The organism is Streptomyces sp. NPDC003247 (assembly GCF_042888135.1).
In the GTDB taxonomy this organism is placed as follows: domain Bacteria; phylum Actinomycetota; class Actinomycetes; order Streptomycetales; family Streptomycetaceae; genus Streptomyces.
In genome coordinates, this window is record NZ_JBIAPF010000016.1 from 55,910 (window position 1) to 111,620 (window position 55,711).

Here is a 55,711-nt window from a genome sequence, read left to right on the forward strand (position 1 = left end):
CCTGACCGGCGCGCCCGGCGTGACCGGGCCCGAGGGCACGTTCGGCGTCCAGGCGAGCACCGCCGTCGCCCATGACGTGCGGAGCACCGCGTACTCCGCGAACGGGGGCACCCTGACGCTGGAGAAGCTGGAGATCGAGTTCAGCCGTACCGGCAAGCAGTGCTTCTGACGGCGACGACGGACGGACTCGGTCATGTTCAGCTTCGTCTTCGGCTTCCTGTCGGAACTGGCCCGTGAGACCGGCGACTGGTTCGACCGGATCCTGCCCGCGCCCCGGCTGCGCCGCTCCCTGCGCGGCTGGCGCCGGAGGCGGCCGTTCTGGGCGGCGGTGTGGGTCGTCGCGGGCGGCGTCGAGATGGTCGCCATCCCGCTGGCCCCGCTCCCGCTGATGATCAGGATCGGGGTGGGCGCCATGTCGGCCGCCGGCATCAGTCTGGTCCTGATCGCGGGCGGCCTGTTCTTCCTCTTCAAGCCGGACCAGCGGATGTTCGTCTCCGTCGTCACCGCGATCGCCTCGCTGACGTCGATGGCGACCACGAACCTCGGCGGCTTCGGCATCGGCATGCTGGCCGGCCTGATCGGCTCCTCGATGGCGTTCGGCTGGATGCCGGACCCCGAGCGGGCGGGGGACGGCGGGCGGGCGGCGGACGGTGAGCGGACGGCGGACGGTGAGCGGACGGCGGACGGTGAGCGGACGGCGGACGGTGAGCGGACTTCGGCCACGGCGGACACTGCCACGGCGGTAACAGCCACGGCGGCAACGGTGGCGGTACCGGCCGCGGCGGACACGGCCGACGCCGTGACCGGCGGGGCGGAGGCCCGGGGGGAGGGCACCGCCCCAAAAGCCCGTGAGGACCGCGCCCGCTCCGGCGGTCGCCGGAGGCCCGTGCGGGGCGCGGTCCTCTTCGTGGTGAGCGCGGTGGTGGCGGCGGCCGGGCTCCCTGCCGCCGGTACCGCCGCCGCGGCGCCGGGCACGGACGTGTTCCCCCTCCCCTGGCCCACCCTCACCTGGCCGTGGGAGTCCGCCGGATCGCCCTCCCCCACCCCCGCCCCGACCGGGCCGGCGAGCGGCGACCAGGCGTCCGGCACGACGGGTTCGGCCGCGCCCACCCCCACCACCTCCGGCTCCCCCTCGCCCCCGGCCGCCCCGGACGAGGACGACGGCACGGCGACCGAGGCGGAAGAGGAGGAAGCGGAGGAGAAGGCCGGTGCCGCCCAGGTGACGCTCCCGTGCCTCACCGGCGTCGACACCGGCGGACTCCCCGACCCCGACCAGGAGTTGGAGGAGGCCACACCCGGCGAGACCGCCGACGACCCGGACGACCTGACCGCGCTGCGCCCGCCGATCGTCATCGGCGACCAGCCGGGCCGCCCGCGGGCCACCTATCCGATCAGCCCGCTCCACCCCGAGGTCGGCGCCGACACCCTGACCGCCTACGGCGCCGTCATCCACGGCGCCACCTACCTGCCCACCGCCGACGGCGGGCGGATGAAGGTGCTGTGGGTGCACGCCGACCGGCTGGTCGCGGACGACTACGCCTTCCGGCTGGAGAGCGCGGGCCAGGTCCAGACGATCGACGTGGACCTGGACATCCCGCAGGTCGACATCTACGTCACCCGGCTCACCGGCTCGATCACCATCCCCGTCCTCGGGGTCGGCACCCCGCGCATCTGCATCGGGGCCGACATCGTCCCGGCGAACCTCCCCATCGCCGTACAGCTGCCGAAGCTGACCGTGACCGCGGTGGAGGCCGGCCAGGTCCTGGTCGACGCCGAGACGGTCGGCTTCGCCGACCTGTCCATCCGCAGCAGGCACCGTTAGGAGAGACCGCCCATGGGCCGCTACAGCCGGCTCCACCGCATCCAGCAGATGGACCCGCGGCAGGACTACGAGGAGATCTTCCGCTGGGTCACCCGGTACGAGTTCCCCTGGGACTACCTCCAGGGCGTCTCGATCGCCTTCCTGCGGGACTTCGGCGTGCCGCGCATCTCCCGGCTCCTGGACCGCACCCAGGAGTTCGAGCGCGCCGGGCAGAAACGGTACGACGACACCGTGCTGATCGCCCACGAGATGGTCGTGGACGGCATGGACTCCGAACGCGCCCGGGCCGCCGCCCGCCACCTCAACCGCATCCACGGCCGCTACCGCATACCCGACGAGGACTACCTGTACGTCCTGGCCACGACCGTGGTCGGTCCCAAGCGGTGGATCGACCGGTACGGCTGGCGGCCGCTGTGCGAGGAGGAGACCGAGAGCCTCGCGCTCGTGGGGCGGCGCATGGGCGGCATGATGGGCATCGGCGACCTGCCCGCCGACTACGCGGGGTTCGCGGACCTGCACGACGGCTACGAGCGGAAGATGTTCGCGTACGACCCGGCCAACCGGCGGGTCGCCGCGGCCACGCTGCGGGTCGTCACCCAGTGGTACCCCAGGCTGCTGCGACCGCTGGCGGCACGCGCCTCGCTCGCCGTCCTCGACGAGCCGCTGCTCACCGCGCTGGGCCTGCCCGCGCAGCCGCGGCCGGTCCGCGGCGCCACCCACCGCGCCCTGCGCGCCCGGGCGGCCGTGGTGCGCCGCCTGCCGCCCCGGCCGAACTGGTGGCCGTACCGCCAGCAGCCCCGCAGCTACCCCTTCGGATGGACCCTGGACGACCTGGGCCCGCACTGGGCCCACACCAGGCCGCTGAAGCCACTGCGGGACGAACGCCCGGGGGCGGAAACGGCCCCGGCGCCCCGGCCGCCGGCGAACCAGCCGCCGGTGGCCCAGCGGCCGGTGGACCAGCGGCCGGTGGCCCAGCCGCCGGTGGCCCAGCGGCCGGTGGCCCAGCCGACGGCACACCGCACGCCGACCGACCGGCAGCCGACGGACGAGCGGCCGGTACACCGCACACCGACCGACCGGCAACCGACAGAGCGACGATCCGCCTCCCAGCGGCCGACCGACCAGCAGCCGGTCCCCCCACAGCCGACCGACCAACCCTCGGCCTCCCGGCAGCCCACCGACCCCCCGTCGGCCTCCCCCCAGCCGACCGGGTCGGCCTCCCCTCGGCCGACAGACCAACCGTCGGCATCCCCCCGCCCGGCCGACCAGCAGCCCACCCCGCACCAGCCCACCCCCCAACAGCCCACCCCGCACCAGCCCACCCCCCGGCAGTCGCCGGACGAGCAGTCGCCGGACGAGCCGTCGGCGGCGGACGAGCCCTCGTCCGGCCGTCCGGCGGACCGGAACACACCTCAGGAGCAGCGATGACCGACACGGCCCGGGACACCACGCCCCGCCCCACGACCTTCACCGTCCACAGCCCGGCGACGGGCAAGCCGCTCGCCGACCACCCCGTCGCCGGGCCGGAGGAGGTCGCGCGTGCCGTGCGGCGGGCCCGGACGGCCGCGGACCGCTGGGCGGCCGAGTCCGCGCCCCGGCGCCGCGACCACCTGCTCCGCTTCAAGCGGCGGCTCGCGTCCGCGCTGGACGACGTCGCGGACACCATCGCGGCCGAGACCGGCAAGCCGCGCGGTGACGCGGAGCTGGAGGTTGTCCTGACCCTCGAACACCTGGCGTGGGCGGCGCGCAACGCCGGACGCGTGCTGCGGCGGCGCGGTGTGCCCTCCGGGCTGGTGGCCGCGCACCAGCGCGCCACACTGGTCCACCGGCCGCTCGGGGTGGTCGGCGTGATCGGACCGTGGAACTACCCCCTGTACACCCCGATGGGGTCGATCGGCTACGCCTTGGCGGCCGGCAACGCCGTGGTGTTCAAACCGTCCGAGCACACCCCCGGCACGGGCGTCCTGCTGGCCGAGCTCTTCGACGCGGCGGTGCCCGGGTACGCCGGCCTGCTCACGACCGTCACCGGGGCGGCCGCGACGGGCGAGGCGCTGGCCCGGTCCGGTGTCGACAAGCTGGCGTTCACCGGCTCGCCGGGGACCGCGCGCAAGGTGATGGCGGTGTGCGCCGAGTCGCTGACGCCGTTCCTCGCCGAGTGCGGCGGCAAGGACGCGGTCGTCGTCACCGCCGACGCCGACCTCGACGCCGCCGCGGACGCCGTCGTGTGGGGCGCGATGAGCAACGCCGGGCAGACCTGCGCGGGCGTCGAACGCGTCTACGCCGTGCGGGAGGTGCACGCCGCGCTCTGCCGCAAGGTGGTGGAGCGGGCGGGTGCGCTGCCGGTGGGCCCGGACGCGGACGCGGCGTACGGTCCGATGACGATGCCGGGGCAGGCGGCCGTGGTGCGGCGGCACGTGGACGAGGCGCTGGCGGCCGGTGCGCGTGCCCTGCTGGGCGGGTCCGCGTCGGTGTCCGGGAGGTACGTGTCCCCGGTCGTCCTGGCCGATGTGCCGGAGGACTCGGCCGCGATGACCGAGGAGACGTTCGGGCCGACCGTGGCGATCAACGCGGTGGCCGACGTGGACGAGGCGGTGGAGCGCGCGAACGCCTCGGCCTACGCGCTGGCCGCCTCGGTGTTCTGCGGCGACCGGCGGGCGGGGGCCGCGATCGCCGCCCGGCTGCGGGCCGGCGCCGTCTCCGTCAACTCGGTGCTCGGTTTCGCCGCCGTCCCCGCGCTGCCGTTCGGCGGTTCCGGGGACTCCGGTTTCGGGCGCGTCCACGGAGAGGAAGGGCTGAAGGCGTTCACCGCGCCGCAGTCGGTCACGGTCCGGCGCTTCGCCCCGCCGGTGAACCTGACCTCCTTCACCGCACCCGCGGCCGCCCGGGCCCGCGCGGTCGCCGTCGCACGGTGGCTGCACCGGCGGCGCTGACGTGCCGTGCGGGCGCGGGCCGTCAGGCGTCCAGCAGGGGGGCGAGGTAACGGCGGGCGAAGGCCCGGGCCTGGTCCTCGTCCTCCATCTCGATGCAACTCGCCGGGTTCAGCAGGAAGGAGACGGCCACCCGGACCATCAGCTCGGCGACCGGCCTCGGGTCGGAGTCCGGGCGGCCCTCGGCCCGCTGGGCGCGGCGCAGATGGGCCGTCAGGTAGTCGCAGGTGGCCGCGAGCGAAGGACCGCCCTGGACGGTGAAGTAGGGCAGCACCAACTCGGGTTCGAGCCGCAGCAGGCCACCGAACAGCGGGTGCGCCCGGGTGTGGCGGAGGGCCACCACGAAGCCCTCCACGACGCGCTCCTCCATGGTGGGCAACGCCGCCACGGCCGCGTCCAGTTGCTGGAAGAACCTGCTGCCCTCGCGCAGCAGGCAGGCCTCGACCAGCTTGTCCTTGCTCTGGAAGCGGCGGTAGACCGTGACGCGGGAGACACCGGCCCGTTTGGCGACGTCGTCCATCGAGGACCGGCGCAGGCCGAAGGCCGTGAACTCCTCCAGCGCGGCGTCGAGGATGCGCCGCGCCACCTTTTCCTCCGTCTCGGGCTGGGCGATGGCCCGCGCGAGCAGGGAGTCGTTCGCAGAAGTCTTCATGGTGTTCCTCACGATACCGGCACCCATCGACCCGAGAAACCGTGCAACATATTCTATATCTTTGTAACTCACCGGACCTGGAGGGTTCTCATGGGCAGTCGTCTCACCCCGGAGCAGACGGATTTCGTCGCCGCCGTCCGCGACTTCGCCAAGCGGGAGTGCGGCACGCGGGAGCAGCGGGACGCGCTGACCGCGCGGGGCACCGAGCCCCACAACGCCGAGCTGTACGGCAGGCTCGCCGACCTCGGCTGGCTGGGGGTGTGCCTGCCCGAGGAGTTCGGCGGCGCCGGCGGCGGACTGGCCGACGCCTGCCTGTTCCTGGAGGAGACCTCCTACGGCCTGGTCCCGGCGGGCGGCTTCGTCACCACCGTCATCGCCGCCAAGGCCTACGAACGGTTCGGCACCGAAGCGCAGAAGCGGGACGTCCTCACCCGTGCCGTGGGCGGCGGGGTGCTCGCCATCGCCATGTCGGAACCGTCGGCCGGCTCCGACGTCGGCGCGCTGCGCTGCCGGGCGCGGCGGAGTGCCGACGGCGACTGGCTGATCGACGGTCAGAAGACCTGGATCTCCAACGCCCACTGCGCCGACGCCATCCTGCTCGTGGCGCGCACCGGTCCCGACAAGCACGCCGGGCTCACCATGTTCCACCTGCCGGCCGGCACCGCCGGGGTGGAGATCCGGGGCATCGAGACCATGGGCGGCCGGGAGGTCAACGACGTGTTCCTCACCGGGGTCCGGCTGCCGGCCGACGCCGTCGTCGGGGAGGTCGGCGACGGCTGGCGGCAGCTGATGGCGGGACTGAACTACGAGCGGCTGTTCCTGGCGGCGAACATGCTGGGCCTGGCCCGCCGCGCCTTCGACGACGCGGTCGCCTACGTCCGCGAGCGCGAGCAGTTCGGGCGCCCCGTCGGCTCGTTCCAGGCGCTGCGGCACCGGATCGCCGACCTCGCAACGGAGATCGAGTGCACCCGGCTGCTGGTGCGCGAGGTGGCCCGGGACTGCGACGCGGAGCCGGACCGCCTGTTCCCTCGGGAGGCGTCCATGGCCAAGCTCAAGGCCACCGAGACCGCCAAGCGGGTCGCCCTGGAGGGCATGCAGATGATGGGCGGCTACGGGTACGCGACCGAGTACGACATGGAGCGCCATCTGCGGGCCGCGGTCGTCTCCACGGTGTACGGCGGCACGAGCGAGATCCAGCGGGACGTGATCGGCAAGACCTACGGCCTCTGAGCGCCCGCGCCACGACGGCGGCGGCCGGCCACCCGTTCCCGGATGGCCGGCCGCCGTCGTCGGTCCGGGCCGCGTTCAGCCCGCGCCGCGGGTCCCGGCCGCGTTCAGCCCGCGCCGCAGGTCCCGGCCGCGTTCAGCCCGCGCCGCAGGTCCCGGCCGCGTTCAGCCCGCGCCGCAGGTCCCGGCCGCGGTCAGCCCGCGCCGCAGGTCCCGGCCGCGGTCAGCCCTCGTACAGCCCGTCCAGCGCGGCGCCGTACTTCTCCCTGATGACCCGGCGCCGCATCTTGAGCGACGGTGTCAGCTCCCCGGTCGCCGGGCCCCACTCCTCGGCCAGCAGTGTGTACCGCTTGACCTGCTCGGTCCGGTTCAGCCGGGAGTTGGCGGCGGCCACCGCCCGTTCGACCTCCGCCCGCACGGCCGGGTGCGCCGCGAGGTCCGCGAGGCCGGTGCCGGCCTCGATCCCGTGGGCGGTGGCCCAGGCCGGCGCGGCCTCCGCGTCGAGCACCAGCAGGGCGACGAGGTAGGAGCGGTTGTCGCCGTGCACGAGCGCCTGCCCGATCAGCGGGTGTTCCTTCAGCGCGTTCTCCACCAGCGCCGGCGAGACGTTCTTGCCGGTCGAGGTGACGATCATCTCCTTCTTGCGGTCGGTGAGCCAGAGGTAGCCGTCCTCGTCCACGCGGCCGATGTCCCCCGTGCGCAGCCAGCCCTCCGCGTCCACCGCGGACTGCACCGAACCGTCCTCGCGCAGATAGCCGGAGAAGACGGTCGTCCCGCGCACCTCGATCTCGCCGTCCTCGGCGGTGCGGATCTCCACCGACGACACGGGACGGCCGACCGACCCCAGCCGGAAGCCGGTGCGGGGACTGTTGGTGGTCGCCACGCCGGTGGTCTCGGTCAGCCCCCACGCATCCATGATCACGATGCCGAAGCCGGACCAGAACCGCACCACGTCGAGCGGCATCGGCGCCGAGGCGCTGGCCGCCCAGGCCACCCGCTCCAGGCCGCCCGCGGCGAGCAGCGGCAGCAGGACGTCCTCGCGGGCCCGGCCGTAGGCCTCCTCCAGCTCGGCGGGCGGCCGCTCGCCGCGTTCCCGGAAGCCGACGTGCTCCCGTGCCACCCGCGCGGCGTCCTCGATGACCGTCCGCTGCTCGGGCGGCAGCAGGGAGAGCACGGCGCGGACGGCGGCGGCGAGCTTCTCCCACACCCGCGGCACCCCGAAGAACTGTGCCGGCCGCACCTTGCGCACCGTCTCGGCGACCTTCGCCGGGTCGGCGCACAGATAGACGTGGGAGGCGCGGTGGCAGGGCAGGTAGAGGCCCAGCATCCGCTCGGCGATGTGGGCGAACGGCAGATAGCAGATGTGCTCGACGTGCGGCGGCAGCTCCACCACCGCGTCCAGCGCCAGGGCGTCGGCCAGCACGTGCCGGTGGTTGAGCACCACGCCCTTGGGCTCGCCGGTGGTGCCGGAGGTGTAGACGACGGTCAGCGGGTCCTCGGGGCGGGCGGCGTCCAGGGCCTTGTCGAACCGCTCCGGCACCGGCTCCGCCCGCAGGGCGGCGTACGGGAGGTGGACGCCCTCGGTGCCGGGCTCGACCACCACCAGCCGCTCCAGCGGTGTGCCGGCGTCGTCCAGCAGCGGCGCCCACAGCTCCACCTGCGCCGCGCCCTCCACGACGGCGACGCGGGCCCGGCAGTTGCGCGCGATGTGGGTGACCTGCTCGCGGGCGGAGGTGCCGTAGACGCTGACGGGGACGGCGCCGAGGCGGACCAGCGCCAGGTCGGACAGCCAGTGCTCGGGCCGGTTGGCCGTCATCAGCAGCACGTGGTCGCCGCGGCCGACGCCGAGTGCCGCGTAGCCGGCCGCGAGCCGGGTGGTGTGCTCGCGGACCTCGGCCCAGGTGAGAGTGGTCCAGCCGTCCGGGCCGCCCTCCTGCTCCTGCTGCCAGGACAGGGCCGGCAGCTCGGGGTACAGCCGGGCGTTGCGTTCCAGCAGCAGGGGCAGGGTCGTCTCGGCCGGCGGTCCGGGGGGCTCCCCGGTCGTGCGGGGGGCTGATGACATCAGGGCCTCCTTGCGGGTGGGTCGGTGCGTCGGGAGGGGGCGGCACGGCGCGGCGGTGCGCCGCGCCGTGCCGCGGGAGGGACGGGCAGGGTGAGGGACGGGCAGGGTGAGGGACGGGCAGGGTGAGGGACGGGCGGGGTGAGCAGTGGCCTCGCAGCCGGCTCGGGTCCCGGCTCAGGAGTCGGTGAAGACCTCGCCCCGCTCGGCCTTGCGCAGCAGCAGGGCGGGCGGGTCGAAACGCTCCCCGTGCCGCGCGGCGAGCTCGCGCGCCCGGGCGGTGAATCCGGGCAGGCCGCCGTCGTAGCCGTTGACGTACTGGAGGACCCCGCCGGTCCAGGCCGGGAAGCCGATGCCGAGCAGGGAGCCGACGTTGGCGTCCGCCACGGACACCAGCACGCCCTCCTCCAGGCAGCGCACCGCGTCCAGGGCCTCGACGAAGAGCATCCGCTCCTTCAGCTCGGTGAGGTCGGCGGGCCGTGCGGCGGGGTCGGTGAAGTGCTCGCGCAGCCCGGGCCACAGTCCCGTCCGCCGGCCGTCCTGGTACGTGTAGAAGCCGGCGCCGGCGGACCGGCCGGGGCGGTCGAACGCGTCGATCATGCGGTCGACGACGGCGTCCGCCGGATGCGGCCGCCAGGTGCCGCCCGCCTCCTCGGTGGCGCGGCGGGTCTCCTCGCGGATGCGGCGGGGCAGGGTGAGGGTGAGTTCGTCCATGAGGGCGAGCACCTTGGCCGGGTATCCCGCCTGGGCGGCGGCCTGTTCCACGGTCGCCGGGTCGATGCCCTCGCCGACCATGGCGACGCCCTCGTCGATGAAGCGGCCGATGACCCGGGAGGTGAAGAAGCCGCGGGAGTCGTTCACCACGATCGGTGTCCTGCCGATCTGCCGGACCAGGTCGAAGGCGCGGGCGAGCGCCTCATCGCCGGTCTCCCGCCCCCGGATGATCTCGACCAGCCGCATCCGGTCGACGGGGGAGAAGAAGTGCAGCCCGATGAAGTCCTTGGGCCGGTCGACGCCCTCGGCGAGCAGGGAGATGGGCAGGGTGGAGGTGTTGGAGCACAGCAGCGCGTCCGGGGCGACGGCCTCCTGCGCCTCCCGGAACACCCGGTGCTTGAGCGCGGGGTCCTCGAAGACCGCCTCGATCACGGCGTCGCAGCCGGCCAGGTCGCGGGCGTCGGCGGTCGGCACGATCCGGTCGAGGAGCGCGTCGCCGCGGGCGCGCGTCGTGCGGCCCTTGGCGACGGCCCGCTCCAGCAGGCCCGCGGAGTACGCCTTCCCGCGCGCGGCCGCCTCGGCGGAGACGTCCTTGAGCACGACCTCGATGCCCGCCTTCGCGCAGGCGTAGGCGATCCCGGCCCCCATCATCCCGGCCCCCAGCACGCCGACCTTCGTGACGGTGCGGGCGGGCAGGTCCTGGGGGCGGTTGGCGCCGGAGTCGACGGCCTGGAGGTCGAAGAAGAAGCCCTGGATCATGTTCTTGGCGGTCTGCCCGGTGACGAGTTCGGTCAGGTGGCGGGCCTCGACGACGAACGCGGTGTCGATGTCGACCTGGGTGCTCTCCACGGCCGCCGCCAGGATGTTGCGCGGCGCCGGGTAGGGGGCGCCGCCCAGCTTCTTGCGGAGGGTGGCGGGGAGGGCGGGCAGGTTCGCCGCGAAGCCGGGGTGCGCGGGTGTGCCGCCGGGGATGCGGTGGCCCGGTTCGTCCCAGGGCTGGCGGGACTCGGGGTGGGCGTCGACGAACGCCCGCGCGCGGGCGAGGAGGTCCTGCGGGTCGGCGGCGATCTCGTCGACCAGGCCCGCTTCGAGGGCCTGGGCCGGGCCGTACTGCCGGCCCTCCATCAGCACCTTCCGCAAGGCGTCGACGACGCCGAACATACGGACCGTGCGGACCACCCCGCCGCCGCCCGGCAGCAGCCCGAGGGTGACCTCCGGCAGTCCGACGCGGGCGGCCGGGTGGTCCAGCACGATCCGGTGGTGGCAGGCCAGCGCGATCTCGTAACCGCCGCCCAGGGCGGCTCCGTTGACGGCGGCGACGACGGGCCTGCCCAGTGTCTCCAGTCGGCGCAGGGCGCGCTTGATCCGCATGCCGGCCTCGAAGGACCGCCCGGCGGTCGCGGGGGTGACGGCGATCAGGTCGCGCAGGTCCCCGCCGGCGAAGAAGCTCTTCTTGGCGGAGGTGAGGATGACGCCCTTGAGGTCGTCGCGGCGGGACTCCAGGCGGTCCACGGTGGCGTCCAGGGAGTCGATGAACGCGGCGTTCATGGTGTTGGCGGACTGGCCGGGGTCGTCCAGGACGAGGGTGACGACGTGGTCGTCGCTCTCCTCCCAGCGGATGGTGCTGCGGTCGGCGGCTGTGGTGGCCATGGAAGAGGGTCTCCAGGGGTGCGGGCGGTCACGGGGGGAAGTGCGGTGCGGCACGGGACGGGAGGCTCGGTCCGGGGCACGGGGTGCGTCAGAAACGCCCTGGGCCTCGGGCCGGGCGCTGTCAGAGGCGTTCGACGACGGTGGCGATGCCCATGCCGCCGCCCACGCAGAGGGTGGCCAGCCCGTACCGCAGGTCGCGGCGCTCCAGTTCGTCCACGAGCGTGCCGAGGATCATGGCGCCGGTCGCGCCCAGCGGGTGTCCCATCGCGATGGCGCCGCCGTTGACGTTGACCCGGTCGGGATCGAGGCCGAGGTCGCGGACGAAGCGCAGGACGACGGCGGCGAAGGCCTCGTTGATCTCCACCAGGTCCAGGTCCGCGACGGTCAGCCCGGCCTTGGCGAGGGCCTTGCGGGAGGCCGGGGCGGGACCGGTCAGCATGATGGTCGGGTCGGCGCCGGAGACGGCGGCCGAGACGATCCTGGCCCGGGGCCGCAGTCCGTGCCGCTCCCCCGCCGCGGCGGAGCCGATGACGGTCAGCGCCGCGCCGTCCACGATCCCGGAGGAGTTGCCCGCGTGGTGGACGTGGTCGATGCGCTCCACCCAGTGGTACTTCTGGAGGGCCACCGCGTCGAAGCCGCCCGCCTCGCCGGCCACGGCGAAGGAGGGCCGGAGCGCGGCGAGGCTCTCCACGGTGGTGCCGGGCCTGAGGTGCTCGTCGCGGTCCAGGACGAGCAGTCCGTTGCGGTCGCGGACGGGCACGACGGACCGGTCGAAGCGGCCGTCCTTCCACGCCTCGGCGGCCCGTGCCTGGGACAGGGCGGCGTACGCGTCGACGTCCTGGCGGGTGAAGCCCTCCAGGGTGGCGATGAGGTCGGCGCCGATGCCCTGCGGTACGAAGCCGGTGTCGTGGTTGGTGCGCGGGTCCAGCGCCCAGGCCCCGCCGTCGCTGCCCATCGGGGTGCGGGACATGGACTCGACGCCGCCGGCCAGGACCAGGTCCTCCCAGCCGGAGCGGACCTTGGCGGCGGCGAGGTTGACGGCTTCGAGGCCGGAGGCGCAGAAGCGGTTCTCCTGGACGCCGGCCACCGTGTCGGGCAGTCCGGCGGCCAGGGCCGCGGTGCGGGCGATGTCGGCGCCCTGGTCGCCGACGGGGCTGACGACGCCGAGCACGATGTCGTCGACGGCGGCCGGGTCGAGCCCGGGGTACCGGCGGCGCACCTCGTCGATGAGTCCGACGACGAGGTCGACGGGTTTGACGCCGTGCAGGGCGCCGTTCGCCTTGCCGCGGCCGCGCGGGGTGCGGATCGCGTCGTACACGTACGCTTCGCTGGTCACCTGGATGCCTTCCGGTCCGGCCGAGTCGACTCGGCACGTGGGAGATGCGGGGCGGGGAGGGGGGCGGGTCCGGCGGCGCTCAACCGAGCAGGGAGCGGCCGATGATCTCCTTCATGATCTCGGTGGTGCCGCCGTAGATGGTCTGGATACGGCCGTCCAGGAACGCCTTGGCGACCCGGTACTCGGTCATGTAGCCGTAGCCGCCGTGCAGTTGCAGGCACCGGTCGACGACCCGCTTCTGGAGTTCCGTGGCCCACCACTTGGCCATCGAGGCGTGCACGGCGTCGAGTTCGCCCCGGGTGTGCTCGCTGACGCAGCGGTCGAGGAAGCTGCGGGTGACGGCGGCCTCGGTGGCCATCTCGGCGATCTCGAAACGGACGTGCTGGAGCCGCGCCAGGGGCCGGCCGAAGGCCTCCCGTTCCTTCACGTACCGCACGGTGACGTCCAGGATCTCCTCGGCGGCGGCCGCGGCCGCGACGGCGATGGCCAGCCGCTCCTGGGCGAGGTTGGCCATGAGGTAGGTGAACGCCCGGTTCTCCTCCCCCAGCAGGTTCTCCTTGGGCACGCGGACGTCGTGGAAGAAGAGTTCGGCGGTGTCCTGGGCCTTCTGGCCGATCTTGTCGAGGTTGCGGCCGCGTTCGAAGCCGGCCATGCCGCGTTCGACGACGAGCAGGCTCTGGCCGCCGCTGCCGCCCTCGGGGGTGGTGCGGGCCACCACGACGACGAGGTCGGCGAGGATGCCGTTGGAGATGAAGGTCTTGGTGCCGTTGAGGAGGTAGTGGTCGCCCCGGTCGGTGGCGGTGGCGCGGATGCCCTGGAGGTCGGAGCCGGCTCCGGGTTCGGTCATGGCGATCGCGGTGATGATCTCGCCGGAGGTGTAGCCGGGCAGCCAGCGCCGCTTCTGCTCCTCGGTGGCCAGCCGGGTCAGGTAGGGCCCGACGATGTCGTTGTGCAGTCCGAGGGCGAGACCGGAGGCGCCGGCGCGGGCGAACTCCTCGGCGAGCACGGCGCTGTAGCGGTAGTCGTCGGTGCCTCCGCCGCCGTACTCCTCGTCGACCGCGAGGCCGAGGAGTCCCTGGCGGCCCGCGGAGCGCCACACCTCGCGGTCGACCACCCCCTGCTGTTCCCAGCGCTCGTGGTGCGGGAGCACCTCCTTGGCGAGGAAGGTGCGCACGGTCTCTCGGAAGGCCTCGTGCTCCAGGCCGTAGAGGTCACGCTTCATGTCGTCTCCCAGGGGGTGGGGGCGGGGTGCGGCGGTCGCGCGGTCACGGGCCGGCGCGTGGTCACAGCCAGCCCTTGACGCGCTCGACGAGCCGGGCGGGGTCGGATCCGACGGGGGTGACGTTGAGCATGGTCACGCCGGCCTCGCGGAAGGCCTCGACGCGGTCGCGGACGTACCCCTCGGGCCCGGCCAGGCTGACCAGCTCGCACAGTTCGGCCGGTACGGCGGCCTCGGCGTCCTTCTTGCGGCCGGCGAGGTAGTGCTCCTGGATGGCGGCGGCCTCGGCCTCGTAGCCGTAGGCGCACACGAGGTCGTGGTAGAAGTTGCGGCCCGGTGCGCCCATGCCGCCGACGTAGAGGGCGATCACGGGGCGCATCAGGTCGCGCACCGCCTCGGCGCCCTCGCCGACGGCGAGCAGCCCGCCGGCGACCACGGACAGCGGGCCGAGCGACGGATCGCGCAGCGCGGCGCCCTCCGCGAGTGGCGTGCCCCAGACCTCGGCGGCGTGCTCGGGGACGTAGAGGAACGGCAGCCAGCCGTCGGCGAGTTCCGCGGTCATCCGGACGTTGGCCGGGCCGAGGGCGGCCACGTAGACGGGGACGGCGTCGCGGACCGGGCGGGTGAGGAGCTTCAGCGGTTTGCCGAGGGTGCCGCCCTTCTCCGGCGGCAGCGGCATGTCGGTGATGCCGTGGTGCTCGATCACCTCGCGGCGCCAGATGCGCCGGGACAAGTCGATCACCTCGCGGGTGCGGCCGAGCGGCCGGTCGTAGCGGCGGCCGTGCCATCCCTCCACGACCTGGGGGCCGGACGCGCCGATGCCGAGGAGGGCGCGGCCGCCGGTGAGGGCGTCGAGCCCGGCCGCGGTCTGCGCGATGAGCGCCGGGCTGCGGGAGTAGACGTTGAGGACGGCCGCGCCGATGCGCAGCCGCTCGGTGCGGGCGGCGAGATAGCCCATGATCGTCGGGGAGTCGAAGCCGTACGCCTCGGCCACCCAGATGGCGTCGAGGCCCGCGGACTCCAGCGCGGCGGCCGCGTCCGCGGCGGCGCGCGGGTCACCGGCGTAGGTCAGCGGCGTGGACAGTTCCATCAGCGGGGGTCCTTCCGGGAAGACGCCACCGGGCCGGGCGCCGGGGTTTCCGGCGCCGGGGGCTCGGGGGCGGGCGGCTCGGGGACGGGCGGCTCTGAGGCGGGCGGCTCGGGGGCGGGCGACTCGGGGGCGAGGCCGGAGGCCGGGCCGGGGCCGGGGCCGGAGGCCGGGCCGGGGCCGGAGGCCGGGCCGGGGCCGGAGGCCGGGCCGGGGCCGGAGGCCGGGCCGGGGCCGGAGGCCGGGCCGGGGTGGGGGACGAGGGCGGGGACGTCCCAGTCGTGGGCCACCTCGGCGGTGTGCGCGCCGGGCCGCGGGGGCGGCAGGCGCAGGGCGCCGGGAGTGGCGGAGAAGCGGGGGGCCGGAGCGGGCTGGAGGACGCCGTACGCCTCGGTGAAGGTGCCGCGCTCGGTCAGGTGGGGGTGGCGGGCGGCCTCGCGCAGGGAGAGCACCGGGGCCACGCAGGCGTCGGTGCCCTCGAAGACGGCGGCCCATGCGGCGCGGCCCGCCGTCCTGAACCGCGCGGCGAACCGCGCCCGCAGCTCGGGCCACCGGTGCGGATCGTCGCGGTCGGGCAGCTCCTCGTCGGCGAGTCCCAGCAGCCGTACGAACTCGGCGTAGAACTGCGGTTCCAGGGCGCCGACCGCCATCCATCCGCCGTCGCCCGTCTCGTACACGGCGTAGTAGGGGCACCCGCCGTCGAGCAGGTTGGTGCCCCGGTCGTCGCGCCAGGTGCCCATGGCGAGCATGCCCCACAGCAGGGCGGTGAGGTGGGCGGTGCCGTCGACGATGGCGGCGTCCACCACCTGGCCGCGGCCGGTGCCCCGGGCGGTGAGCAGGGCCGCGAGCACGCCGGTCACCAGGTAGAGGGAGCCGCCGGCGTAGTCGCCGAGCAGGTTGGCGGGGATCGCGGGCGGTCCGCCGGGCGGGCCGATCACGCCGAGGGCCCCGGCGGTGGCGATGTACCCGATGTCGTGGCCCGCCCGGGGCGCGAGCGGTCCGGACTGGCCCCAGCCGGTCATCCGCCCGTAGACGAGCGCGGGGTTGGCGGCCAGGCATTCCTCCGGTCCCACGCCGAGGCGTTCGGCGACACCGGGGCGGTACCCCTCGATGAGGACGTCGGCGCGGCGCACAAGCGCCCGCACCGTCGCGGGCCCGTGCGCCGCCTTCAGGTCGACGACGACGGACCGCTTGTTGCGGTGGGTCACGTCGCGGGCGGGGTCGAGGCCGAACGGGGCGGGCCCGGGCCGGTCGACGCGTACGACGTCGGCGCCGAGGTCGGCGAGCAGCATCGCGGCGAACGGACCGGGTCCGATCCCGGCCAGCTCCACCACGCGCACTCCGGCCAGGGGCCCGGTGCTGCGGGCTGGGGTGTGACGGGTCTGGCTCATCGGTTCCTCTCTCGGAGGCAGGCCGTCGCGCGGCTCCGCCCACCGGGGACTTACTGAGCGTTCGCTAAGAAGGTAGGAAAGGCGATGCCGACGGTCAACTCCTGTCGCACACCGAGTTTTTGACTATCCTGATCGGGCAGCCTTCAGGTTCGCCCGTGATTCACTGAACGATCGATAAGCGATCGAGCGGCGGAAGGCCGTCTCCGCGGACGTATGATGTCCGCCGGCGTCCGACCCGCCCGACCGGCCCGAAGGAGAGTCGTTGAGCACCGAACCGAGCACCGATTCGAGCGAGGACACCGCAGCCCCCGCGCACCACTGGCGCTCGTACGGACCGCTCGATCTCCCTCCGATCCTGTGGCACGCCATGACCGCGTTCAACGAGCACGGCTACCACGGCACGTCGGTCCGTGACATCGCCGGCCGGGTCGGCGTTACCGTGCCCGCCCTGTACTACCACTACGCGAACAAGCAGGCCCTCCTGGCCACGCTGCTGGAGACGTCCATGAAGGACGTCCTGGACCGCTGCCGGGCCGCGGCCGCCGAGGCCGGCGACGACCCGCTGCCCCGGTTCTGCGGCATGGTCGAGTCGATCGTGCTGTACATGGCGAACCGCAAGGGGCTCGCCTTCCTGGACACCGAGATCCGCAGCCTGGAACCCGAGAACCGGGCCCGTTACGTGGCCCTGCGCGACTACCTCGAGCACATGCTGCTCGACACCGTCGAGAAGGGCATCGCCCGGGGCACCTTCACCACCCCGATCCCCGCCGACGCGGTCCGCGCGGTGCTCATCATGTGCCAGGGCGTCGCCAACTGGTACCGGACCGACGGTCCGCTGACCGCCGAGGAGGTGGCCGAGCGGCACGTGCTGCTCAGCCTGGGCACGGTGGGCTTCCCCGGGCGGACCGGCGACGAGGCCGGGGCAGGGGCAGCCCCGACCGTGCCGCGCCGCCGGACGCAGAAGCCGCGTGCGGCACGCTGACGAGGGGGCGGGGGCGGCCCGCTGACGAGGCGGTGGGGCAGCCGGGGGTGGCGGGCCGGCGGGGTGGGCGGGGCTCCCGCCCCTGCTCGGGGGTCACAGGGCGGGAGCCCCTGACCCTGCTTCCGGCCGACCGGTCCCCTCGGATGCACCGGAACCGCGCGGGGTCCCCGGGTCAGAGCAGGCCGAGGTCGCGGAGTTCCTTGTGCAGGTCGGCGCGCGGGTGGCCGGACGGGGCGGGCAGCCTCTCGGGCCCCTCGGGCCGGGTGCCGCCGGCCGAGCCGTCCCGGCCGACCGAACTGTCCCGGCCGTCCGAACTATCCCGGCCGTCCGGGCTGCCGTCCGGGCGGCGGGCCCGTGGGGCGCCGTCGCGCCGGCGCCGGTCGCGCAGCAGCCACGCGCCGGCCAGTCCTCCGATCAGCCCTCCGAGATGCCCCTGCCAGCTCACCCCCGGCGTTCCGGGCACGGCCACGGTGAGGAGATAGGCGAACGAGGCCGCCATGACGACGCCGATCAGCGAGTCGACCAGGTGCCGGTCGACGAGGCCCCGCACCACGACGTAGCCGAAGAAGCCGTAGATCAGACCGCTGGCCCCGACCGTGTTCGCCGCGTCCCGCTCGAAGAGCCAGACCGCCAGACCGCTGCTCACGGCGACGAGCAGGCTCAGCGCGAGGAAGCGGGCCACCCCTCGGTAGGCGGCGAGGAACCCGAAGACGAAGAGCGGCCCGGAGTTGCTCTCGATGTGCGCCCAGTTCCAGTGCAGGAAGGGCGCGGTGAGGATGTGGGGGACCGTGTCGAGGTCGCCGGAGACCACGCCGTACTCCCGCGACAAGCCGTAGTCGTCGGCGAAGTTGGCGAGCTGTACCAGCCAGACGAGGACCACGAAGGCGAAGATCACGAAGAACGCCTTCCGGGCCTCCGCGACCATCCGCTCGGATCCGGCGGGCCCCCCGCCGGCCCGGTCCACCCGGCTCCCGTCCCCCATGACGCGCTCCCCTCCCCCGGCGGCACTTCCCGCACACGCTACCGGCACGCCTGGCGGACACGACGGCGGAGGGCCCGCGGACCTCGGTCGTCCCCGCCGGGGGACGGCCGGTCAGCGCGGGCCGATCCAGCGCCGGACGGCGGCGTTCGTCAGGTCGTCCAGCGCGCTCAGCGCCTCCATGGCGTGCAGGTCCTCCGGCGCGGGCGCGACGCCGACGCGGGTGAGGGCGGCGTGCAGTTCCAGCCGTCGGCGGTCCGCGGGGGGCAGCCGCCGGGAGGAGCCGGCAGCGGCCCCGGCGTCGTCGTCCTGCCCGGTCCGCGTCTGGGGCGGGACGCGCCAGTCCTCGTCGCTCCACTCCACCGTCCGAGCCGGCGCGGCACCGACGTCGACACCGCAGCGGTAGGGGTCGAGGACCAGCCGAGGCACCGTCAGGGCCGTCGGTGGGTACTGCCGTTCCCGCATCATGACCTCCAGCTTCCGGGCATTCGTCCCGAACGGAGAGAACGCCTCGAACGGCCGTCGGTTGCGCGATCCCCCGCAGACCACTCGAACGCCCCCAAAGCCATCTAGTCGCTCTTGCCGCTAGTCCCTCTAGTCGCTCTAGCCGTTCGTCGCTCTAGTCGCTCTAGTCGCTCTAGTCGTTCGTCGCTCTAGTCGCTCTAGTCATTCGGGACGCTGGTCGCTCTAGTCATTCGTCCCTCTCGTCGCATGGTCGGTGCCGTCGCGCCCGTACAATTCGGTACCGAACGACCGGAGCCCCGCCGGGCCCCGGTCCGATGACGACGCGAGGGAGCACCCGTGCCCAGCCAGCGGTCCATCAGCGAGGCGGAGAAGCTCGCGGAGGCGAAGCTCGGCGGCATTCCCGTCCGGCGGGAGCAGATGGCGGCCGTGGCCAACATCTACCGGGCGGCGTCCGCCGTGCGCCAGCACCTGGAGAACTCCGTGCTGCGCGGCTCGGACCTGACCTGGACCGCCTTCGTCGTGCTGTGGGTGGTGTGGGTGTGGGGCGAGTCCGAGACCCGGCACGTCGCCGAGGAGGCGGGGATCTCCAAGGGCACGCTGACCGGGGTGGCACGCACACTCCAGTCGCGCGGTCTGCTGCGGCGGGCCGGCCATCCCACCGACGGACGCCTGGTGCTGCTCGCCCTCACCGAGGAGGGCGAGGAGTTCATGCGCCGGGTGTTCCCGGCGTTCAACGAGGAGGAGGCGTTCGTCACCTCCCGGCTGACCGACGCGGAGTGCCGCAGCCTCGCCGACGGACTGCGGCGCGTGGTGCTCCAGGTCGAGGAGGAGGGCGAGGACCGGCGCCGGACGCTGCTGAACGGCGTGGAACCCGCGCCACGCCGCAGCGGTCGGCGCGCCAGGGGCTGAGCCCCTCCCCCGCACACACAGCGGACCCCCCTCAGTGGGTCCGCCCTCAGTCGGTTCCCTCAGCGGGTCCCGCGCGCCGACCGGACCAGGGCGTCGAAGAGCCGCTGCTGGGCCGGGTCCTCGTGCGCGGTGTCCTCCGGGTGCCACTGCACGGCCAGGAACCGGCCGTCGCCGCCCGCGAGTTCGACGGCCTCGACGGTCCCGTCGGCGGCACGGGCGGTGACCGCCAGCCCCTCCCCCAGGCGGTCCACGTGCTGGTGGTGGTAGCAGGACGCCTCGGCCTTGTCGGCGCAGGTGACCCGGCTCAGCGCCGAACCGGAAGCGAAGGAGACGGGGTGCCGGACGTGGCGGTGCTCGCGCTCGGGGCCGCCCATGTCCTGGTGCAGCGTGCCGCCGAGGACGGTGTTGACGACCTGGAGGCCGCGGCAGACGGCCAGCAGCGGCAGCCCGCCCGCGAGGGCCTGCCGGGCGAGTTCCAGGTCGAACGCGTCCTGCTCGTCGTCCACGTCGTAGACCGCCTCGTGGGCGTCGGCCGCGCCGTAGCGGTGGGGGGCGATGTCGCCGCCGCCGGGGAGCAGCAGGCCGTCGAAGCGGGCGAGCCGGGCGGCGACCTCGTCCGGGTCGGCGGTGCCGCCGGGGGCGTGCGGGTGGACGGTGACGGGCTCGCCGCCCGCCCGCCAGACGGCCTCGACCAGGGCGCGGGCGTTGACCTCCGCCGCGTACCGCAGGGCCGAGGTGGTGGCGGCGAACCGGGCGGGCACGGCGATCAGCGGGCGGTGCGTCACAACTGGATCCAGGTGGTCTTGAGTTCGGTGTACTTCTCCAGGGCGTGGGCGGACTTGTCGCGTCCGTTCCCGGACTGCTTCATGCCGCCGAAGGGCACGGTCAGGTCGCCCTCCTCGTAGCAGTTGACCCATACGGTGCCGGCCCTGAGGGCCCGGGAGACCCGGTGGGCGGTGGACAGGTCGGAGGTCCACAGTCCGGCGGCGAGGCCGTACTCGGTGGCGTTGGCGAGGGCGACCGCCTCGTCGAGGTCGTCGAAGGCGAGGACGGACAGCACGGGTCCGAAGACCTCCTCGCGCGCCAGGCGGCTGTCCGGGGCCACCCGGTCGAAGACGGTCGGTTCGAGGTAGACGCCGCCGGTCCCGGTCAGGGTGCGCGCACCGCCGGTGCGCAGCCGGGCGCCGTCCTCGCCGCCGCCCCGGACGTGGCCGAGGACGCGCTCCAGATGGCTCTCGCCGACCAGGGCGCCCATCTCGGTGGCGGGGTCGAGGGGGTCGCCCACGCGCAGGGCGCGGGCCCGTGCGACGACGGCCTCGGTGACCTGTTCGGCGATCGAGGAGTGCACCAGCAGCCGGGAGGGCGCGGTGCACATCTCGCCCTGGTTGAAGAAGATGCCCCAGGCGGCGGTGGCCGCGGCCTTCTCCAGGTCGGGGGCGTCGGGCAGGACGATGTTGGGGGACTTGCCGCCCAGCTCCAGCCAGACGCGCTTGAGGTTGGAGTCGGCGGAGTAGCGCAGGAAGTGGCGGCCGACGGCGGTGGAACCGGTGAAGGCCAGCACGTCGACGTCCGGGTGCAGGCCGAGGGCGCGGCCGGCCACGGGGCCGTCGCCGTTGACGACGTTGAGCACGCCCGGCGGCAGACCGGCCTCCAGGGCGATCCGGCCCAGCAGGAGTGCCGACAGCGGGGAGTTCTCCGAGGGTTTGAGGACCACCGTGCAGCCGGCGGCCAGTGCGGGGGCGACCTTCCATCCGGCGAGCGTCAGGGGGAAGTTCCAGGGCACGACCGCGCCGACGACGCCGGCCGGCTCCCGGGTGACCAGGGCGAGCGCGTCCGGTGCGGTGTGCGGGGACTCGTCGGTGAGTTTGTCGGCGAGCTGCCCGTACCAGCGGAAGGTGCCGATGAGGGCGCGGAGTTCGATGTCGTGGGCGTCCCTGACGGGTTTGCCCATCTCCAGGCTCACGGTGAGCGCCAGCTCCGCGCGGTGCTCTTCGAGGAGATCGGCCAGGCGCACCAGGACGCGGCCCCGGTCGGCCGGGGCCAGCCTCGGCCAAGGGCCGTGGTCGAAGGCGCGTCGCGCGGCGGCGACGGCGGCGTCGATCTCGGCGGCGCCGCCGTCGGCGACCTCGGTCAGCACCTGGCCGTCGCGGGGCGAGACCGCGGAGAACGTGCTGCCCCCACCGGCCTCCTCGGCACCGTCGATCAGATGCGCGCGGAGCGGCTCCAGCGCCTTGGCCCGGCGGAGCCATTCCTCGTGGGTGGCAGCGGTCATGCGGTCCTCCAGACCACGTCGTGAATGAGTGCGAAACGTCGTGAACGAGTACGAAGGGGGTGCGGGGCCGTCCGCCCGGTGCGCGCGTCGGGGCGCGTCCGGGCGGCCGGCGTACGCGCATCAGTCCGTCGGGGGCTCGGTGCGCCGGCGCCGGACGCGTTCGTTGGCGACGCCGAGCGCCATGACGACGGGCACCGAGAGCACGAGCCACAGCGCCGTGCTCGCCTCGCCGCCGATGAGGGTGGTGAAGTTGGCCAGGACGAGCCAGATGGCGCCGACGAGGCCGAGTGCGCCGAGCACAGGGGCGACCAGCGTGTTCCAGACCCGGTCGTCCACGCGCCGGCGGCGGAAGAACACGATGACCGACACCGAGGTCAGCAGGTAGAGCAGCATCATGGCGAGCACGGCCAGACCGCTGAACCAGGAGAAGAGGTGCACCACCGGGTCCTTGCCGGCCAGTGCGAACGGCACGACCAGGGCCGCCGCGATGACGGTCTGCGCGCAGCCCGCGAGCCACGGGGCGTGCCGGCGGTTGAGGCGACACAGGCCTGCGGGGAGCTGCCCGTCACGGCCGAGGGAGAACAGGTAGCGGTTGGCGGAGTTGTGGAAGGTGAGGATGCCGGCGAACAGGGAGGTGGCCAGGAGGACCGGCAGGACGTCGCCGACCCAGCCGCCGAACAGGTCGGCGATGGGGGCGAAGACGAAGCCGGAGGAGTCCCCGGCGGCCAGCGCCCGGCCCGCGGCCTCGGGGGCCTTCGAGGCGCCGTAGGACGAGATCAGCATCCAGGAGGTGAGGGCGAAGAAGCCGGTGACCACGACGACCGAGAGGTAGGTGGCGCGCGGCACCGTCTTCTTCGGCTCCCTGGCCTCCTCGCCGTAGATGGCGGTGGCCTCGAAGCCGAACATCGACGCGACGGCGAACATCACGGCGACGCCCGGTGCGCCCTGGAGGGCGGCGGACGGGGAGAAGCTGTCGGCCACGCCGAGCCCCTCGGGCCCGCCGCCCGTGACCAGGGTGACCAGGCCGAACACCAGCAGGATGCTGAACTCGGCGAGCACGAACACGGCCAGGACGCGGGCGCCCATCTCGATGCCGGCCGCGCCCAGCGCCTGCACCACGGCCATGGTGACCAGCGCGTACACCCACCACGGCAGGTCGAGTGCGGTGTGGTCGGCGACGAGGGCGCCGACGATCGAGCCGTACAGGCCGTACATCGAGGCCTGGATGACGCAGTAGGCGAACAGGGCGACGCTCGCGCTGCCCGCGCCGGCGGTCCGGCCGAGGCCGGTGCCGATGTACGTGTAGAAGGCGCCGGCGTCCACGACGTGCCGGCCCATGGCGACGAAGCCGACGGAGAAGAGCAGGATCACGGCTCCGGCCAGCACGTAGGCGGCGGGGGTGCCGGCTCCGTTGCCGAGGGCGACCGAGAGGGGGGCCGCGCCGGCGATTCCCGTGAGCGGGGCCTGGCCGGACAGCACGAAGAAGAGGATGCCCAGGACACCCAGGGCGTTGGGTTTGAGTGTGGCTGTAGTGGGGGCGTCCCGCACGGTCCGCTGGGCGGAAACCGTCTGACTGTCCACTCGGATCACCTGCCAGAGAAGGGAAGAGGTCGTTTCAGGCCAAACGAGTTGCCTCATCGTGGGGCGGAACTATCCGTTTGACAAGGGGGTGGGGGCAGGGAATCCCGCGGTGCGGCGAATCCTTACGCCGCCGTGACCGGGGGGCAACGCCACGCCGCCGTGACCGGGGGCAACGCCATGGCACCACGACCGGGGGCAACGCCACGGCACCGCGACCGGGGGGCAACGTACGCCGCTGTGACCGGGGGGCAATGCCACTGCACCGCGACCGGGCGGGCGGACGACCTCGTGGAGCTCGGGATCAGCTCCCGGACGGGTCCTCGGCCAGCCCTTCCAGCAGGGCGCGCAGCTCCGTCAGCGCCTCTTCGGTGACCTCGCGCTCGCCGAAGACGAGCTGGTGCAGGACCAGCCCCTCCAGCGCGGCGAAGATGAGCCGGGACATGCCCCGGCCCACCGGCTCGGGCAGCAGCCGGGACAGCTCGCGCCGGCTGGCCTCGAAGTACTCCTCGTACAGGCTCCGCAGGTGCGGCAGCAGCTCCGGCCTGCGCCGGGCCTCCAGCAGCAGCTCGTATTGGAAGGCCTGGAGCTCGGGGCCGGACTCGACCATGTCCGGGAGGCCGGTGGCGAAGTCGGCCGCCCGGCCCGTGCCGATGTCGAGCGCGCTGCTGTTCAGCGAGGAGCGGATGGCGTGGGTGACGGCCTCCTCGATCAGCGCGTCACGGGAACCGAAGTGGTGCACGACGAGCCCGTGGGTGACTCCGGCCTCCTGGGCGACGGCCCGGTAGGTGAGCTTGCGCAGACCGCCCCGGGCCACCACGCGCACGGCCGCGTCCAGCAGGGCGACCCGCCCGGTGCCGTAGTTCGTCACGCGCTTGCGGGGGCGGTGCTCGCCGGTGGGGTCGACGGGGTCGGTCATGGCGTCGACCCTACCGGCGGGCCTCGGGTCAGCGCTTCGGCGGCCTGATGCCACGGAACTCCCAGTCGCCGCCGAGGGCGGTGGAGAGCACCTCCTCGGACTCGGTGGGCTGGGCGCCGACGTCGGTCCGGACGGCGGTGGGGCCGGTGACGACGTGGTTGGTGAGCCGTCCCAGGCCCTCGACCTCCACCTCGACGACGTCGCCCGGCTGGACGGGCCGGGAGTTGGCGGGCGTGCCGGACAGCAGCACGTCGCCGGGGTACAGGGTGATGGTGCGGGCGATGTCGGCGACGAGGTAGTGCATGTCCCAGGTCATCTCGTCGGTGGAGCCGTCCTGGACGACCTCGCCGTTGACGTAGGTGCGCAGCCGCTTGCCGTGGAAGTCCCAGTCGGTGACCAGGCCGGGGCCCAGCGGGCACAGGGTGTCGGAGCCCTTGACGCGGAGCATGGAGCCGGCGTCGGTGTCGCGGAAGTCGTGCAGGCCGTAGTCGTTGGCGACCGTGTAGCCGGCGATGTGGTCGCCCGCGTCGGCCGGGGCGATGTTCCGCGCGGTCTTCCCGATGACGATGGCGACCTCGCCCTCGTAGTTGAGCCACTTGCAGCCCTCGGGGCGGACGATGGCGCCCTTGTGGGAGTTGAGCGAGGAGGTGGGCTTGTGGAAGTAGGTCGGCGTGTCGGGCAGGCCGATCTGGAACTCGTCCACCCGGCTGCGGTGGTTGAGGTGGACGGCGATCACCTTGGAGGGGACGACCGGCGGCAGGTGCTGGGCTTCGTCGATCTTGACGCGGCGGCCGTCACCGGCGACCAGTTCGTCGCCGTCGACGGTGACCTCGACGGTCGCGCCGTCGAGGAGGATGCGGCGGTACTCGGGCATGGCGGGGGGCCTTTCTGGGGGCTGCTTCGGGGACGTCGTCAGGCGCCGGTCCAGCCGCCCTCGGGGCGGTCGAACCAGAGGTGGACCTGGCCGGTGCCGATGGAGTTCTCGTACGCGCCGTACTGCCGCGCCTTGGCGGTGCACGCCTGCTCGCCGAGGGCGCCGGCCATCATCAGGTAGTGGAAGAACTTCGCCTCGGGCTTGTACTTCCAGAACTCGTCCATGGTGTCGAGGACCTTGTCGTGGCGGCCCTCCTTGAACCAGGCGATCCGCTCGTGGTCGGCCTCACGGGCCTCGGGGGTGAAGATGTGGACCGGGTCGCTGGCCTCGTGGTCGCGCAGCTCGCGCAGCGGCCAGAAGGTGTGCGAGAGGGCGCCGGAGGCGATCAGCAGGACGCGGCGGCCGGGGGTGGCCGCGATGCCGTCGGCCAGCGCGCGGCCGAGGCGCAGGTGGTCCTCCATGTCGCCGGTCTGGCAGACCCCGATGGTCACCCACCGCTTGTCCGGCAGTCCCTCGCCGAGGAACTTCCACAGGTTGATCGTGGCGTAGTAGACCGGCAGGTACGCGTCGTCGATCGGGGTGATCCAGGTGCCGTGCCGGTCGGCGAACGAGGCGATGTTGTGGGCGAGTTCGGGGTCGCCCGGGTAGTCGTAGGGCATCCGGCACATGCCCCGCGGCAGCTCCTCCGAGGTGAAGAGGCCGGCCCTGCGGTCCTGCGCGGTGACGACGAACTCGACGGTGGTGGCCCAGTGGGAGTCGAGGACCACGACGGTGTCGTAGTCGTCGCGTGCGAAGACGTCCCGCCTCAGTTCGTTCAGCCCGGTGACGAGGGTGATCTCCTTGCCCTCGTTCAGCTCCAGCCGGTCGGCCTCGGGCAGCACGATGGTGGGGACGTGGGCGAGCAGGCCCGCCCCGACGATCTCACCCATGGTCCTTCCAGCCCTTCGGTGCGGTGACGGTGTTCTTCAGGTCGCAGTAGAAGTCGAAGCTCCAGGTGCCGCCCTCGCGGCCGACGCCCGAGTGGCGGGAGCCGCCGAAGGGCGCCTGGAGGTCGCGGACGAAGAAGCAGTTGACCCAGACGGTGCCGGCGACCAGCTGGGCGGTGACGCGTTCGGCGCGCTCGGGGTCGCCGGTGGCGACGGTGGCGGCCAGACCGAAGCGGGTGTCGTTGGCCAGGCGGACCGCCTCCTCCTCGTCCCGGAAGGTCTGGAGGGTCAGGACCGGGCCGAAGACCTCTTCCTGGACGATCTCGGAGTCCTGTGCGACGTCGGCCAGCAGCGTCGGCCGGTAGTACCGCCCCTCCCCCCGGGAACCGCCGATGACCGCGCGCGCACCGGCGCTGATCGCCCGCCGCACGAAGCCGTCGATCTTCTCCAGCTGGCGCTCGTGGATGTTCGGCCCGATGTCGGTGGCCTCGTCGCGCGGGTCGCCCTGCCGCAGCTGAGCCGCCTTCTCGGTGAACCGGCGGGTGAACTCCTCGGCGACCGGCTCCTCGACGAGGATGCGGGTGGCCGCGAGGCAGACCTGGCCGGCGTTGTCGTACTGCTCCACCGCGAGGTCGACGGCGAGGTCCAGGTCGGCGTCGGCGAAGACCAGCAGCGGGGACTTGCCGCCGAGTTCGAGGCTGAGCGGGGTCAGGTTCGCGGCGGCCGAGGCGGAGATGCGCTTCGCCGTCGGCACCGAACCGGTGAAGCTGATCCGGCGCACGTCCGGGTGGGAGGTGAGCGCGTCGCCGATCTCCGAGCCCAGGCCCTGCACCACGTTGAGGACACCGGCGGGCAGGCCGGCCTCGGCGGCGATGTCGGCGAGCAGCGAGGCGGTGAGCGGGGACCACTCGGCGGGCTTGAGGACGACGGTGTTCCCGGCGGCGAGGGCCGGGGCGACCTTCCAGGTCGCGAGCATCAGCGGGGCGTTCCACGGGGTGATCAGCACGCACGGGCCGGCCGGGTCCCAGGAGACGTGGTTGGTGTGGCCGCGGGTGTCGAAGTCCTCGTGGTCCAGGGTCAGCAGCCAGTCGGCGAAGAAGCGGAAGTTGTGCGCGACGCGGGGCATGACGCCGCGGCGGTGGGAGCGCAGCAGGGCGCCGTTGTCGTGGGTCTCGACGATGGCGAGTTCCTCGATGCGCTTCTCCACGCCGTCGGCGACGGCGTGCAGGATGCGGGCGCGCTCGGCGCGCGGTGTGGCGGCCCAGCCGGGGAAGGCGGCCTTGGCGGCGGCGACCGCGGCGGCGGCCTCGATGGCGGTGCCGCGGGCGATCTCGCCGAGGGCGCCGCCGTCGATCGGGGAGACGTCGGTGAAGGTGTCGGTGGAGGCGACGCGTTCGCCGCCGATCCAGTGCCGGGTGTCGACGGCGACTCCGGCCACCGTCGTGATGTGTGCGCTCATGTTCGGGGCTCCTGGTGGGGGGACGAAGGGGTCACTCGGCGGCGGAGGTGTTCGACTCCAGGAGCCGGCCGCCGTCCCAGACCACGCCGACCTGCCGGTAGTACGCGGCGATCGGCTCGCGGATCTCCAGCCGGGCCAGCTCCTCGGTGGGCGCCTCGAACAGCTCCAGCTCGGCGTCGCCGACCCAGGGCTGCCCGCCCTCGAAGGAGGCGGCGCCGGACTCGATCAGCTCGTCGAGTGCCAGCCCCTTGCCCTTCTCGATGGACGGCAGCCAGCGGTGGTGGGCCATGGGGTGGCCGTTGACGAACCCGTTGGTCTCGGAGGGCTCGCGCAGGGTGACGACCGTCTGGGCGAGGCGGCGGTCGGCGGCGGCGAGGGTGGCGCCGAAGCGGGCGCCGGCCTCGATGCGGGGGGCGGGCCCGTAGGGGTGCGGGCGGGTCTGGTGGAGGGAGCCGAGCTTCTTCGGGTAGCCCTGGTGCAGTCCGCGGGCGATCGCGAAGTCCTTGTCGACCCAGATGTAGACGCAGCGGGTGTAGGTCTGTCCCTTGTACTGACAGCGGACGACCGCGAAGGCCTCCTTGTACTGGGCGAGCACCGGGTCGAGGAGCTCCTGGCCCGACGCGGAGCAGGACTGCCAGTCGGCCCAGATCAGCGCGACCGCGCCGGGGTCCTCCTCGGCGAGTTCGAGCGGCTCGGGCAGCAGTTCGCGCACGCGGGCCGGGTCGGTGCGGTACTCGACGGTGAGCAGGTCGCCGGAGTAGCGCCAGGGCGGCGAGGGGATCAGCGACGAGGCACCCGTCGCCGTCTTGGGGTGGAAGAATCCACGGACACTGGTCACTGGGGGTTCCTTACGCGGTGAGGGCGGGCTGCTGGAGGAGTGCGGCGCGGTGGCGGGCGGCGGCTGCCGCGGCGGCCTGCCCGCCGAGGGCGACGACGCCGACCAGGCGGCCGCCGGTGTGGTAGCCGACCAGGACGTCGCCGTCGAGGTCGCCGTCCAGGACGCGCACGTCCTCCTTGCCGAGGGCGGGGGCGCCGAAGGACTGGAGCCGGAAGTCGTGCTGGTCGCTCCAGAAGGTGGGCAGCGGGGCGAACGGCGGGAGGCCGGCGTCGGCGCCGGTGAGGTGGGCGGCGAGCACCTTGGCGGCGTGCTTGGCGGTGTCCGTGGGGATCGACCAGTGCTCGACGCGGCGCGGGACGCCGTCGTAGCGGGCGTTGGGGAAGCGGGCGACGTCGCCGACGGCGATGACGTCGGGGCGGCCGCCGGCCCGCAGGTGCTCGTCCGTGAGCACGCCGTCGGTCAGGTCCAGGCCGTTGCCGTCGAGCCACTCGGTGTTGGCGACGGAGCCGACCGACTCCACGACCACGTCGGCGGCGAGCACCGTGCCGTCGGCCAGGACCACGCCGGTGACCCGGTCGTCGCCCTCGAAGCCGGTGACCCCGGTACCGAGGGCGAAGCGGACGCCCCGCTGCTGGTGGCGGTCGAGCAGTGCCCGGGCGAGCAGGTCGCCCAGCGGGCCGGCCATGGGCAGCGGCAGCGGGTCGACCACGGTGACCTCGGCGGCGCCCAGGGCCACGGCGGTGGCGGCCACCTCGCAGCCGATGAATCCGGCCCCGACCACGACCACGCGCGCGCCGGGCCGGGTGAGCGCCTCCCGCAGTCCCCGGGCGTCGGCCAGGGTGCGGACGGTGTGCCGGCCGGTGCGGGGGCCGGGGCAGCGCAGCCGCCGGGGCCGCATGCCGGTGGCCACGACCAGGCCGCCGTAGGGCAGGACCTCACCGTCGTCGAGTTCGACGACGTGCCGGTCGAGGTCGGCGGCGACGACCCTGGTGCCCAGGCGCCACCGCACGTCCGCGACGCTGGCGCGGGGCCGGAAGGCGAGCGAGTCGAACGGTGCGGTGCCGGCCAGGACCTCCTTGGACAGCGGGGGCCTGTTGTAGGGCATGTGGGGCTCGTCGCCGACCAGGGTGATCGGCCCGTCCCAGCCGGCGGCGCGCAGCTGCTCGGCGGCGCGCAGGCCGGCCATGGAGGCGCCGGCCACCACGACGGAGGTGCTCATCGGCTCAGTCCTCGATCCGGATGGCCTGGAGGGGGCAGACGTCGGCTGCCTCCTCGACCTCGTCGCGCAGCGCCTCGTCGGGGTCGGGGACGTAGGCCAGGTGCCCGGCGTCGTCGAAGCTGAAGACGTCGGGTGCGGCGAAGACGCACTGGCCGTGGTCCTGGCACTTGTTCATGTCGACGACGACCTTCATGGCCGGTCCTCCTGGTGCTGAGGGGGCGTCGGGGAGAGGGGAAGAGGGGCCCGGACCACAGGGGGCCGGGCCCCGGCCAAAGGGGTGGGCTGACGCCGACCCCCAACTCGTTTGGCTTCAAACAACATAAGAAGCGGCGGAGGTCTGGTCAATAGCTATCCGGATGGATAAATTTCTGCGACAGACCCCTTGCGGGAAGGTGAAGGCGTCCATACCGTTTGGCACCAAACAAGCGGCGTCCTGCGCACTTCCCCCGCAGCCCGAGAGCCGCGCCCCCTTTTCCTCTCCCCCAGCGCCCAGCGCTCCGGGAGGCGCCCCCTTTCACTGGAGGAGACACCGGTGAGCGCATCCGACATCCCATCCGTCCGGCACCACATGGAGCGGCTGGCCGCCGAGGGCATCGACGTGGTCCGGGTGACCTATCCCGACCTCATCGGCACCGAACGGGCCCGGGACGTCCTGCTGGACCATCTGCCCTCCGCCTGCGACCACGGCCTCGCCTTCTGCCGCGCCGTCTACCACACCAGCCCCCAGGGCGACGTCGTCCCGGTGGCCGGGGGCCTGGACGCCGGCCTGCCCGACATCTGCGTACGCCCCGACCTGGACACCCTGACCGCGCTGCCGTGGGAGCCGGGCGTCGCCGGCTGTCTGGGCGACGTCACCGACCCGGCGACCGGGCTGCCCGCGCCGGAGTCCCCGCGCGACCTGCTGCGCGCCGTGATCGACCGGTGTACCGAGCACGGCCTGCGCCCGGTGGTGGGCCCGGAGCTGGAGTACTTCCTCTGCGACGCGGCCCCGGACACCCCCGCGGGCTGGCGCCGCTACAGCGACGCCGAGGGGGTCGTCTACACGGCGGGCCTGCGCGCGGACGGCGACAACCACCTGCTGCGCACCCTGCGCCTGCTGCGCGACCTGGACATCGGCGTCAGCAGCGGCAACCACGAGTTCGACGGGTCCCAGTTCGAGATCAACCTGACCCACTCGGACGCCCTCTCAGCGGCCGACCGCGCCTTCCGCTTCAAGGCGGCGGTCAAGGAACTGGCCCGCAAGGAGGGCCGCCTCGCCACCTTCATGGCCAAGCCGTTCAACGGCGCGGGCGGCTCCGGCTTCCACCTCCACCTGTCCTGCGTGGACGACCGCGGCGACAACACCTTCGACGACGCGGCCGCCCCCTACGGCCTGTCCGCCACCGCGCGCCACGCGGTGGCCGGCGTCCTCGCCCACGCCCCCGCACTCGCGGCGCTGGCCAACCCCACGGTCAACTCCTACAAACGCTTCGGCCCCGACACCCTCGCGCCCTGGCTGATCGACTGGGGCCTTGACAACCGCAGCGCGATGGTCCGCATCCCGCCCGAGCGCGGCTCCGGCTCCCGCCTCGAACTGCGTCTGGGCGACGCGAGCGCCAACCCCTACCTGCTGATCGCCGGCACCCTGGCGGCGGCCCTCCTGGGCGTCCTGGCCGGCGAGGAGCCCCCCGCCCCGCTGGAGGGCTACGGCTACGACATCACGAAGGCCGCCGTCCTGCCGACGACCCTGCCCGCGGCGCTGGACGCCCTGGAGGCGGACACCGCGCTGACCGAGGTGCTCGGCAAGGACTTCACCGCCTCCTACCTCTCGTACAAGCGCGACGAGGTCGCGCGCTTCCACCGGCACGTCACCGACTGGGAGTTCACCGAGTACGCCTACCACCTGTGACGCCGAGGAGCCCACACCCCGTGACCACACACCCCATGACCACCACCGCCCAGTCCGCGACCGAGGCCGTGCGCGAGCCGCTGCCCCTGGCCGACGTCGACCTCGCGAACCTGGACAACTTCACCGACGGCGTCACCCCGTGGCGCATGTTCCACACCCTGCGCCACGAGGACCCGGTCCACTGGCAGCCCGAGGAGGCCCCGAACTCCGGCTTCTGGGCCGTCACCCGGCACGCCGACATCGCCCGCGTCGACCGCGACGCCGAGACCTTCACCTCGACCCGGTTCGTGAACCTGGAGGAGGTGGACGACGACCAGATCAAGAAGCGCGCCTCCATCCTGGAACTGGACGGCGTCCGCCACCGCGCCCTGCGCAGCCTGCTCCAGCGCCAGTTCGGCGCGAACGTGATCAACAGCTACGCCGACTTCCTGCGCGGCCTGACCGCCACCACCTTGGACACGGCCCTCGCCAAGGGCACCTTCGACTTCGTCGGCGAGGTCTCCGCGGACTTCCCCATCAACGTCCTCGCCCGCCTCCTGGACGTGCCGCCGGAGGACAACCAGCAGCTCATCGACTGGGGCAACCGCATCATCGGCAACACCGACCCCGACTACGCCGACGTCCTCCTGCACAGCGAGGAGAGCGAGAAGTACCGCGACCTGCCCTTCCGCTCCCCCGCCTCCCTGGAGGTCTTCGAGTACGGCCGGGAACTGGCCCGGCAGCGGCGCGGCGGCACCGGCACCGACCTGATCTCCCGGCTCGTCAACGAGACCCCGCGCGACGGCGTCCCCCTCTCCCCCCAGGACTTCGACAACTACTTCCTGCTCCTGGTCGTCGCCGGCAACGAGACCACCCGCCACACCATCACCCACTCGATGCTGGCCCTCCTCCAGCACCCCGAGCAGCTCGCCCGGCTCCAGGAGGACCCCTCCCTCATCCCGACGGCGGTGGAGGAGTTCCTGCGCTGGGCCTCCCCCGTCTACCACTTCCGCCGCACCGCCACCCGGGACGTCGAGCTCGGCGGCAAGCGGGTCAGGGAGGGCGACAAGGTCGTCATGTGGTTCGCCTCCGGCAACCGCGACGAGGAGGTCTTCGGCAACCCCTACGACTTCGACGTCGCCCGCAGGGACAACGACCACGTCACCTTCGGCAAGGGCAGCCCGCACCTGTGCCTGGGCAACCTGCTGGCCCGCACCGAGATCCGCATCATGTTCGAGGAGCTGATCCCGCGCCTGGCGGACATCAGGCTCACGGGAGACGTCCCGCGCGTCCGGTCCAACTTCGTCAACGGCATCAAGAAACTGCCCGTCGAGGTCACGCTCGCCTGAGGGACTGAGGGCCTGAGGGACTGAGGGCACGGACAGGGCGACTGGGGTGGCCGGTTCCCGCGACGGGGACCGGCCACCCGGCGTGCGCGGGAGCGCGCGTCGTGCGCGGGAGCGCGCGTCGTATGCGGCGGCGCGTCCTGTGCGACACCGGAGTGTACGACCGTACGTTCCGAAGTGTACGATCGTACGCATGCCGACGGACCACTTCGCGGGCGACCCGCGCACCAACCTCGAACGCATGCTGGCGGGCGACCTCTACATCGCCGACGATCCCGAGATCGCCCGGCGTCAGCAGCGCGCCCTGCGGCTCGCCGCCCGCTACCAGGCCGCCTACGTCGAGGACGCCGCCGCGGCGCGGCCGCTCCTGGCCGAACTGCTCGCCTCCGTCGGCGACGGCGTCGAGCTGCGCCCGCCGCTCCACGTCGACTACGGCAGCAACATCAGCATCGGAGCCCGCACCTTCGTCAACTACAACCTGACCGCCCTGGACGTCGCGGCGATCACCATCGGCGAGGACTGCCAGATCGGCCCCAACGTCCAGCTCCTCACCCCCACCCACCCCGTGGAGCCCGGCCCGCGCCGGGACAAGCTGGAAGCCGCCCTGCCGATCACCATCGGCGACAACGTCTGGCTCGGCGGTGGCGTCATCGTCTGCCCGGGCGTGACGATCGGCGACAACTCCGTCATCGGCGCCGGCGCGGTCGTCACCCGGGACGTCCCCGCGAACGTCGTCGCCGTCGGCAACCCGGCCCGGCCCGTCCGGGACATCTGACCGGCGCACGCCCATGGCCACCGGACACACCGACCCGCAGCGGCGGGAGCGCATCCTCGCCGCCACCCTCGACCACATCGCCGACGAAGGGGTCGCCGGCGTCTCCCACCGCAGGATCGCGGGCCGGGCCGGCGTCCCCCTCGGGTCGATGACCTACCACTTCGCCGGCATCGACGACCTGCTCCACGAGGCGTTCCGGCGCTTCGCCGACCGCATCGTCACCGTCTTCGAGCACCATCTGGGCCCGACCCGCACCCCCGCCGAGGCCCGGGAAGCCGTCACCGACCTCGTCCACGCCCTGTCCGAGGGTTCCCGCCGCGACCTGATCCTCGCCCACGAGCTGTACACCCTCGCCGCCCGGCGTCCGGAGTACCGCGAGCTCACCCAGAACTGGATGCACCGCAGCCGCCGGCTCCTGGAACGGCACTTCGACGCCGACACCGCCCGGCAGCTCGACGCCCTGATCGAGGGCCTCGCGCTGCACCGCTCCCTGGACACGGCCCCCCAGAGCCGCGACCTGACCCTGCAGGCGGTCACCCGCGTCACCTCGACCGCCTAGGACACCCGGGCCCGCGCCGAGCCGGACGGAGGCCGCCCGGCACCCGAGACCGCCCGTGGGGACGCGGGCCTGACACCGCGTCCCCACGGGCCCCCTGCCGCCGACGACCGTGCGGCCGGAGTGGCAAGTCCGCGGCGATCCGGGGCAGGAGCGGGGGTGGAAGAGGTCGCGGTGGCGCTCGGCGGACGGGAGGGCCCGTCCGCCGGCGCGGGGAGAACGGGGAGGCGATGTCCGTGTCCGACGGGCGTCCGGTCACGCGTGTCGTCGTCGGAGTCAGCGGTTCGTCCGGAAGCCTCACGGCGCTGCGCCGGGCCGCCGCCGAGGCCCGGCACCGGCGGGCGGAGCTGTGGCCCGTGCTCGCCTGGCAGCCGCCCGGCGGACACCTCGCCGCGCACCGGCTCCCGGAGGCGTCCGTCGCGGGCGAGGACCATGAGCGGCTGGCCCGGCGGACCCTGCTGTCCGCGCTGCGTGACGTGTTCGGCGACAGCGGCGCCGACCTGCCCGTCCGGGCCCGCGTCGCCCGGGACGCGCCGGGCCGCGCGCTGGTGGGGATCGCGGGCCGTGCGGACGACCTGCTCGTCGTGGGAGCCGGGCGGCGCGGCCCGCTGGGCCGGGCGCTGTGGCCGTCGGTCGGCCGGTACTGCCTGGCCCACGCCGCCTGTCCCGTCCTCGCGGTGCCGCCCTCCCCGCTCCAGGCCGCGCTGGCGCGGGCACGCCGTCGCAACCGGTGGCGGCTGCGGCTGGACACCGGCCACCTGGAGCGCGAGTTCGCGTCCGTACCGCCCGACGTCTGACGGGTCCTCGCCGCCGCCGCGGGGAGCGCGGTGGCGTGCGGGCGACGCGGTCGGCGGCCCGGGGCGAATCGGTCGGGGGCCCGACGCGGCGCGGTCCGGAGCCCGACGCGGCCTGGTCCGAAGCCCGACGCGACGCGGTCCGAAGCCCGACGTGGCGTGGCCGGGCCGTCGGCGTCAGCAGGAGCTGCCGCAGGAGGACGAGCTGCTCCCGCACGAGGACGAGCTGCCGCAGGACGACGACGAACTGCCGCCGCAGGACGTCGAGCCGCCGCACGAGGAACCGCTCGTCGAGCCGTCGCACGAGGTGTCCGTGACGTACCAGGACGAGTCGCCGGCCGAACCGCCGCCCGCGCCGCTCGTCGCCGCGACGCCTCCCGCGTACACGGCCCCGCCGCCGCGGGCCCCGGCTCCCCCGGATCCCCCGGCACGGGACGCCTGCCATGCCAGGTCCTCCCAGGCCCGGCGCCAGGCCCGCCGCACCAGCCAGGTGCACAGGGCGACCAGCCCCACCACGGCCAGACCCACCAGGACGAAGGCAACCATCATGTCCGTTCTCCCCCCGACGGCCGGGCGTCGTCCGCACCGGCTGCTCCGAGGGTGCCCCGGCCCGGGGCCGCCCCAAGCCCCTCTTGAGCAAGCCCAGAGGTTGGGCGAGCACGATGGGGGCCCCTGATGCGCCCGTGGCGCCGGCAGCGTCGCCGGGGCCGGCTACGGCTCCGGGGTCGGCTACGGCTCCGGGGTCGGCTACGGCTACGGAGCCGGCTACGGCTACGGAGCCGGCTCGTCCGGGCCCGTCGGCAGCGCGAGGTGGGCCATGTCGCCCGGCGGCGGGGTGGTGACCGACCACAAGGGCGCCGCGGTCCCGTCGGCGACCGCGGCCGGGGCGTCGGTCAGCCTCATCCGCTCGCGCAGCCGGCCGTAGAAGTCCATGCGCCCCAGGCGGGCCGCCCGCAGCCGGCGCGGGGCCGCGTACACGCCGATCCAGTCCCCCGGGTCGAGCACACCGCGCAGCTGGCCGTCGACGCTGACGGCGGCCTGGCCCGACCGTTCGAGCACCCGCAGCCCGACGGGCTCGTCCGGGGCCGTGACGACCGAGCGGTCGAAGGTCATGTGCGGGGCGACCGGGGTGAAGACCAGCGCGTCGGCGCGGGGTGAGACGACGGGGCCTCCGGCGGCGAAGCTGTAGGCGGTCGAGCCCGTGGGCGTCGCCACGAGCAGGGCGTCGGCGGAGTAGGACGCCAGGAGCCGGCCGGAGACGTAGACGCCGACCGACACCTGGCGGTCCCTCGACAGCTTCTCCAGCACGATGTCGTTGAGCGCGAAGACGTTCAGCGGGATGCCCCACTCGTCGTCGACCTCGCAGTCGGGGCGTACCCGGGGAGGCGGCAGCAGCGGCCCTCGCCCGTACCGCAGCAGCGCCTCCATCCCGGCCGGCACCTCCAGCCGGCGCGAGGCGCGCAGGGTGAGCAGCATGCGGTGCTCCACCGTGAGCCGGTCCTCCCGTACGGCGTCCAGGGCGGTGCGGACGTCGGCGACGGGCACCTCCGTCAGGAAGCCCACGCGCCCCAGGTCGACGCCGAGGACGAGGGCGTCGTGCTCGGCGGCCAGCCGGGCGCCGCGCAGGAAGGTGCCGTCGCCTCCCAGGGTGACGACGAGGTCGGGATCGCCGGCGGCGTCGATCTCCTCACCCGCGCTGCGCCGTGCGTGGTCCCGCCACACGTCGATGTCCGCGCAGGGCACGGCGTGTTCCGCGCACCACGCGCGGACGGTGCGGGCGGCCGCCACGGCTTCCGGGCGCCCGCCGTGCACGACCAGGCCGAGCCGGCTCACCGTCACGTCTGCCTCCCTGCGTCGCGGCCGGCCCTCAGTACACCGTGCCGCGCACACGTGCCCCGGCGTGCCACGCCGGGGGCGGCGGCGCGAGCCGGTCGGCGGGCGGGCGTCCCGCACGCCCGGACGTCGGCTCCCCCGACGTCAGCCGGCCGGCGGGGCGGTACGGATGGCGGCGATGTCGAACTGGAGGCGTACCTTCTCGCTCACCATCGCCCCGCCCTCGGCCAGCCGCGAGTTGTACGCCAGGCCCCAGGCGCAGCGGTCGATGGTGGTGGTGCCGTCGAACCCGGCCCGCTGGTAGCCGAACGGGTCGGTGACGTGGCCGATGTAGGTGAGTTCCAGGACGACGGACCGGGTGACTCTTTTGATGGTGAGGTCACCGGTCATGCGGTAGACGTCGGGGCCGCCGAGTTCCACGGCGGTACTGGTGAACCGCATGTGCGGGTAGGCCGCGGCGTCGAGGAAGTCGCGGCCCACCAGATGGGCGTCGCGCTGTTCCACGCCGGTGTCGACGCTGGCGGTCGACAGCACGATCTCCGCCCGTGACCGGGCCGGGTCCCGGCCGTCGAACCAGAGGCGGCTCTCGTACTCGGTGAACGCCCCGCGGACCGTGGTCACCATGGCGTGCCGGACGGAGAACCCGATCCTGCTGTGCGCGGGGTCGATGACCCAGTCCCCGGTGAGTTCCGCCAGGGCGGGGTCCGGAAGCACGGCGGTGGCGGATCCGGAGGCGCCGTAGCCGGATTCGGGCGCGTCCGGGAGTGCGGGGCGGCGGAACGACGTACCGCGACTGAACAGATTCATGATGCATTTGCTTACTGCACAGGAGTTCGCCCGATCAAGTCCCCGCCGACATAAGGGGATTTCGGATTCCGGGGCGGGCCTCTCCTGCACCTCTTTCACATATTCGACGCACGGAAATCCATGAAGCCGTCACCGGATCCGCAAGAATTCGGGAACGCCGTCGGCCGGGAAAAGGAGCCGACCGGACGGGCGGGGCGTGCAGGGGGTGTCACGGCAGCAGGCGCTGTTCCTTCGCGACCGCGACGGCGCCCGCGCGGGTGTCCACGCCGAGCTTGTCGTAGATCCGGCGCAGATGCGTCTTGACCGTGGCCTCGCTGATGAACAGGGCCCGGGCGATCTCCCGGTTGCCGAGGCCGAGGGCGAGCTGGGCCAGGATGTCGCGTTCGCGGTCCGTGAGGGAGGGGCGTGGGCTGCGCATGTTGGCCATGACCCGGCCGGCGACCGGCGCGGAGAGTGCCGTACGGCCCTGGGCGGCGGCGTGGATCGCGGCGAAGAGTTCCTCGGGGCGTTCGGCCTTCAGCAGATAGCCGGTCGCGCCCGCCTCGATGGCACGGGTGATGTCGGCGTCGGTGTCGTAGGTGGTCAGCACGAGGACGTGCGGGCGGGGTCCGGGGGCGGTCGTGAGGCGGCGGGTGGTCTCCGCCCCGTCGATGCCCGCGCCCAGTTGCAGGTCCATCAGCACGACGTCCGGCGTCAGCCTGGCGGCGAGGGCGAGCGCCTCCTCGCCGGTTCCCGCCTCGCCGGCCACCTCGATGCCGGGGGCGCTGTCGAGCAGGGCGAGCAGTCCGGCCCGGACGACCACGTGGTCGTCGCAGACCAGGATGCGCACGGGGGGCCGGACGGCGGCCGGTGCCGCGGGGTGGGTCATCGGGTTGCCTCCAGGGGGACGGCGGCGGACAGGACGGTGCCCTCGCCCCGCGCCGACTCGACGGTCAGGGTGCCACCGAGCTGTCCCAGCCGGGCACGCATCGCGGGCAGGCCGTGCCCGCGCGCCCCGGCCGGGGAGGCGGGCGGCGCGGCCGGGTCGAAGCCGTGTCCGTCGTCGGTGACGTCCAGGACCACCTGGTCGTCCAGGAGGGTGAGGGTGAGCGCGGCGGTGGACGCGCCCGCGTGCTCCCGGACGTTGGCCAGGGCTCCCTGGGCGATGCGCAGCAGGGCCGACTGGACGCGGTCCGGCAGCCGCGGGGGCCGACCGCCGGCGTCGACGTGGACGCGTACGGTGAGGCGGTCGCCGGACTCCCGCGCGGCCAGGGCGCGCAGCGCGACGTCGAGGCCGCCGCCGCGGGCGAGGTCGGCGGGGGCGAGGTCGTGCACGAAGCGCCGGGCCTCGGTGAGATTGTGCTCCGCGACGGACGCGGCGGACCGGACGTGGGCCCGCGCCTTGTCCGGGTCGGACTCCCACACCCGGTCCGCGGCCTGGAGCAGCATGCGCTGGCTGGACAGGCCCTGCGCGAGGGTGTCGTGGATCTCCATGGACAGCCGCTGGCGTTCGGCGAGGGTGCCCGTGCGGCGCTCCGACGCGGCGAGTTCGCGGCGGGTGCGGATCAGATCGTCGATCAGGGCGCGCTGCCGGGCGGCCTGCCGCTCGGTCCCCAGGAACACGGCCGTGGCGATGGCGGCGACGGCGGGGGGCGCGAGCAGCAGGTTCGGGTCGAAGGTCCCGGCGAGCCGGAGCTGCGCGGCGACGACGAACGCCGTCAGGACGGTCACCAGGGCGAGGGCCGCACGGGTCGGCAGGGTGCGCAGGCCCGTGTAGAAGAGCGGCACCGCGCACCAGGAGAAACTGGGCGCGAGCTCCACGAGCACCATCCACACCACGACGACGGCGCCGAACCGGACCGGTCCTAGCCATGCGGGACCGAGCCATGCGGGTCCGGGCACGGCGGGCTCGGGCGGGGAGGGCTCGGGCCCGGCCGATCCGGGCACGGAGGGCTCGACCCCGGCCGGTCCCGGCACGGCAGGTTTGGGCACAGCCGATCCGAGCAGGTGCAGTGCGGCCAGGGCGACGGACAGGCCGATGATCCACGGGGTGCGGGGCTCGCCCGGGTGGCGCAGCAGGAAGCGGGCCAGGGCACCGCCGAGCAGCAGGAAGAACGCCGTGTGCATGACGGCACCCAGCCACCGGTTGTCCGGGTCGTACGGCTTCGGCACGCGCACCCGTCTCCCTTCCGCCCGTTTCCTCGGTCCTGCCGCGCTGAACTGCGCAAACACTCCCATTGTGCGGGCTCTCCACGGCGGGCGGGTCAACCGATCGGATGACACCGCCGTCACCCGTTCCGCAGGCCGGGAGCAGCCGGACCGCCGACCCTCCGGCCCCCGGTGCGGGGCGAGGGTGGAGAGCAGACGGGCAGCCGGGACCACAGCGGCCGCCCCATCCGATCCGAGGAGCAGACCAGCATGAAGTCCCTCTCCAGGCGTGCCCGCGTCACCACCGGCGCCGCCGCCCTCGCCGTCGTCGGCGCCGCGGCCTTCGGCACGGTGTCCGCGAACGCCTCCGCTCCGGCCTCCGCTCCGGCCGCGGCCGCCGCGGCCGGTACCACCACCACCTCCACCCACCTGACGATCGAGGCCGCCACCCGGGCCGCGCAGGCCGCCCTCCACGCGGCCGAGCAGGAGGGCCAGCGGGTGACGGTCGCCGTCGTCGACCGCAACGGCAGCACGGTCGTCACCCTGCGCGGCGACGGCGCCGGTCCGCAGTCGTACGAGTCGGCCGAGCGCAAGGCGTTCACCGCGGTGTCCTGGAACGCGCCCACCTCCGAGCTGGCCGGGCGCCTGGAGCAGACGCCGAACCTGAAGGACATCCCCGGCACCCTCTTCCTCGGCGGCGGTGTCCCCGTCACCTCCCGCAACGCCCCGATCGCCGGCATCGGCGTCGCCGGCGCGCCGTCCGGCACGCTGGACGAGAAGTACGCGCAGGCGGGCGCCGCGGCCCTGGGCCGATAGCACGCACACGGGACCGGCCGGCGACCGCGAACGGTCGCCGGCCGGTTCCGTGCGTCGTACGGCATCGACGCCACCGCGCGCCGGGGGACCCACGGCACGGCGTCGCCCGCCACACCTCACCCCACGACGTCGGCGAGCTGGGGCACCACCCGGGTCAGCCGGACCACGCCCCACAGGATCAGGAGTGCGCCGATCGCCTCGGGCACCAGCCACCAGCCCGCGCGGACCGTCTCGTCGAACAGCGCGACCCCCAGGACGAGGCTCACCGCCGCGTCCCCGATGGTCAGCGCGGGCTGCGAGGCGACCAGCGGGCCGGCCTGGAGCGCGTTCTCCAGGAGCAGGACGGACGCGACGCCGGTGAGCGCGAATCCGTAGGTCTGCCAGGTGGTGAGGAAGGCGGGCAGCCCGTCGTCGGCGAGGCGGTCCGTGGCCGACTTCAGCAGGGCCGCGGTGAGCGCGTTGCCGACCGCGGCGGCCGTCGCCAGCGCGGCGGCGCGGAACAGCGGCGAGGACGCGGAGCGGGCGAGGACGACCGCCACGGCCATCGCTCCCAGGGTGAGCACCAGCACGGGGATCCACCGCTCCATGGAGGCCTGGTGCCGGTTCCCGGAGGGGGCCGCCGCGATCAGGAGCAGGGCGAGCCCGGCCACCACCGCGGCGACCGCCCACCAGGCCGCGGCCGACAGGCGGCGGTGCAGCAGGGGCACGGCGATCAGCAGGGCGAACGGCAGTTCGAGCATGAACAGGGGCTGGACCAGCGCCATGGGCCCGTTGACCAGGGCGAGGGCCTGGCACAGCGCGGCTCCCACCACCCCCGCGATGCCGATCCACCACGCGGGCCTGCGCACCAGCGCGCGCAGCAGCCGCAGACCGCCTCCCTGGGCCACGGTGGAGGCGGCCTTGCGCTGGAAAGCGGTGCCCACGGCGTTGCTGGCGGCCCCCAGGACGGCGAAGAGCACAGCGAGCTCGATCATGGGTCCACCATGCATCCGTTTCGCCACCCGCTCAGCACGGGCGCGCGCCCGGACCGGGCGGCGCCGTCACGGTGGCCACGGACGGCGGCGCCGCTCGGCGTACGGCTCGTTCGCCGCACGCGCGGTTGCGGACGGCCGGCCGCCGTGCCGGGGATGGACCATGCAGACTTTCCTGCCGTACCCCGATTTCGCCGCGTCGGCCGCCGCCCTGGACCCGCGCCGGCTGGGCAAGCAGCGCGTCGAGACGCTTCAGGTGCTGCGCGGTCTGACGGTCCCCGGCTACGGCTGGCGGCACCACCCGGCGGTGCGCATGTGGACCGGGTACGAGGAGGCGCTGGTGCGCTACGGCCTTCAGATGTGCGACGCCTGGACGGCGACGGGACGCGCCGACACCTGCGCCGCCTCGCTGGTGACCGGCTTCCCCGGGCGGCGCGCCGGCGCGGGGATCCGCACGCAGGAGCAGCTCGCCGAGGACGGCGAGCTGCCGCCGTGGCTGGGTGACCCGGCGTTCCACCGCAGTCACCGGTCGGCGCTCGTCCGCAAGGACCCCGTGTTCTACCTGCCCCTCTTCCCCGACGTCCCCGACGATCTGCCGTACGTCTGGCCGGCGTCGGACCGGGCCGCCCGGCGCGAGGGGTGACCGGCGAGGGGTGACCGGCGGCCCGCCGGCGGCCGCGGGCGGCCCGCGCCGGGCCGCGTGGAACCTTTGTGCCCTTTACGGTGTCTTCATTAACAAACGGGATGATTCCCGGCCATCCGTACCAACTCGTTCCAACGGGGGAACACCTCATGAACCTGACTCGTCCTCGCCTCCGTCGCCGCACGGCCGCCGCCCTCGTCGCCCTGGCGGCGACCACCGCCGTGGCCGTCGGCGCAGGCGCCTCCCGGGCGGACACCGCCGCGCCGCAGACCCGGCAGATCGCCTCCTCCGTCCTCGGCACCGACTACAGGATCACCCTGACCGCGCTGCGTTCGACGGAGGACGAGTACGCCGCCTCCGTACGCCTTCAGGTCTTCACCCGGGCCGACGGCACTTGGAAGGAGTCGGACCGGGTGACCGTCGGCGACGTCGACGGCTGGTTCTGGTACCCCCTGACGGGCCGGGGCGCCGTCTGCCGGTTCTCGACGGCGGGCACCGAGCCCGCGCCGCTCACGGTGAGCCTGCTGCTCACGCCGTCCCTCGGCTGCTCCGAGCCGACCCACTACGTGGTGAAGCAGGGCCGGGTGTACGCCGGCTGACGGCACGGCGCCCCGGCCGCGGAACCGGGCCGCGGCGGGCGGGAAAACCGTTGGACAACACGCCGTCCGGAGGCGACCGTGGACGGAATGCGACAGGAAGAGATCCGACAGGAAGAGATCTGGGACGCCGAAGTCGCCCAGCGCTACGACACACCCGGCACCGGCATGTTCGCGCCCGAGGTGCTGGGCCCGACCGTGGACCGCCTCGCCGAGCTCGCGGACGGCGGGGCAGCGCTGGAGTTCGCCGTCGGGACCGGCCGGGTGGCCGTCCCGCTCGCCGAACGGGGCGTCCCGGTCACCGGCATCGAGTTGTCACAGCCCATGGTGGAGCGGCTGCGGGCCAAGGCGGACGAGGCCACCGTCCCCGTGGTCGTCGGCGACATGGCGACCACCGTCGTCCCCGGGCGGTACACCCTGGTCTACCTGGTCTACAACACGATCTCCAACCTGCTCACCCAGGCCGAACAGGTCGAGTGCTTCCGCAACGCGGCCCGCCATCTCACGCCCGGCGGCCGGTTCGTGATCGAGCTCTGGGTCCCCGAACCGCAGAAGACCCCGCACGGCCGGTCCGTCACCGTCTGGACGACCGACCCCGACTACATCGGACTGGACACCTACGACCTCGTGCGCCAGCAGGTCGTGTCGCACCACTTCCGGTTCGGCTCGACCCGGGAGGCCCGGCTCGTCCGCAGCCCCCACCGTTACATCTGGCCGGCCGAACTCGACCTCATGGCGCAACTGGCCGGCTTCGAGCTGGAGACCCGGCACGCCGACTGGACCGGCGCCGAGTTCACCGACGAGTCCCGTTCGCACGTCTCGGTCTACCGCATCCCGCCGGAGCGGTAGCCGTCACGAGGCGTCCCGCGTCGACGCGACGCGCTTCCGGTAGGCGGGGGAGCCGCCGTCGTGCCACTCGTAGGCGTCGCCGCGGTCGAGGCCGGCGAACTCCAGGAGGCGGGTGACGAACTCGTCGTCCATCTCCTCCAGGGTGCGCGGGACGTTGTAGTACGTCGGGATCATCGGGTAGACGACGGCGCCCGCCTCCGTGACCTGGACCATGTTGCGCAGGTGGATGAGGTTGAACGGCGTCTCCCGGACGCACAGCAGCAGCGGGCGGCGCTCCTTCAGGCACACGTCGGCGGCGCGTTCGATCAGCGTGTCGGACTGGCCCTGCGCGATCCGGCTCATCACGCCCATGGCGCACGGCAGCACGATCATGCCCCAGGTGCGGTAACTGCCCGAGGACGGCGGGGCGGCGAAGTCCTCCTCGGGGTGCAGTACGGTCACCTTCCGCGACGGCCCGCCCAGCAGCCGCGGCAAGGGGTCGTCCGCGGGAGTGCCGCCCAGTTCGTGGGCGATCAGCCGTCGGCCGTTGGAGGACACGAGCAGGTCCACGTGACCGACCCGGTCGTCGTCGACGAGGGCGTGCAGCACCCGTCCGGCCAGTCGGGTGCCGCCCGCTCCGGTCACCGCGAGGATCACCCGGCGCTGTTCGGGCATGGTCTTCTCCTTGGTCGGTCCGGCAGGGGACGTGGGGTCAGTCGTGGTGGCTGCTCCGGGAGCGGGTGTGGTGCACCTGACCGCCGGCGCCGGGAGCGCCCTCGCCGGCCGGGGGGTCGCCGGTCCCGGGGAAGAGGCCGGGGGCGTAGGGCCGGGGGTCGACGTCGCGGAAGTGGGCGCGGGTGAACTCGTCGCGCAGCGCGTACGGGGCGGTGGCGTCGTAGACGGTCTTGGCGGTGGTGCCCCTGGCGGGCAGGGTCGGGTCGTACTCGGGCGTCTGCGAGGGGTCCAGGACGTGCCCGGCGACCCCGGGGACGGCGATGACGTCGCGGTTGCCCTGCATACGGGTCTGCATGGCCCACAGGACGTCGTCGGTGTCGAAAATGTCCACGTCCTCGTCGACGAGGATGACGTTCTTCAGTTCCGAGTAGACGCCGAAGGCGACGAGGGCCGCCTGCCGGGCGCGCCCGTCGTCGAAGGAGTTCGTCTTGTTCACCTTCAGCACGGCGAGGAACTTGCCGCCGCCGGAGCGGTGGGAGTACACCTCGGTGACGAAGCCGGGCATCGCCGCCTCGCACGCGTTGTAGATGCTCGCCTCGGTGGGGATGCCGGCCAGGCTGACGTGCTCCTCGCCCGGTCCGACCAGGGTCTGGAGGATGGGGTCGGTGCGGGTGGTGATCGCGGTGACCCTGAGGACGGGCAGGGCGGGGTTGGCGGGGCCGTCGTAGCCGGGGAACTCCGGCATGGCGTGCCCGGTGCGGGTGTTCTGGTCCTCCGCCTCGCGCACGCCGGGCAGGATCTCGCCCTCGATGACCACCTCGGCGGCGGCGATGCTCCGCTCCGGCTGGGTGACGCAGTCGACCAGTTCGACGGGCCTGCCGCGCAGCCCGCCGGCGACCGCCAGTTCGTCGTAGCCGTACGGGGTGGTCGGGGCCTCGAAGCAGGCGCCGATGTGGATGGCCGGGTCCAGGCCCATGTTGACCGAGACCGGCAGTGGCTCGCCTCGCGCCTCGGCCTTCCTGCGGAAGGCGTCGATGTGCCGGCCGGGCGCGAAGAAGATGGTCAGCTTGTCCCTGCCCTGGACGCACAGCCGGTGGATCGTGACGTCCGTGCCCTTCTCGCCCTCCGGGTCGCTGCTGAGCACCAGGCCGAGACAGAAGTACGGGCCCGCGTCCTGCTCCGTGTTGGTCGGTGCGGGCAGCAGGGTGCGCAGGTCGAAGTCCGGGTCGTCGGCGCGGTGCACCACCTCCTGGCAGCGTGCCCGGTCCGGGCCGACCGTCACCGGGCTGATCGCGTCCTTGATCGCCTGCCCCATGCGCTGCGTCAGGCGCCGCGGCGGCGCGTCCAGCAGCAGGCCGACCCGGTCCCGACTGGCCATCAGGCCCACGAGCACCCTCGCGCCCGGGTAGCCGGTGACGTTGTTGAAGATCATCGCCGGGCCGGTGCGGGTGGGGCGCTCCACCGTGCCGCCCGCGCCCACCCGCTTGTAGACACCGGCGAGTTCGGCGCTCGGGTCCACCGGGTGGTCCGTCTCGATCAGCTGGCCGGGGTGCCCGGCCAGCCGGGCCAGCGCGGACCGCAGGTCGTGCACGCCGCCGGAGCCGTCCGGGGCGCTCGTACCCTCCGTGCCCTGCGGGGTGCTCGTGCCCTGCGGAGTGCTCGTGCCCTCCGTAGTGCCCGTGCGCTGCGGGGTGCTCATGTCGTCTGGGGCGGTCATCGCGTTCCTTCCCTCGCTGGAACCAAGGCTGCTCGCTCCCGGGCGGGACGGCACGGCACGGCCGTCCGACCGTGGTGAGGTCACCGGCGGGTGACGGGCGGTCGGGGTGGTGGTCCGGCGCCGCCACGGGGCCGGTCGGCCGTCACCGGACCGGTCAGCCGCCACCGGACCGGTCGGACCACCCTTCCGGGAGGCGTCCGGGGCGCCTCGACGGCCGCCGGACCGGGTGCCGCTCCGCTCACCCGAACAGGTCAAACGCGGAGCGTGAACCCCTTGTCGGCACTGGGCCGTCCCCCATTCGGAGTTGCGTCCGCACGGGTGCCATGAGTCGGTGGGATGCGTGTCCTGCCGGATCTCACCCTCAGGAGGAGACATGGGCACTGAGCACAAGGGCCAGTCGGCCGAAACGCTGGGCGTGGTCTTCACGGTTCGCGTGGTCGAGGGCGGCGAGCAGGGCTTCCTGGAGCTGTACGACCAGATCCGGAAGTCCGTCGCCCGCACCCCGGGCCACATCGTGGAGCGGCTGGGAGAACCCGTCGACGACTCCCGTCAGTGGGTGATCACCAGCGAGTGGAAGACGCCCGAGCACTTCTTCGCCTGGCAGCAGAGCGAGGAGCACCGCGAACTCGTGGCCCCGCTGCGCCAGTGGGTCGACTCGACGCAGTCGCTGCGGTACCGGGTCGTCAAGGAGACGAAGGGGGTGGCGTCATGACCCGCATGACCGACGGACCCGTCGCCGTCATCGGCCTCGGCCGGATGGGCACCGGCCTGGCCACCCGCCTCCTCGAGCAGGGGGTCGAGGTCCGGGTGTGGAACCGTACGCCGGAGCGGGCCGCACCGCTGGCCGACGCGGGCGCCCGGGTGGCGCCCCACCCCGCCGACGCCGTCGAGGGCACGAGCTCGGCCATCTGCGCCGTCGCCGACAGCGAAGCCCTCAGCGCCGTACTGCGCGGACCGGACGGCCTGCTGGCCAGGGGCCCGTACCCCGGCACCCTGATCTGCGCCGGCACCGTCGCCCCCGAGGAGGTCGTCCAGATCGCCGGGGACGCGCCCGCGGTGCTGGACGTCGGCATGCTCGGCAACCGCGACCACGCGCGCGACGGCGAACTGCGGCTGTTCGTCGGCGGTGAGCAGCGGGTGTTCCAGGCCGCCCTGCCGCTGCTGGAGACGCTGGGCAAGGAGGTCGTCCATCTGGGCGCACTCGGTTCCGGCATGCGGATGAAGCTGCTCCTCAACCTCCTGATGGGCGTCGAGGTGCAGGCGATGGCCGAGGCCACCGAGCTGGCGGCGGCCGCCGGACTCGACCGGCAGCTGGTCCTGAAGACGATCGCGGGCAGCGGGTTCGCCTCGCCGGTCATGGCGTTCAAGTCCAGGCGTCTGGCCTCCGGCCGCTTCGACGAACCGGACTTCCGGCTGCGGCTGATGGCCAAGGACCTGATACTCGCCTCGAAGCAGGCGGCGTCGGCCGGCCTGAACCTGCCCCTGGCGACCGCCGCGGCCGAGACCCACGTCCGCGCCACCGAGCAGGGGCTGGGCGACGAGGACTGCGCCGCGGTCGTCCGCGCCCTCACACCGAACCGGGGAAACGCCACATGATCATCGACATCCACGGGCATCTGTCCCCGCCGGAGGCGGCCGAACGCTTCCCGATGCCCCCGAGCCTGACCGACGTCGACGGCATGCTCGCCGCCCGCGCCGAGGCCGGGATCGACCTCACCATCATCGGCAGCCCCGTCGGGGCCGGCGCCATGGCGCGGGTCCCGGGCGTCGACAACTACGCGCAGCCACGCGACCGGCTGCGTGGCTTCCACGACTGGATGTCGGGGCTGATCGCCAGGTTCCCGGACCAGTTGCGCGGCTACGTGTACGCCAACCCGTTCGGCGACGACGATCACCTCGAAGGGGTGCGGGAGACCCTCGCGGACCCCGCGTTCGTCGGGCTCATCACCACCTCCAGCGTCCACGGGGAGTTCCTCGGCTCCCCGCGCGCCGACTCCTTCTTCGCCCTGGCGGCGGAGGCGGGAGTGCCGGTCCTGGTGCACGCCCCGGCCGAACCGGCCGGCACGGAACGGGTCGACGAGATCGGCTTCGTCGAGCAGATCGGCCGGTTCGGCGACCTCACGATCGGCATGGCCATGATCGCGTTCGCGGGATGGCTGGACAAGTACCCGGACCTGCGGCTGATCGGCGCGACCGGCGGCGGCGCCATGGCGCTGCTGCCGGAGCGCCTCCAGACGGCGGCGCGCCCACGGCACTGGGGCGGTGGAGCACCACCCCCCGGCGCGACCGCGCGGGCCGGCGCCGGGCCGGGCGCGCGGTCCGCCGGGCCACCGGCCGCCGCCGGTCGGGCGACCCCCGCCGGTCGGGCGACCCCCGCCGGTCGGGCGGGCGGGCCGCCGTCGGCCGACCCGGTCGCCGCGCTCCGGCGCATGTACGTCGACACCAGCCCGTTCAGCTCGGCGCACCTGAGCCTCAACGCCGAGGTGCTGGGACCCGAACGGATGCTGTTCGGCACGGACTCGCCGCCGATGGCGGCGCCGCTGGAGGACTTCGTCCACATGATCGAGAAGCTGCCGGTCGACAAGGCGTCCCAGCAGCTCATCCTCGGCGGCAACGCCGAGGCCCTCTTCGACCTAGGGAGCCGTCCTTGACGACCACGCAAGACGCCGTCACCGCGGCCGAGCGGTGCACCCCGGAGTTCCGGCGCGACCCGCACGCGGTCTACGCCCGGCTCCGGGAAGCGGCGCCGGTCTGCCCGATGAGACCGCCCCACGGCAACGAGACGTACCTGATCACACGGTACGAGCACGCGCGGGCCGCCCTGTCGGATCCGCGGCTGAGCAAGGACATGTACGGGGCCCTGGACGCGTACCGGAGGATCTTCGGCGAGTCGTCCGTCGCACTGGACGACAACATGCTCAACTCCGACCCGCCCAAGCACACCCGGCTGCGCCGGCTGGTCAGCTCCCAGTTCACCCCGCGGCGGGTGGAGGCCCTGCGGCCGCGGATCGAGGAACTCGCCGGGGACCTGCTCGACGCGTGTCCGACGCGGGAGCCCTTCGACCTGCTGCCCGCGTTCGCGTTCCCGCTGCCGATCGGCGTGATCGGCGAACTGCTCGGTGTGCCGGCCGAGGACCGGCCGCTGTTGCAGCGGCTGTCCACCACGGTGGCGCAGAGCGGGTTCGGCGAGGAGGCCAAACGGGCCCAGCAGGAGGCCGAGGAGGCGCTGCACGCCTGCTTCACGGACCTCGTCGCGGACAAGCGCGCCCACCCGGGCGAGGACCTGCTGAGCGCGCTCGTCACGGTCCGGGACGGCGAGGGCGGGCTCACCGAGAGCGAGTTGGTCTCCACGGCGTTCCTGCTGATGTTCGCCGGTCACAAGACGACGGCGTACCTCATCGGCAACGCCGTCCACCACCTGCTGTCCCGGCCCGCGCAGCTGCGGGCCCTGCGGGAGGACCCGGAGCTGATCCGCGCGACGGTCGAGGAAGTGGTGCGCTACGAGGGCTCCGTGGAGAGCGCCACCTTCCGCTACGCGACCGAGGACGTGGAGTACGGCGGGACGCTGATCCCGAAGGGCTCCCTGGTCCAGATCGCGCTCAGCTCGGCCAACCGCGATCCGCGGAAGTTCGACGCGCCGGACGAGTTCGACGTGACTCGGCCGGGCAACGCGCGGGACGCCCATGTGGGCTTCGGGCACGGCATCCACTACTGCCTGGGAGCCCCGCTCGCCCGGCTGGAGATGCAGGTGGCCCTGACCAGCCTCTTCGGCCGGTTCCCGAGGATGGCGCCGGCCGACCCCGCCGGCGGGCCGCGATGGATGCAGGTTCCGTTCCCGGCCTTCCGGGGCCTGGCGGAGCTGCCGGTCGTGCTCGATCCCTCCGGCTGACCGGCGCGGACGGACGGGCCGAGGGGCGCGGAAGCCGTACGACGGTTTCCGCGCCCCACACGGCTGCCCCATACGCCATGCGGCTGCCTGCGCGCCGCATCGCGGGCCGATGGACGTTCTCCTGGTCCGGGAATACCCCCATGGGGTATATGGTTGGTCGTGAGTGGACACCCGGAGCGGGTCCGCACCACGGCGGAACGGGCCCCACGACGGAACGGGTCACCACGGCGGATTGGGGATGACGGTCATGGACCACGGCACGCACCGCACCGGCACTGCGCACGACCACACGCCCGCCCCCTACCACCACCCCGGGCACGACGGCGGCCGTCCGCCCGGCGTGTCCTGGGCGACGGCGGTGCGGGCGACGCTGCACTGCCTGACCGGCTGCGCCATCGGCGAGATCCTCGGCATGGTGATCGGCACCGCCCTGACGTGGGGCAACGCGCAGACCATGGCGCTGGCGATCGCGCTGGCCTTCGTGTTCGGCTATTCGTTCACGCTGTTCGCGGTCCGCCGCGCGGGGCTCGGTCTCGGTGCCGCCGTCAAGGTGGCGCTCGCGGCCGACACCGTCTCCATCGCCGTGATGGAGCTGGTCGACAACGGCGTCATCGCCCTGGTCCCGGGTGCGATGGACGCCCACCTGTCCGACGGACTGTTCTGGTGGGCGCTCCTGGGCGGCTTCGCCGTGGCCTTCCTGGTGACCACGCCGGTGAACAAGTGGATGATCGGCCGAGGCAAGGGACACGCCGTCGCGCACGCCCACCACTGACCCGCCCGTGCCCCGACCTGCCCGTGCCTCGACCCGCCCGTGCCCCGACCGGTGCGGCCGGCCCGGTCCGGGCGCCCGCACGGGGCGGTGTCCGGGCCGGGCCGTCCGTCCGTCTCATCCGAACTGGCCGGGCTGGTAGTCCCCGGCGGGCTGCCGGACCATGACGTTCAGGCGGTTGAAGGCGTTGATGACGGCGATGAGGGACACCAGGGCGAGGAGCTGGTCCTCGTCGTAGTGCTTGGCGGCGTACGCCCAGGCCTCGTCCGTGACACCGCCGGCCGCGTCCGCGATGCGGGTGCCCTGCTCCGTGAGTTCGAGGGCGGCGCGTTCGGCGTCGGTGAAGACCGTCGCCTCCCGCCAGGCCGCGACGAGGTTGAGCCGCAGCGCGCTCTCCCCGGCGTGCGCCGCGTCTTTGGTGTGCATGTCGGTGCAGAAGCCGCAGCCGTTGATCTGGCTGGCGCGGATCTTCACCAGTTCCTGCGTCGCGGCCGGCAGCCCCAGGTCCGAGGCCACCTTCCCCGCCGCGGAGAAGTGCCTCACGACCTTGGCCGCGTCCGTGTTGCCGAAGAGGTTCAGGCGAGCTTCCACAGGGGGCTCCTTCGTCGTTGTCCGTGGATACACACCCGTGACGGGCCGGCCCGGCGGAACGTGACACGAACGGATGTGACCTGCGTCTCCCCCGCCGCACCCGCGGCGGGGGCCGCCCACGAGCGGGTCACGGCTGCCGGCGGCGGCAGGCGTCGAGGAGCGTGCGGGCCCGCTCGCGGAAGGCCTCGTCGCGGCCGATGATCCGCTCCTCGACACCCGAGCGGACGACGCGTGCGTCCCCCTCGGCGAGGGCGGCCAGCCGCGGCAGGTGGGTGGCGGGCAGGGCGTCGGCGCCCAGGGCCTCGAGCGCCTCGCACACCGCCGTCGCGTCGGCCCCGCGTCCGGCCGCCTCCACCACGGCCGCGGCGAGCGCGGCGCGGTCCGGCGCGGAGGGTTCGGCCACGGCCACGAGGGCGAGAGCCGCCGCCGACACCTGGACCGGGTCGTCGAGCAGCGGCTCCAGACGGGGTGTCAGGGGCCTTCCGGCGGCGCCCAGGAGCGCCGTCACCCGGGCCGCCCGCACCGCGGACCACCGGTGCCAGGGGCTCTGCGCGGCACGGGCGAAGACCGAGTCCAGGGCCGAGAGGACGGGAGCGGCGTCGCGCGTGATGCGCCACAGCGCCTCGGCGAGCGCCGTGTCCGTGTCGAGCACGGGGGTGACCGCCCTGCCCTGCGGGCCGCTGAGGGCGGCGCGCAGGGCGGGCACCAGCGATGCCGCCCGGGGCCCGAGGGCGCCTGCCGTCCGGACGGCCTCACCGAGGTCACGGGTGTTGCCCGTGATGTGGCGGGTGAGGCAGCTCAGCAGGGCCTGGTCCTCCCCGGTCAGGTCGTACAGGGCCTTCGCCACCGGCAGTGCGCCGTTCTCGGCGGTGGCCCGCAGCGCCGCGACCGTCCGCTCCCGGTGCCGGTCCCCGGGCGCGCAGGCGGACGCGATCGCCGCTGTGGCCGGTGCCACCCGCTCCGCCAGATGCGGCAGGGCGGCGCACAGTTCGGGCAGGGCGGCGGCGGCCCGGGCGCCCCATCCGGCCAGCAGGTTCGCCAGCTGCCATGGTTCGTTGCCCGAGAGCAGGTCCGGCCGGGAGAGCCGGCGGCGGACGGCGTCGAGGAGTTCGTCGTCGTAGGGGAACGGGCGTCGGGGATCGGTGGGGAGGCGGAATCCCGCGGCGCAGTCGAGCGCCCGCGGGCGCCGTCCCAGTCCGCGGGCCAGGAGCGGTGCGGCTTCGCGGGGGGCGATGAGCACCAGCGCGGCCAGAGCCCGGTCGGCCCGGTCGTCGTCCTGGGCGGGATCGCGTCCCGCGAGCGGGGCCAGCGCCCGCGCCGCCGGGGCGGCGTCGGTGCCCAGCCTGCCCAGGAGGGAGGCGACGGCGACCACCGCGTCGTCGTCGGCCGGCGGGACCAGGGCCGGCAGCAGCCTGCGCGGGGCGCTCCGGGAGAGGGTGCAGGCCCGGTCGGCCGCCCACACGGCCTCGGCGCGCACCTCGGGCCGGTCGTCCCGGAGCGCCACGTCCAGCAGGGCGAAGGCGGCTTCCCGGTCCGCGGCGCGGTCGCGGCCCAGCAGCGTCTCGACGACGGCGGCCAGCGGTTCGCGGCGGTCGAGGACGAGGCGGTCGGCCATCAGCGGCCCGGTGGGCAGCAGCGCCAGCACGGTGGTGTGGTGCGCGTCGCTCCACGGCAGGCCCGCGTCCAGGCCGGCGAACACGGCGGCCATGCGCAGCTCGGCCGGGTGGGGCGCCGTGAGGACGGTGGCGGCGGTCGCGGCGCCGAGCGGGGCGTCGAGCAGGGCGAGCGCGGCCAGCAGCTCCGCGCGCACCACGGCGTCGGACTCCCGCTCCCAGCGCGCGCGGAGCGTCGGGAGCGCGGAGTCGACGGCCCGGGTGTGGCCCACGGTCCAGGCCGCTCGCCCGCGGACGCCCGGGTCGGCGGCGTCGAGCAGCGGCAGCAGCAGGGGAAGTTCACGGGCCACGGCTGCCCGGACCGTGCCCGGTGCGACGCCGTGCTCGTCCTCGCTCTCGGCCATCCCGCCGATCAGTTCCAGCACGTCGGCCGTCCGGTGGCCGGCGGCCGCGACGCGGGCCAGGAAGGGAACGGCCTCCGCGCTGGCGGCGTAGACCGTCCCCTGGTGCAGCACGCTGCCGTAGAGCTCGGACAGGGCCTCGTCCGAGGCCTCCCGGTCGGCCCCCGCGAGGGCCCGCAGCAGGTCGGGGAGGTCTTCGGCGCTGCCGTAGGCGTGGGAGACGGCGGACCAGGGGCGGGCGTCCAGGCCGTCGAGCGCGTGTGCGAGGGTCATACGGGCAGGATGTCAGGCGGCACTGACACCGGGACGTGTCGGCTCCGGCCCCCTCCCCGGCCGCCCACGTCCTGCGTGCCCCGTGCGGCCCCGTCGGCCGTGGCCGCCTACAAAGGAGGGCAGGAGCCGGTCCGTGCGTCCGGCGGGAGAGAGGGAGCCCTCACATGAACCACCAGAAGGTGCGCGACCTGATGAGCGACGCCGTCGTGCGGGTCCGGCGCGCGACGCCGTTCAAGGAGATCGCGCATCTGCTGCTGGAGTACGACATCACGGCCGTCCCCGTCGTGGACACCGACGACCGCCCGGTGGGCGTGGTGTCGGAGGCGGATCTGCTGCACAAGATGTGGGGCCGGCCGGAGGGCGACGCCGGAGGACCGGTCGCCGCGCCGTCGCCCGCCAAGGCGTCGGCCATCGACGCGGCGGGGCTGATGACGTCGCCCGCCGTCTGCGCGCGCGAGGACTGGAGTGTCGTCGACGCCGCCCGCGTGATGGCGCAGCAGGGCATCAAGCGGCTGCTCGTGGTCGGCGAGGACGGGCGGCTCACCGGTGTGGTGAGCCGGAGCGACCTGCTGCGGGTCTTCCTGCGCACGGACCAGGCGATCCGTACGGAGATCGTGGAGGAGGTGCTGGTCAAGACGCTCGGCGAGGCCCCGTCGGCGCTCCACGTGGACGTCACGCACGGCCATGTCGTCCTCAGCGGACGGCTGTCGCCCCGGGTCCCGGTACACGTCCTGGAGGGACTCTGCCGCGCCGTCGACGGTGTGGTGGCCGTGGAGTTCAGGGCGGTGCGGGACGCGGACCCCGAGGGTTCGGCGTGAGGCTGGCCGGGCGGTGACGGGGGCGCCGCGACGGCGCCCGGCGGTGTGCGGCGGTGTGCGGCGGTGTGCGGTCGGTCGTGGCGCGGAGGCGTTCACTCCCCGGCCGGGGCGAGCACCACGAAGTCGGCTCGGGCGGGGTCGAGGCAGACGGCGAGCCGGCCGACGCCCTCCGCGTCCTCCGGGCCCATCTGCACGCTGCCGCCGTTCGCGGTGACCTGGGCGACGGCGTCGTCGCAGTCCGTGACGGCGAAGACCGGGTGCCAGTACGGCTGTCCGTCCGTCAGGGCGAGGTCCTCAGCCGGGAGTTCCATCAAGCCGCCGTGCATACGCTCCTCGGGGAGACCGGCGGGCGTGATGAGGGTGTACACCCCTCCCCCGCCGGGCAGCTCCATGTCGCTGAACCGCCAGTCCAGGACGGTGCCGTAGAACTCCTTCGCGGCCTGCGCATCACTCGTGTACAGCTCGGTCCACGTCAGGGCGCCCGGCTCCTCCACCAGTTCGACGCCCTTGGTCTCCCCCGGCTGCCAGACGGCGAACTGGCCCCCCAGCGGATCGCTGTACTGCGCCATGCGGCCCCACTGGCCGAGGTCCCTCGGGGCCACCCGGACGGTGCCGCCCGCCCGCTCGACGGCCTCGGTGGTGGCGTCCGCGTCGGTGACGCCGTAGTAGATCATCCAGGCGGACCGGGCGCCCTCCTCGGTCAGCTTGCCGAGCCCCGCGACGATCTTGCCGTCCTTGCGGAACATCCCGCCTTCCGTGTCCTCCCCCTCACCCATGGACTCGTAGTCCCAGCCGAGCACCGCGCCGTAGAAGGCGGCGGCGGCCGGGACGTCGGGGGTGCCGAGGTCGAGCCAGCAGGGGGAACCCGGAGGGAAGTCAGTGGTGATCATGAGGGGTGCCTTTCACGAGTCCTGTGCGACTCAGCGTGACACCCGCGACGGCCATCCGCCCGTCGGCGGGCGACGGCCGCCGTCCGCCGTCCGCCGCCCGCCGCCCGCCGACGAGGCGGCCACGCGTCTGCCGGCGCGGTGATCGCCCGCCCGCCGACCGCGGCGGTCCCCCGACCCGCCGCGGGTGCCGGTGGAGGGCCGCACGGCGGCGCCCGGGTCGGCGCCGTCGCCACCCGGCCGCGGGTCGCCGTATCGGCCTCGGCCCGGCCACGGGCCGCGGCCCACTGCGCCGGCCCGGCACTCCGCCCGGCCGCCCGCTCCGGACGACGGCGGGGCCGCGGGCGGCGGGCGGCGGGCGGCGGTCTACCAGTGGCCGCGGACTTCGGGCGACTGCGGGCATCGGGCGACCGCGGACGGCTGCGGGCTGCTGGCTGCTGGCTGCTGGCTGCTGGCTGCGGACGACACAAACGGCTGCGGGCTGCCGGGCGCCGCCCCGGCCTCCCGGGAGGGGCGGCGGGACGGCGGGTCCGGACAGCCGCGGGCTCCGGACAGCCGCGGGCTCCGGGCCGCCGCGGGCCTCGGGCCGCCGCGGGCTGCGGGCGGGAGCAGGTG

At 74.0% G+C, this 55,711-nt stretch carries 50 protein-coding genes and 2 pseudogenes (1 of these 52 only partly in view); 22 read left to right on the top strand and 30 right to left on the bottom strand.

What is annotated here, in order from left to right:
- The 4 genes and pseudogenes from ACFYWQ_RS37590 to ACFYWQ_RS37605 all read left to right on the top strand — a co-directional run.
- A protein-coding gene (locus tag ACFYWQ_RS37590) for a DUF6230 family protein (RefSeq protein WP_389523319.1) crosses the window boundary here: on the top strand, nt 1-169 show its 3' portion. 464 nt of this gene lie to the left of the window's left edge; the window shows 169 of its 633 coding nt (coding positions 465-633); the start codon falls outside the window, past its left edge; it ends in the stop codon at nt 167-169.
- A gap of 24 nt (nt 170-193) precedes the next feature.
- The gene (locus ACFYWQ_RS37595) at nt 194-1,822 is read left to right on the top strand and encodes a DUF6114 domain-containing protein (protein ID WP_389523322.1); all 1,629 of its coding nucleotides are present in this window, start codon (nt 194-196) and stop codon (nt 1,820-1,822) included.
- A gap of 12 nt (nt 1,823-1,834) precedes the next feature.
- Nucleotides 1,835-2,713: pseudogene (locus tag ACFYWQ_RS37600) on the top strand (oxygenase MpaB family protein); the annotation flags it as partial.
- A gap of 533 nt (nt 2,714-3,246) precedes the next feature.
- On the top strand, nt 3,247-4,752 hold the full coding sequence (locus ACFYWQ_RS37605; protein ID WP_389523326.1) for an aldehyde dehydrogenase family protein: 1,506 nt from the start codon (nt 3,247-3,249) through the stop codon (nt 4,750-4,752).
- Nucleotides 4,753-4,774: 22 nt separating this feature from the next.
- Here the strand turns inward: ACFYWQ_RS37605 and ACFYWQ_RS37610 are convergent, their stop codons facing one another.
- Nucleotides 4,775-5,401 (bottom strand): TetR/AcrR family transcriptional regulator, encoded by a 627-nt coding sequence (locus ACFYWQ_RS37610; protein ID WP_389523329.1) that lies wholly within the window; start codon nt 5,399-5,401, stop codon nt 4,775-4,777.
- 90 nt (nt 5,402-5,491) lie between these two features.
- Here ACFYWQ_RS37610 and ACFYWQ_RS37615 point away from each other — a divergent pair, with 90 nt between their 5' ends.
- Nucleotides 5,492-6,631, top strand: coding sequence for an acyl-CoA dehydrogenase family protein (locus tag ACFYWQ_RS37615; protein WP_389523332.1), 1,140 nt, complete (start codon nt 5,492-5,494; stop codon nt 6,629-6,631).
- A 220-nt stretch (nt 6,632-6,851) separates the two neighbouring features.
- Here ACFYWQ_RS37615 and ACFYWQ_RS37620 read toward each other — a convergent pair whose 3' ends face one another.
- The 6 genes and pseudogenes from ACFYWQ_RS37620 to ACFYWQ_RS37645 form a co-directional block, all read right to left on the bottom strand.
- Entirely contained in the window at nt 6,852-8,690 is a 1,839-nt protein-coding gene (locus ACFYWQ_RS37620; protein WP_389523335.1) for an AMP-dependent synthetase/ligase, read from the bottom strand.
- A gap of 174 nt (nt 8,691-8,864) precedes the next feature.
- Nucleotides 8,865-11,051, bottom strand: a complete 2,187-nt coding sequence (locus ACFYWQ_RS37625; RefSeq protein ID WP_389523339.1) for a 3-hydroxyacyl-CoA dehydrogenase NAD-binding domain-containing protein — start codon at nt 11,049-11,051, stop codon at nt 8,865-8,867.
- Between the two features lie 121 nt (nt 11,052-11,172).
- Entirely contained in the window at nt 11,173-12,387 is a 1,215-nt protein-coding gene (locus ACFYWQ_RS37630) for an acetyl-CoA C-acetyltransferase (protein ID WP_389523342.1), read from the bottom strand.
- Nucleotides 12,388-12,466: 79 nt separating this feature from the next.
- Complete coding sequence (locus ACFYWQ_RS37635) at nt 12,467-13,609, bottom strand: acyl-CoA dehydrogenase family protein (RefSeq protein WP_389523344.1); 1,143 nt, start codon at nt 13,607-13,609, stop codon at nt 12,467-12,469.
- A gap of 61 nt (nt 13,610-13,670) precedes the next feature.
- Entirely contained in the window at nt 13,671-14,696 is a 1,026-nt protein-coding gene (locus ACFYWQ_RS37640; protein ID WP_389523348.1) for an LLM class F420-dependent oxidoreductase, read from the bottom strand.
- 245 nt (nt 14,697-14,941) lie between these two features.
- Nucleotides 14,942-16,084 (bottom strand): annotated as a pseudogene (locus tag ACFYWQ_RS37645) (CaiB/BaiF CoA transferase family protein); the annotation flags it as partial.
- A 262-nt stretch (nt 16,085-16,346) separates the two neighbouring features.
- On the opposite strand from ACFYWQ_RS37645, the gene ACFYWQ_RS37650 reads away from it, so the two are divergent.
- Nucleotides 16,347-17,066 carry a TetR/AcrR family transcriptional regulator gene (locus ACFYWQ_RS37650; RefSeq protein WP_389523351.1) on the top strand — a complete coding sequence of 240 codons (720 nt, stop codon included), beginning with the start codon at nt 16,347-16,349 and terminating at the stop codon, nt 17,064-17,066.
- A 172-nt stretch (nt 17,067-17,238) separates the two neighbouring features.
- Here the strand turns inward: ACFYWQ_RS37650 and ACFYWQ_RS37655 are convergent, their stop codons facing one another.
- Nucleotides 17,239-18,048 carry a rhomboid family intramembrane serine protease gene (locus ACFYWQ_RS37655; protein ID WP_389523354.1) on the bottom strand — a complete coding sequence of 270 codons (810 nt, stop codon included), beginning with the start codon at nt 18,046-18,048 and terminating at the stop codon, nt 17,239-17,241.
- A gap of 111 nt (nt 18,049-18,159) precedes the next feature.
- Nucleotides 18,160-18,513, bottom strand: coding sequence for a hypothetical protein (locus ACFYWQ_RS37660; RefSeq protein ID WP_389523358.1), 354 nt, complete (start codon nt 18,511-18,513; stop codon nt 18,160-18,162).
- A 333-nt stretch (nt 18,514-18,846) separates the two neighbouring features.
- Here ACFYWQ_RS37660 and ACFYWQ_RS37665 point away from each other — a divergent pair, with 333 nt between their 5' ends.
- The gene (locus tag ACFYWQ_RS37665) at nt 18,847-19,419 is read left to right on the top strand and encodes a MarR family winged helix-turn-helix transcriptional regulator (protein ID WP_389523361.1); all 573 of its coding nucleotides are present in this window, start codon (nt 18,847-18,849) and stop codon (nt 19,417-19,419) included.
- A 59-nt stretch (nt 19,420-19,478) separates the two neighbouring features.
- Here the strand turns inward: ACFYWQ_RS37665 and ACFYWQ_RS37670 are convergent, their stop codons facing one another.
- From ACFYWQ_RS37670 to ACFYWQ_RS37715, 10 genes are all read right to left on the bottom strand, one after another.
- A complete protein-coding gene (locus tag ACFYWQ_RS37670) occupies nt 19,479-20,204 on the bottom strand; it encodes a gamma-glutamyl-gamma-aminobutyrate hydrolase family protein (protein WP_389523364.1) in 726 nt (241 codons plus the stop codon).
- A complete protein-coding gene (locus ACFYWQ_RS37675) occupies nt 20,201-21,691 on the bottom strand; it encodes an aldehyde dehydrogenase (RefSeq protein WP_389523367.1) in 1,491 nt (496 codons plus the stop codon). The genes ACFYWQ_RS37670 and ACFYWQ_RS37675 overlap by 4 nt, the downstream gene beginning before the upstream one ends.
- Nucleotides 21,692-21,811: 120 nt before the next feature.
- A complete protein-coding gene (locus tag ACFYWQ_RS37680) occupies nt 21,812-23,272 on the bottom strand; it encodes an APC family permease (RefSeq protein ID WP_389523370.1) in 1,461 nt (486 codons plus the stop codon).
- A gap of 301 nt (nt 23,273-23,573) precedes the next feature.
- Complete coding sequence (locus tag ACFYWQ_RS37685; RefSeq protein ID WP_389523373.1) at nt 23,574-24,188, bottom strand: TetR/AcrR family transcriptional regulator; 615 nt, start codon at nt 24,186-24,188, stop codon at nt 23,574-23,576.
- A 28-nt stretch (nt 24,189-24,216) separates the two neighbouring features.
- Nucleotides 24,217-25,062 carry a fumarylacetoacetate hydrolase family protein gene (locus ACFYWQ_RS37690; protein ID WP_389523375.1) on the bottom strand — a complete coding sequence of 282 codons (846 nt, stop codon included), beginning with the start codon at nt 25,060-25,062 and terminating at the stop codon, nt 24,217-24,219.
- Between the two features lie 38 nt (nt 25,063-25,100).
- Nucleotides 25,101-25,991: a 3,4-dihydroxyphenylacetate 2,3-dioxygenase gene (locus ACFYWQ_RS37695; RefSeq protein WP_389523378.1), complete on the bottom strand. Its 891-nt coding sequence runs from the start codon at nt 25,989-25,991 to the stop codon at nt 25,101-25,103.
- On the bottom strand, nt 25,984-27,447 hold the full coding sequence (locus ACFYWQ_RS37700) for an aldehyde dehydrogenase (RefSeq protein ID WP_389523381.1): 1,464 nt from the start codon (nt 27,445-27,447) through the stop codon (nt 25,984-25,986). Before ACFYWQ_RS37700 ends, ACFYWQ_RS37695 begins: the two co-directional genes overlap by 8 nt.
- Nucleotides 27,448-27,478: 31 nt before the next feature.
- Nucleotides 27,479-28,285, bottom strand: a complete 807-nt coding sequence (locus ACFYWQ_RS37705; RefSeq protein WP_389523384.1) for an acetoacetate decarboxylase family protein — start codon at nt 28,283-28,285, stop codon at nt 27,479-27,481.
- A gap of 10 nt (nt 28,286-28,295) precedes the next feature.
- Nucleotides 28,296-29,504 (bottom strand): NAD(P)/FAD-dependent oxidoreductase, encoded by a 1,209-nt coding sequence (locus ACFYWQ_RS37710; protein WP_389523387.1) that lies wholly within the window; start codon nt 29,502-29,504, stop codon nt 28,296-28,298.
- 4 nt (nt 29,505-29,508) lie between these two features.
- Complete coding sequence (locus tag ACFYWQ_RS37715) at nt 29,509-29,697, bottom strand: ferredoxin (RefSeq protein WP_086728499.1); 189 nt, start codon at nt 29,695-29,697, stop codon at nt 29,509-29,511.
- A 339-nt stretch (nt 29,698-30,036) separates the two neighbouring features.
- On the opposite strand from ACFYWQ_RS37715, the gene ACFYWQ_RS37720 reads away from it, so the two are divergent.
- The 5 genes from ACFYWQ_RS37720 to ACFYWQ_RS37740 all read left to right on the top strand — a co-directional run bounded on the left by ACFYWQ_RS37720 (nt 30,037) and on the right by ACFYWQ_RS37740 (nt 34,845).
- Nucleotides 30,037-31,392 (top strand): glutamine synthetase family protein, encoded by a 1,356-nt coding sequence (locus ACFYWQ_RS37720; protein ID WP_389523391.1) that lies wholly within the window; start codon nt 30,037-30,039, stop codon nt 31,390-31,392.
- 35 nt (nt 31,393-31,427) lie between these two features.
- On the top strand, nt 31,428-32,720 hold the full coding sequence (locus ACFYWQ_RS37725) for a cytochrome P450 (RefSeq protein WP_389523722.1): 1,293 nt from the start codon (nt 31,428-31,430) through the stop codon (nt 32,718-32,720).
- A gap of 190 nt (nt 32,721-32,910) precedes the next feature.
- Nucleotides 32,911-33,492 carry a sugar O-acetyltransferase gene (locus ACFYWQ_RS37730; RefSeq protein ID WP_389523394.1) on the top strand — a complete coding sequence of 194 codons (582 nt, stop codon included), beginning with the start codon at nt 32,911-32,913 and terminating at the stop codon, nt 33,490-33,492.
- A 13-nt stretch (nt 33,493-33,505) separates the two neighbouring features.
- Nucleotides 33,506-34,051: a TetR/AcrR family transcriptional regulator gene (locus ACFYWQ_RS37735; RefSeq protein ID WP_389523397.1), complete on the top strand. Its 546-nt coding sequence runs from the start codon at nt 33,506-33,508 to the stop codon at nt 34,049-34,051.
- Nucleotides 34,052-34,278: 227 nt separating this feature from the next.
- Nucleotides 34,279-34,845 carry a universal stress protein gene (locus tag ACFYWQ_RS37740; RefSeq protein WP_389523400.1) on the top strand — a complete coding sequence of 189 codons (567 nt, stop codon included), beginning with the start codon at nt 34,279-34,281 and terminating at the stop codon, nt 34,843-34,845.
- Nucleotides 34,846-35,019: 174 nt separating this feature from the next.
- Here the strand turns inward: ACFYWQ_RS37740 and ACFYWQ_RS37745 are convergent, their stop codons facing one another.
- The 5 genes from ACFYWQ_RS37745 to ACFYWQ_RS37765 form a co-directional block, all read right to left on the bottom strand.
- Nucleotides 35,020-35,391 (bottom strand): hypothetical protein, encoded by a 372-nt coding sequence (locus ACFYWQ_RS37745; protein WP_389523403.1) that lies wholly within the window; start codon nt 35,389-35,391, stop codon nt 35,020-35,022.
- A 222-nt stretch (nt 35,392-35,613) separates the two neighbouring features.
- Complete coding sequence (locus ACFYWQ_RS37750; protein WP_389523406.1) at nt 35,614-36,681, bottom strand: NAD(+)/NADH kinase; 1,068 nt, start codon at nt 36,679-36,681, stop codon at nt 35,614-35,616.
- 138 nt (nt 36,682-36,819) lie between these two features.
- Nucleotides 36,820-37,482, bottom strand: coding sequence for a YceI family protein (locus tag ACFYWQ_RS37755; RefSeq protein WP_389523408.1), 663 nt, complete (start codon nt 37,480-37,482; stop codon nt 36,820-36,822).
- A 208-nt stretch (nt 37,483-37,690) separates the two neighbouring features.
- Nucleotides 37,691-38,350, bottom strand: a complete 660-nt coding sequence (locus tag ACFYWQ_RS37760) for a response regulator (RefSeq protein ID WP_389523411.1) — start codon at nt 38,348-38,350, stop codon at nt 37,691-37,693.
- Entirely contained in the window at nt 38,347-39,588 is a 1,242-nt protein-coding gene (locus tag ACFYWQ_RS37765; RefSeq protein ID WP_389523726.1) for a sensor histidine kinase, read from the bottom strand. The genes ACFYWQ_RS37760 and ACFYWQ_RS37765 overlap by 4 nt, the downstream gene beginning before the upstream one ends.
- Before the next feature lie 291 nt (nt 39,589-39,879).
- Here ACFYWQ_RS37765 and ACFYWQ_RS37770 point away from each other — a divergent pair, with 291 nt between their 5' ends.
- A complete protein-coding gene (locus tag ACFYWQ_RS37770) occupies nt 39,880-40,425 on the top strand; it encodes a heme-binding protein (protein ID WP_389523413.1) in 546 nt (181 codons plus the stop codon).
- Nucleotides 40,426-40,541: 116 nt separating this feature from the next.
- Here the strand turns inward: ACFYWQ_RS37770 and ACFYWQ_RS37775 are convergent, their stop codons facing one another.
- Nucleotides 40,542-41,399 carry a DMT family transporter gene (locus ACFYWQ_RS37775; protein WP_389523416.1) on the bottom strand — a complete coding sequence of 286 codons (858 nt, stop codon included), beginning with the start codon at nt 41,397-41,399 and terminating at the stop codon, nt 40,542-40,544.
- A gap of 160 nt (nt 41,400-41,559) precedes the next feature.
- Here ACFYWQ_RS37775 and ACFYWQ_RS37780 point away from each other — a divergent pair, with 160 nt between their 5' ends.
- The 3 genes from ACFYWQ_RS37780 (at nt 41,560) to ACFYWQ_RS37790 (ending at nt 43,484) form a co-directional block, all read left to right on the top strand.
- Nucleotides 41,560-42,039 (top strand): MSMEG_6728 family protein, encoded by a 480-nt coding sequence (locus tag ACFYWQ_RS37780; protein ID WP_389523419.1) that lies wholly within the window; start codon nt 41,560-41,562, stop codon nt 42,037-42,039.
- A gap of 149 nt (nt 42,040-42,188) precedes the next feature.
- Nucleotides 42,189-42,638, top strand: coding sequence for a hypothetical protein (locus tag ACFYWQ_RS37785; protein WP_389523423.1), 450 nt, complete (start codon nt 42,189-42,191; stop codon nt 42,636-42,638).
- A 102-nt stretch (nt 42,639-42,740) separates the two neighbouring features.
- Nucleotides 42,741-43,484 carry a class I SAM-dependent DNA methyltransferase gene (locus ACFYWQ_RS37790; protein ID WP_389523729.1) on the top strand — a complete coding sequence of 248 codons (744 nt, stop codon included), beginning with the start codon at nt 42,741-42,743 and terminating at the stop codon, nt 43,482-43,484.
- Nucleotides 43,485-43,487: 3 nt separating this feature from the next.
- Here ACFYWQ_RS37790 and ACFYWQ_RS37795 read toward each other — a convergent pair whose 3' ends face one another.
- Nucleotides 43,488-44,138: a UbiX family flavin prenyltransferase gene (locus tag ACFYWQ_RS37795; RefSeq protein WP_389523426.1), complete on the bottom strand. Its 651-nt coding sequence runs from the start codon at nt 44,136-44,138 to the stop codon at nt 43,488-43,490.
- A 37-nt stretch (nt 44,139-44,175) separates the two neighbouring features.
- On the bottom strand, nt 44,176-45,855 hold the full coding sequence (locus tag ACFYWQ_RS37800) for a UbiD family decarboxylase (protein ID WP_389523428.1): 1,680 nt from the start codon (nt 45,853-45,855) through the stop codon (nt 44,176-44,178).
- A gap of 373 nt (nt 45,856-46,228) precedes the next feature.
- Here ACFYWQ_RS37800 and ACFYWQ_RS37805 point away from each other — a divergent pair, with 373 nt between their 5' ends.
- The 5 genes from ACFYWQ_RS37805 to ACFYWQ_RS37825 all read left to right on the top strand — a co-directional run bounded on the left by ACFYWQ_RS37805 (nt 46,229) and on the right by ACFYWQ_RS37825 (nt 50,516).
- Entirely contained in the window at nt 46,229-46,567 is a 339-nt protein-coding gene (locus ACFYWQ_RS37805; RefSeq protein WP_389523431.1) for an antibiotic biosynthesis monooxygenase family protein, read from the top strand.
- Nucleotides 46,564-47,451: an NAD(P)-dependent oxidoreductase gene (locus ACFYWQ_RS37810; RefSeq protein WP_389523433.1), complete on the top strand. Its 888-nt coding sequence runs from the start codon at nt 46,564-46,566 to the stop codon at nt 47,449-47,451. Before ACFYWQ_RS37805 ends, ACFYWQ_RS37810 begins: the two co-directional genes overlap by 4 nt.
- The gene (locus ACFYWQ_RS37815; protein ID WP_389523436.1) at nt 47,448-48,506 is read left to right on the top strand and encodes an amidohydrolase family protein; all 1,059 of its coding nucleotides are present in this window, start codon (nt 47,448-47,450) and stop codon (nt 48,504-48,506) included. The genes ACFYWQ_RS37810 and ACFYWQ_RS37815 overlap by 4 nt, the downstream gene beginning before the upstream one ends.
- Nucleotides 48,503-49,744, top strand: a complete 1,242-nt coding sequence (locus tag ACFYWQ_RS37820) for a cytochrome P450 (protein ID WP_389523439.1) — start codon at nt 48,503-48,505, stop codon at nt 49,742-49,744. The genes ACFYWQ_RS37815 and ACFYWQ_RS37820 overlap by 4 nt, the downstream gene beginning before the upstream one ends.
- A 247-nt stretch (nt 49,745-49,991) precedes the next feature.
- Nucleotides 49,992-50,516 carry a DUF4396 domain-containing protein gene (locus ACFYWQ_RS37825; protein WP_389523731.1) on the top strand — a complete coding sequence of 175 codons (525 nt, stop codon included), beginning with the start codon at nt 49,992-49,994 and terminating at the stop codon, nt 50,514-50,516.
- Between the two features lie 114 nt (nt 50,517-50,630).
- Here the strand turns inward: ACFYWQ_RS37825 and ACFYWQ_RS37830 are convergent, their stop codons facing one another.
- Both ACFYWQ_RS37830 and ACFYWQ_RS37835 read right to left on the bottom strand, forming a co-directional pair.
- Nucleotides 50,631-51,104, bottom strand: coding sequence for a carboxymuconolactone decarboxylase family protein (locus tag ACFYWQ_RS37830; protein WP_389523442.1), 474 nt, complete (start codon nt 51,102-51,104; stop codon nt 50,631-50,633).
- 127 nt (nt 51,105-51,231) lie between these two features.
- Nucleotides 51,232-53,391, bottom strand: coding sequence for a hypothetical protein (locus ACFYWQ_RS37835; protein ID WP_389523445.1), 2,160 nt, complete (start codon nt 53,389-53,391; stop codon nt 51,232-51,234).
- Nucleotides 53,392-53,555: 164 nt separating this feature from the next.
- Here ACFYWQ_RS37835 and ACFYWQ_RS37840 point away from each other — a divergent pair, with 164 nt between their 5' ends.
- Nucleotides 53,556-54,209, top strand: a complete 654-nt coding sequence (locus ACFYWQ_RS37840; RefSeq protein WP_389523448.1) for a CBS domain-containing protein — start codon at nt 53,556-53,558, stop codon at nt 54,207-54,209.
- 92 nt (nt 54,210-54,301) lie between these two features.
- On the opposite strand, the gene ACFYWQ_RS37845 is transcribed toward ACFYWQ_RS37840, so the two are convergent.
- A complete protein-coding gene (locus tag ACFYWQ_RS37845; RefSeq protein WP_389523451.1) occupies nt 54,302-55,099 on the bottom strand; it encodes a VOC family protein in 798 nt (265 codons plus the stop codon).
- Nucleotides 55,100-55,711 lie beyond the last annotated feature (612 nt).

Bases quoted from the DNA above. Each gene is read 5' to 3' on its own strand.
- ACFYWQ_RS37770 (WP_389523413.1), top strand. From the start codon at position 39,880: ATGAAGTCCCTCTCCAGGCGTGCCCGCGTCACCACCGGCGCCGCCGCC.
- ACFYWQ_RS37740 (WP_389523400.1), top strand. From the start codon at position 34,279: ATGTCCGTGTCCGACGGGCGTCCGGTCACGCGTGTCGTCGTCGGAGTC.
- ACFYWQ_RS37765 (WP_389523726.1), bottom strand. From the start codon at position 39,588: ATGCACACGGCGTTCTTCCTGCTGCTCGGCGGTGCCCTGGCCCGCTTC.
- ACFYWQ_RS37700 (WP_389523381.1), bottom strand. From the start codon at position 27,447: ATGAGCGCACACATCACGACGGTGGCCGGAGTCGCCGTCGACACCCGG.
- ACFYWQ_RS37685 (WP_389523373.1), bottom strand. From the start codon at position 24,188: ATGACCGACCCCGTCGACCCCACCGGCGAGCACCGCCCCCGCAAGCGC.
- ACFYWQ_RS37595 (WP_389523322.1), top strand. From the start codon at position 194: ATGTTCAGCTTCGTCTTCGGCTTCCTGTCGGAACTGGCCCGTGAGACC.
- ACFYWQ_RS37825 (WP_389523731.1), top strand. From the start codon at position 49,992: ATGGACCACGGCACGCACCGCACCGGCACTGCGCACGACCACACGCCC.
- ACFYWQ_RS37660 (WP_389523358.1), bottom strand. From the start codon at position 18,513: ATGATGCGGGAACGGCAGTACCCACCGACGGCCCTGACGGTGCCTCGG.
- ACFYWQ_RS37730 (WP_389523394.1), top strand. From the start codon at position 32,911: ATGCCGACGGACCACTTCGCGGGCGACCCGCGCACCAACCTCGAACGC.
- ACFYWQ_RS37800 (WP_389523428.1), bottom strand. From the start codon at position 45,855: ATGACCGCCCCAGACGACATGAGCACCCCGCAGCGCACGGGCACTACG.
- ACFYWQ_RS37675 (WP_389523367.1), bottom strand. From the start codon at position 21,691: ATGACCGCTGCCACCCACGAGGAATGGCTCCGCCGGGCCAAGGCGCTG.
- ACFYWQ_RS37785 (WP_389523423.1), top strand. From the start codon at position 42,189: ATGAACCTGACTCGTCCTCGCCTCCGTCGCCGCACGGCCGCCGCCCTC.
- ACFYWQ_RS37775 (WP_389523416.1), bottom strand. From the start codon at position 41,399: ATGATCGAGCTCGCTGTGCTCTTCGCCGTCCTGGGGGCCGCCAGCAAC.
- ACFYWQ_RS37625 (WP_389523339.1), bottom strand. From the start codon at position 11,051: ATGGCCACCACAGCCGCCGACCGCAGCACCATCCGCTGGGAGGAGAGC.
- ACFYWQ_RS37835 (WP_389523445.1), bottom strand. From the start codon at position 53,391: ATGACCCTCGCACACGCGCTCGACGGCCTGGACGCCCGCCCCTGGTCC.
- ACFYWQ_RS37845 (WP_389523451.1), bottom strand. From the start codon at position 55,099: ATGATCACCACTGACTTCCCTCCGGGTTCCCCCTGCTGGCTCGACCTC.
- ACFYWQ_RS37635 (WP_389523344.1), bottom strand. From the start codon at position 13,609: ATGAAGCGTGACCTCTACGGCCTGGAGCACGAGGCCTTCCGAGAGACC.
- ACFYWQ_RS37815 (WP_389523436.1), top strand. From the start codon at position 47,448: ATGATCATCGACATCCACGGGCATCTGTCCCCGCCGGAGGCGGCCGAA.
- ACFYWQ_RS37715 (WP_086728499.1), bottom strand. From the start codon at position 29,697: ATGAAGGTCGTCGTCGACATGAACAAGTGCCAGGACCACGGCCAGTGC.
- ACFYWQ_RS37725 (WP_389523722.1), top strand. From the start codon at position 31,428: ATGACCACCACCGCCCAGTCCGCGACCGAGGCCGTGCGCGAGCCGCTG.
- ACFYWQ_RS37610 (WP_389523329.1), bottom strand. From the start codon at position 5,401: ATGAAGACTTCTGCGAACGACTCCCTGCTCGCGCGGGCCATCGCCCAG.
- ACFYWQ_RS37605 (WP_389523326.1), top strand. From the start codon at position 3,247: ATGACCGACACGGCCCGGGACACCACGCCCCGCCCCACGACCTTCACC.
- ACFYWQ_RS37745 (WP_389523403.1), bottom strand. From the start codon at position 35,391: ATGATGGTTGCCTTCGTCCTGGTGGGTCTGGCCGTGGTGGGGCTGGTC.
- ACFYWQ_RS37655 (WP_389523354.1), bottom strand. From the start codon at position 18,048: ATGGGGGACGGGAGCCGGGTGGACCGGGCCGGCGGGGGGCCCGCCGGA.
- ACFYWQ_RS37805 (WP_389523431.1), top strand. From the start codon at position 46,229: ATGGGCACTGAGCACAAGGGCCAGTCGGCCGAAACGCTGGGCGTGGTC.
- ACFYWQ_RS37810 (WP_389523433.1), top strand. From the start codon at position 46,564: ATGACCCGCATGACCGACGGACCCGTCGCCGTCATCGGCCTCGGCCGG.
- ACFYWQ_RS37795 (WP_389523426.1), bottom strand. From the start codon at position 44,138: ATGCCCGAACAGCGCCGGGTGATCCTCGCGGTGACCGGAGCGGGCGGC.
- ACFYWQ_RS37710 (WP_389523387.1), bottom strand. From the start codon at position 29,504: ATGAGCACCTCCGTCGTGGTGGCCGGCGCCTCCATGGCCGGCCTGCGC.
- ACFYWQ_RS37780 (WP_389523419.1), top strand. From the start codon at position 41,560: ATGCAGACTTTCCTGCCGTACCCCGATTTCGCCGCGTCGGCCGCCGCC.
- ACFYWQ_RS37690 (WP_389523375.1), bottom strand. From the start codon at position 25,062: ATGCCCGAGTACCGCCGCATCCTCCTCGACGGCGCGACCGTCGAGGTC.
- ACFYWQ_RS37760 (WP_389523411.1), bottom strand. From the start codon at position 38,350: ATGACCCACCCCGCGGCACCGGCCGCCGTCCGGCCCCCCGTGCGCATC.
- ACFYWQ_RS37755 (WP_389523408.1), bottom strand. From the start codon at position 37,482: ATGAATCTGTTCAGTCGCGGTACGTCGTTCCGCCGCCCCGCACTCCCG.
- ACFYWQ_RS37840 (WP_389523448.1), top strand. From the start codon at position 53,556: ATGAACCACCAGAAGGTGCGCGACCTGATGAGCGACGCCGTCGTGCGG.
- ACFYWQ_RS37620 (WP_389523335.1), bottom strand. From the start codon at position 8,690: ATGTCATCAGCCCCCCGCACGACCGGGGAGCCCCCCGGACCGCCGGCC.
- ACFYWQ_RS37615 (WP_389523332.1), top strand. From the start codon at position 5,492: ATGGGCAGTCGTCTCACCCCGGAGCAGACGGATTTCGTCGCCGCCGTC.
- ACFYWQ_RS37695 (WP_389523378.1), bottom strand. From the start codon at position 25,991: ATGGGTGAGATCGTCGGGGCGGGCCTGCTCGCCCACGTCCCCACCATC.
- ACFYWQ_RS37640 (WP_389523348.1), bottom strand. From the start codon at position 14,696: ATGGAACTGTCCACGCCGCTGACCTACGCCGGTGACCCGCGCGCCGCC.
- ACFYWQ_RS37735 (WP_389523397.1), top strand. From the start codon at position 33,506: ATGGCCACCGGACACACCGACCCGCAGCGGCGGGAGCGCATCCTCGCC.